The organism is Occallatibacter sp. (assembly GCF_036502485.1).
GTDB lineage: Bacteria > Acidobacteriota > Terriglobia > Terriglobales > Acidobacteriaceae > Telmatobacter.
Genome location: NZ_DASXYM010000006.1, coordinates 1 through 56400, shown reverse-complemented (window position 1 = coordinate 56400; position 56400 = coordinate 1). Strand labels below are relative to the sequence as shown.

Annotated in this window: 59 protein-coding genes and 1 pseudogene (1 of these 60 only partly in view); 28 read left to right on the top strand and 32 right to left on the bottom strand. The window is 62.9% G+C overall.

All coding sequences use genetic code 11. The features are described from left to right. Positions 1 to 20, bottom strand: the 5' end (the start) of a protein-coding gene (gene thrC, locus VGL22_RS01370) for a threonine synthase (RefSeq protein ID WP_465265079.1). 1348 nt of this gene lie to the left of the window's left edge; only the first 20 of its 1368 coding nucleotides appear in the window; it begins with the start codon at positions 18 to 20; the stop codon falls past the left edge of the window. Positions 21 to 89: 69 nt separating this feature from the next. Between thrC and modA the strand changes: the two genes are divergently transcribed. The 3 genes from modA to VGL22_RS01355 all read left to right on the top strand — a co-directional run bounded on the left by modA (position 90) and on the right by VGL22_RS01355 (position 2759). Further along, positions 90 to 875, top strand: coding sequence for a molybdate ABC transporter substrate-binding protein (modA, locus tag VGL22_RS01365; RefSeq protein ID WP_465265078.1), 786 nt, complete (start codon positions 90 to 92; stop codon positions 873 to 875). 410 nt (positions 876 to 1285) lie between these two features. After that, positions 1286 to 1960, top strand: coding sequence for a molybdate ABC transporter permease subunit (gene modB, locus VGL22_RS01360; RefSeq protein WP_465265077.1), 675 nt, complete (start codon positions 1286 to 1288; stop codon positions 1958 to 1960). Continuing rightward, positions 1953 to 2759: an ATP-binding cassette domain-containing protein gene (locus VGL22_RS01355; protein WP_465265076.1), complete on the top strand. Its 807-nt coding sequence runs from the start codon at positions 1953 to 1955 to the stop codon at positions 2757 to 2759. Before modB ends, VGL22_RS01355 begins: the two co-directional genes overlap by 8 nt. An 11-nt stretch (positions 2760 to 2770) precedes the next feature. Here VGL22_RS01355 and VGL22_RS01350 read toward each other — a convergent pair whose 3' ends face one another. Next, on the bottom strand, positions 2771 to 3199 hold the full coding sequence (locus tag VGL22_RS01350; RefSeq protein ID WP_465265075.1) for a BrxA/BrxB family bacilliredoxin: 429 nt from the start codon (positions 3197 to 3199) through the stop codon (positions 2771 to 2773). Positions 3200 to 3272: 73 nt separating this feature from the next. On the opposite strand from VGL22_RS01350, the gene VGL22_RS01345 reads away from it, so the two are divergent. Continuing rightward, positions 3273 to 4310 carry a UDP-N-acetylmuramate dehydrogenase gene (locus VGL22_RS01345; protein ID WP_465265074.1) on the top strand — a complete coding sequence of 346 codons (1038 nt, stop codon included), beginning with the start codon at positions 3273 to 3275 and terminating at the stop codon, positions 4308 to 4310. Positions 4311 to 4316: 6 nt separating this feature from the next. Here VGL22_RS01345 and flgL read toward each other — a convergent pair whose 3' ends face one another. The 23 genes from flgL to VGL22_RS01230 form a co-directional block, all read right to left on the bottom strand. Next, complete coding sequence (gene flgL, locus VGL22_RS01340) at positions 4317 to 5219, bottom strand: flagellar hook-associated protein FlgL (protein ID WP_465265073.1); 903 nt, start codon at positions 5217 to 5219, stop codon at positions 4317 to 4319. Positions 5220 to 5242: 23 nt separating this feature from the next. Continuing rightward, entirely contained in the window at positions 5243 to 6709 is a 1467-nt protein-coding gene (flgK, locus tag VGL22_RS01335) for a flagellar hook-associated protein FlgK (protein WP_465265072.1), read from the bottom strand. After that, positions 6696 to 7031, bottom strand: a complete 336-nt coding sequence (locus VGL22_RS01330; RefSeq protein WP_465265071.1) for a hypothetical protein — start codon at positions 7029 to 7031, stop codon at positions 6696 to 6698. The genes flgK and VGL22_RS01330 overlap by 14 nt, the downstream gene beginning before the upstream one ends. Before the next feature lie 33 nt (positions 7032 to 7064). Then, positions 7065 to 7361, bottom strand: coding sequence for a flagellar biosynthesis anti-sigma factor FlgM (gene flgM, locus VGL22_RS01325; protein WP_465265070.1), 297 nt, complete (start codon positions 7359 to 7361; stop codon positions 7065 to 7067). Between the two features lie 52 nt (positions 7362 to 7413). After that, on the bottom strand, positions 7414 to 7764 hold the full coding sequence (locus VGL22_RS01320; RefSeq protein WP_465265069.1) for a hypothetical protein: 351 nt from the start codon (positions 7762 to 7764) through the stop codon (positions 7414 to 7416). Next, positions 7764 to 8894: a flagellar basal body P-ring protein FlgI gene (locus VGL22_RS01315; RefSeq protein WP_465265068.1), complete on the bottom strand. Its 1131-nt coding sequence runs from the start codon at positions 8892 to 8894 to the stop codon at positions 7764 to 7766. The genes VGL22_RS01320 and VGL22_RS01315 overlap by 1 nt, the downstream gene beginning before the upstream one ends. 139 nt (positions 8895 to 9033) lie before the next feature. Further along, positions 9034 to 9762 carry a flagellar basal body L-ring protein FlgH gene (locus VGL22_RS01310; RefSeq protein WP_465265067.1) on the bottom strand — a complete coding sequence of 243 codons (729 nt, stop codon included), beginning with the start codon at positions 9760 to 9762 and terminating at the stop codon, positions 9034 to 9036. Then, on the bottom strand, positions 9759 to 10220 hold the full coding sequence (locus tag VGL22_RS01305; protein WP_465265066.1) for a hypothetical protein: 462 nt from the start codon (positions 10218 to 10220) through the stop codon (positions 9759 to 9761). Before VGL22_RS01305 ends, VGL22_RS01310 begins: the two co-directional genes overlap by 4 nt. A gap of 8 nt (positions 10221 to 10228) precedes the next feature. After that, entirely contained in the window at positions 10229 to 11017 is a 789-nt protein-coding gene (flgG, locus tag VGL22_RS01300) for a flagellar basal-body rod protein FlgG (RefSeq protein WP_465265065.1), read from the bottom strand. 129 nt (positions 11018 to 11146) lie between these two features. Next, positions 11147 to 11881 carry a flagellar hook-basal body protein gene (locus VGL22_RS01295; protein ID WP_465265064.1) on the bottom strand — a complete coding sequence of 245 codons (735 nt, stop codon included), beginning with the start codon at positions 11879 to 11881 and terminating at the stop codon, positions 11147 to 11149. A gap of 160 nt (positions 11882 to 12041) precedes the next feature. Then, a complete protein-coding gene (locus VGL22_RS01290) occupies positions 12042 to 12527 on the bottom strand; it encodes a chemotaxis protein CheX (protein WP_465265063.1) in 486 nt (161 codons plus the stop codon). Between the two features lie 74 nt (positions 12528 to 12601). After that, the gene (locus tag VGL22_RS01285; protein ID WP_465265062.1) at positions 12602 to 12985 is read right to left on the bottom strand and encodes a response regulator; all 384 of its coding nucleotides are present in this window, start codon (positions 12983 to 12985) and stop codon (positions 12602 to 12604) included. A gap of 70 nt (positions 12986 to 13055) precedes the next feature. Continuing rightward, complete coding sequence (locus VGL22_RS01280) at positions 13056 to 14042, bottom strand: hypothetical protein (RefSeq protein WP_465265061.1); 987 nt, start codon at positions 14040 to 14042, stop codon at positions 13056 to 13058. Beyond that, positions 14030 to 14818 (bottom strand): FliM/FliN family flagellar motor switch protein, encoded by a 789-nt coding sequence (locus VGL22_RS01275; protein WP_465265060.1) that lies wholly within the window; start codon positions 14816 to 14818, stop codon positions 14030 to 14032. Before VGL22_RS01275 ends, VGL22_RS01280 begins: the two co-directional genes overlap by 13 nt. Then, positions 14805 to 15788, bottom strand: coding sequence for a flagellar motor switch protein FliM (locus VGL22_RS01270; protein ID WP_465265059.1), 984 nt, complete (start codon positions 15786 to 15788; stop codon positions 14805 to 14807). Before VGL22_RS01270 ends, VGL22_RS01275 begins: the two co-directional genes overlap by 14 nt. 23 nt (positions 15789 to 15811) lie before the next feature. After that, positions 15812 to 16669, bottom strand: a complete 858-nt coding sequence (locus tag VGL22_RS01265) for a FliA/WhiG family RNA polymerase sigma factor (RefSeq protein ID WP_465265058.1) — start codon at positions 16667 to 16669, stop codon at positions 15812 to 15814. Positions 16670 to 16742: 73 nt separating this feature from the next. After that, entirely contained in the window at positions 16743 to 18860 is a 2118-nt protein-coding gene (locus VGL22_RS01260) for a flagellar biosynthesis protein FlhA (RefSeq protein ID WP_465265057.1), read from the bottom strand. After that, complete coding sequence (locus tag VGL22_RS01255; protein ID WP_465265056.1) at positions 18857 to 20044, bottom strand: EscU/YscU/HrcU family type III secretion system export apparatus switch protein; 1188 nt, start codon at positions 20042 to 20044, stop codon at positions 18857 to 18859. Before VGL22_RS01255 ends, VGL22_RS01260 begins: the two co-directional genes overlap by 4 nt. A 3-nt stretch (positions 20045 to 20047) precedes the next feature. Further along, positions 20048 to 20830, bottom strand: a complete 783-nt coding sequence (locus tag VGL22_RS01250) for a flagellar biosynthetic protein FliR (RefSeq protein ID WP_465265055.1) — start codon at positions 20828 to 20830, stop codon at positions 20048 to 20050. A gap of 131 nt (positions 20831 to 20961) precedes the next feature. Then, entirely contained in the window at positions 20962 to 21231 is a 270-nt protein-coding gene (locus VGL22_RS01245; RefSeq protein ID WP_465265054.1) for a flagellar biosynthetic protein FliQ, read from the bottom strand. Positions 21232 to 21242: 11 nt separating this feature from the next. Then, entirely contained in the window at positions 21243 to 21950 is a 708-nt protein-coding gene (gene fliP / locus VGL22_RS01240) for a flagellar type III secretion system pore protein FliP (protein ID WP_465265053.1), read from the bottom strand. After that, the gene (locus VGL22_RS01235) at positions 21944 to 22252 is read right to left on the bottom strand and encodes a flagellar biosynthetic protein FliO (RefSeq protein ID WP_465265052.1); all 309 of its coding nucleotides are present in this window, start codon (positions 22250 to 22252) and stop codon (positions 21944 to 21946) included. The genes fliP and VGL22_RS01235 overlap by 7 nt, the downstream gene beginning before the upstream one ends. Further along, positions 22249 to 22485, bottom strand: coding sequence for a FliM/FliN family flagellar motor switch protein (locus VGL22_RS01230; protein ID WP_465265051.1), 237 nt, complete (start codon positions 22483 to 22485; stop codon positions 22249 to 22251). The genes VGL22_RS01235 and VGL22_RS01230 overlap by 4 nt, the downstream gene beginning before the upstream one ends. A gap of 315 nt (positions 22486 to 22800) precedes the next feature. On the opposite strand from VGL22_RS01230, the gene pdxS reads away from it, so the two are divergent. Next, the gene (pdxS, locus tag VGL22_RS01225; RefSeq protein WP_465265050.1) at positions 22801 to 23754 is read left to right on the top strand and encodes a pyridoxal 5'-phosphate synthase lyase subunit PdxS; all 954 of its coding nucleotides are present in this window, start codon (positions 22801 to 22803) and stop codon (positions 23752 to 23754) included. A 132-nt stretch (positions 23755 to 23886) separates the two neighbouring features. Here pdxS and VGL22_RS01220 read toward each other — a convergent pair whose 3' ends face one another. After that, positions 23887 to 24441 (bottom strand): hypothetical protein, encoded by a 555-nt coding sequence (locus VGL22_RS01220; protein ID WP_465265049.1) that lies wholly within the window; start codon positions 24439 to 24441, stop codon positions 23887 to 23889. A 343-nt stretch (positions 24442 to 24784) separates the two neighbouring features. Here VGL22_RS01220 and pdxT point away from each other — a divergent pair, with 343 nt between their 5' ends. From pdxT to VGL22_RS01205, 3 genes are all read left to right on the top strand, one after another. Beyond that, on the top strand, positions 24785 to 25378 hold the full coding sequence (pdxT, locus tag VGL22_RS01215) for a pyridoxal 5'-phosphate synthase glutaminase subunit PdxT (RefSeq protein ID WP_465265048.1): 594 nt from the start codon (positions 24785 to 24787) through the stop codon (positions 25376 to 25378). Between the two features lie 111 nt (positions 25379 to 25489). Then, on the top strand, positions 25490 to 26254 hold the full coding sequence (locus VGL22_RS01210; RefSeq protein WP_465265047.1) for a cytochrome c oxidase subunit 3: 765 nt from the start codon (positions 25490 to 25492) through the stop codon (positions 26252 to 26254). 565 nt (positions 26255 to 26819) lie between these two features. After that, complete coding sequence (locus VGL22_RS01205) at positions 26820 to 28019, top strand: multiheme c-type cytochrome (RefSeq protein WP_465265046.1); 1200 nt, start codon at positions 26820 to 26822, stop codon at positions 28017 to 28019. Positions 28020 to 28114: 95 nt separating this feature from the next. Here VGL22_RS01205 and VGL22_RS01200 read toward each other — a convergent pair whose 3' ends face one another. After that, positions 28115 to 28420, bottom strand: a complete 306-nt coding sequence (locus tag VGL22_RS01200) for a BTB/POZ domain-containing protein (protein WP_465265045.1) — start codon at positions 28418 to 28420, stop codon at positions 28115 to 28117. 343 nt (positions 28421 to 28763) lie between these two features. Here VGL22_RS01200 and VGL22_RS01195 point away from each other — a divergent pair, with 343 nt between their 5' ends. From VGL22_RS01195 to VGL22_RS01125, 15 genes and pseudogenes are all read left to right on the top strand, one after another. Next, positions 28764 to 29180, top strand: a complete 417-nt coding sequence (locus VGL22_RS01195; protein ID WP_465265044.1) for an NADH-quinone oxidoreductase subunit A — start codon at positions 28764 to 28766, stop codon at positions 29178 to 29180. Next, a complete protein-coding gene (locus tag VGL22_RS01190; RefSeq protein WP_465265043.1) occupies positions 29181 to 29684 on the top strand; it encodes an NADH-quinone oxidoreductase subunit C in 504 nt (167 codons plus the stop codon). Next, positions 29685 to 30911, top strand: a complete 1227-nt coding sequence (gene nuoD / locus VGL22_RS01185; protein ID WP_465265042.1) for an NADH dehydrogenase (quinone) subunit D — start codon at positions 29685 to 29687, stop codon at positions 30909 to 30911. It abuts the gene before it with no gap. 53 nt (positions 30912 to 30964) lie between these two features. Then, on the top strand, positions 30965 to 31282 hold the full coding sequence (locus tag VGL22_RS01180) for a transcriptional regulator (RefSeq protein ID WP_465265041.1): 318 nt from the start codon (positions 30965 to 30967) through the stop codon (positions 31280 to 31282). Continuing rightward, on the top strand, positions 31279 to 31806 hold the full coding sequence (locus tag VGL22_RS01175) for an NADH-quinone oxidoreductase subunit NuoE family protein (RefSeq protein WP_465265040.1): 528 nt from the start codon (positions 31279 to 31281) through the stop codon (positions 31804 to 31806). Before VGL22_RS01180 ends, VGL22_RS01175 begins: the two co-directional genes overlap by 4 nt. A 2-nt stretch (positions 31807 to 31808) precedes the next feature. Then, on the top strand, positions 31809 to 33119 hold the full coding sequence (nuoF, locus tag VGL22_RS01170) for an NADH-quinone oxidoreductase subunit NuoF (RefSeq protein ID WP_465265039.1): 1311 nt from the start codon (positions 31809 to 31811) through the stop codon (positions 33117 to 33119). 55 nt (positions 33120 to 33174) lie between these two features. Beyond that, positions 33175 to 33318 (top strand): annotated as a pseudogene (locus VGL22_RS01165) (type II toxin-antitoxin system HicA family toxin); the annotation flags it as partial. Next, positions 33315 to 33608: a type II toxin-antitoxin system HicB family antitoxin gene (locus VGL22_RS01160; RefSeq protein ID WP_465265038.1), complete on the top strand. Its 294-nt coding sequence runs from the start codon at positions 33315 to 33317 to the stop codon at positions 33606 to 33608. The pseudogene VGL22_RS01165 and the gene VGL22_RS01160, both read left to right, overlap by 4 nt. 8 nt (positions 33609 to 33616) lie before the next feature. After that, positions 33617 to 35962: a molybdopterin-dependent oxidoreductase gene (locus VGL22_RS01155; protein WP_465265037.1), complete on the top strand. Its 2346-nt coding sequence runs from the start codon at positions 33617 to 33619 to the stop codon at positions 35960 to 35962. A gap of 15 nt (positions 35963 to 35977) precedes the next feature. After that, entirely contained in the window at positions 35978 to 37027 is a 1050-nt protein-coding gene (nuoH, locus tag VGL22_RS01150; protein WP_465265036.1) for an NADH-quinone oxidoreductase subunit NuoH, read from the top strand. 149 nt (positions 37028 to 37176) lie between these two features. Then, positions 37177 to 37734: an NADH-quinone oxidoreductase subunit J family protein gene (locus VGL22_RS01145; RefSeq protein WP_465265035.1), complete on the top strand. Its 558-nt coding sequence runs from the start codon at positions 37177 to 37179 to the stop codon at positions 37732 to 37734. Beyond that, positions 37731 to 38033 (top strand): NADH-quinone oxidoreductase subunit NuoK, encoded by a 303-nt coding sequence (gene nuoK, locus VGL22_RS01140; protein ID WP_465265034.1) that lies wholly within the window; start codon positions 37731 to 37733, stop codon positions 38031 to 38033. The genes VGL22_RS01145 and nuoK overlap by 4 nt, the downstream gene beginning before the upstream one ends. Further along, a complete protein-coding gene (gene nuoL, locus VGL22_RS01135) occupies positions 38030 to 39961 on the top strand; it encodes an NADH-quinone oxidoreductase subunit L (protein ID WP_465265033.1) in 1932 nt (643 codons plus the stop codon). The genes nuoK and nuoL overlap by 4 nt, the downstream gene beginning before the upstream one ends. Before the next feature lie 4 nt (positions 39962 to 39965). Continuing rightward, complete coding sequence (locus VGL22_RS01130; protein ID WP_465265032.1) at positions 39966 to 41534, top strand: complex I subunit 4 family protein; 1569 nt, start codon at positions 39966 to 39968, stop codon at positions 41532 to 41534. Beyond that, positions 41534 to 43042: an NADH-quinone oxidoreductase subunit N gene (locus tag VGL22_RS01125; protein WP_465265031.1), complete on the top strand. Its 1509-nt coding sequence runs from the start codon at positions 41534 to 41536 to the stop codon at positions 43040 to 43042. The genes VGL22_RS01130 and VGL22_RS01125 overlap by 1 nt, the downstream gene beginning before the upstream one ends. On the opposite strand, the gene VGL22_RS01120 is transcribed toward VGL22_RS01125, so the two are convergent. Further along, complete coding sequence (locus VGL22_RS01120; protein ID WP_465265030.1) at positions 43014 to 44252, bottom strand: glycosyltransferase family 4 protein; 1239 nt, start codon at positions 44250 to 44252, stop codon at positions 43014 to 43016. The genes VGL22_RS01125 and VGL22_RS01120 overlap by 29 nt on opposite strands. Positions 44253 to 44388: 136 nt before the next feature. On the opposite strand from VGL22_RS01120, the gene VGL22_RS01115 reads away from it, so the two are divergent. Then, the gene (locus VGL22_RS01115) at positions 44389 to 45477 is read left to right on the top strand and encodes a glycosyltransferase (protein ID WP_465265029.1); all 1089 of its coding nucleotides are present in this window, start codon (positions 44389 to 44391) and stop codon (positions 45475 to 45477) included. Next, the gene (locus VGL22_RS01110) at positions 45474 to 46649 is read left to right on the top strand and encodes a glycosyltransferase (RefSeq protein ID WP_465265028.1); all 1176 of its coding nucleotides are present in this window, start codon (positions 45474 to 45476) and stop codon (positions 46647 to 46649) included. Before VGL22_RS01115 ends, VGL22_RS01110 begins: the two co-directional genes overlap by 4 nt. Here VGL22_RS01110 and VGL22_RS01105 read toward each other — a convergent pair. Genes VGL22_RS01105 through VGL22_RS01090 form a run of 4 tightly spaced genes read right to left on the bottom strand, consistent with a single transcriptional unit; the run spans position 46618 to position 52500 of the window. Continuing rightward, positions 46618 to 47400 (bottom strand): DUF2334 domain-containing protein, encoded by a 783-nt coding sequence (locus tag VGL22_RS01105; RefSeq protein ID WP_465265027.1) that lies wholly within the window; start codon positions 47398 to 47400, stop codon positions 46618 to 46620. The genes VGL22_RS01110 and VGL22_RS01105 overlap by 32 nt on opposite strands. Next, entirely contained in the window at positions 47397 to 48767 is a 1371-nt protein-coding gene (murJ, locus tag VGL22_RS01100; RefSeq protein WP_465265026.1) for a murein biosynthesis integral membrane protein MurJ, read from the bottom strand. The genes VGL22_RS01105 and murJ overlap by 4 nt, the downstream gene beginning before the upstream one ends. Next, positions 48764 to 49987 carry an O-antigen ligase family protein gene (locus VGL22_RS01095; RefSeq protein ID WP_465265025.1) on the bottom strand — a complete coding sequence of 408 codons (1224 nt, stop codon included), beginning with the start codon at positions 49985 to 49987 and terminating at the stop codon, positions 48764 to 48766. The genes murJ and VGL22_RS01095 overlap by 4 nt, the downstream gene beginning before the upstream one ends. Before the next feature lie 2 nt (positions 49988 to 49989). Beyond that, on the bottom strand, positions 49990 to 52500 hold the full coding sequence (locus VGL22_RS01090; protein ID WP_465265024.1) for an SLBB domain-containing protein: 2511 nt from the start codon (positions 52498 to 52500) through the stop codon (positions 49990 to 49992). Positions 52501 to 52742: 242 nt separating this feature from the next. Between VGL22_RS01090 and VGL22_RS01085 the strand changes: the two genes are divergently transcribed. From VGL22_RS01085 to VGL22_RS01075, 3 genes are all read left to right on the top strand, one after another. Further along, positions 52743 to 54740, top strand: coding sequence for a (Fe-S)-binding protein (locus VGL22_RS01085; protein WP_465265023.1), 1998 nt, complete (start codon positions 52743 to 52745; stop codon positions 54738 to 54740). Positions 54741 to 54824: 84 nt separating this feature from the next. Next, positions 54825 to 55595, top strand: a complete 771-nt coding sequence (locus VGL22_RS01080) for an electron transfer flavoprotein subunit beta/FixA family protein (RefSeq protein WP_465265022.1) — start codon at positions 54825 to 54827, stop codon at positions 55593 to 55595. Then, positions 55592 to 56400: electron transfer flavoprotein subunit alpha/FixB family protein (locus VGL22_RS01075; protein WP_465265021.1), on the top strand; the 809-nt coding region annotated here is incomplete at its 3' end. The genes VGL22_RS01080 and VGL22_RS01075, both read left to right, overlap by 4 nt.

Below are 56400 nucleotides of genomic sequence, written 5' to 3'. Positions count from 1 at the left end.
GTGTGCAGATTGTCGTTCATGCCTGCTGATAGCCTACCAGTGCGGGACATCTTATGCAGGTGATTGTCTCCCCGTCCCGGAGGTTCCCCATGAGCCGATTCCGCGCAGTATTTGCCTTCCTTCTGGCTATCTTCCCTGCGCTCGCGGCTGCCCAGACCATCCGCATCGCGGCGGCGGCTGATCTTGAGCCTGTCCTACCGCCAATTCTCGAACAGTTCCGCCAAACTACCGGCATCACCGCACAGCCCACCTACCAAGCCTCTGCAGCGCTCACTACTCAGATTCAGAACGGCGCCCCCTTCGACCTCTTCCTCTCTGCCAACATGGATTACCCGCAGAAACTGGTCACCGCCGGTCTGGCTCAAGGCCTCGGCGAAGGCGCCTCCGGAACGCCAATCCTCTACGCCAATGGCACTCTCGTGCTTTGGACTCGTAAAGACTCACGCCTCCCGCCTCCCTCCATCGATCTGCTGCGCAACCCCGCTCTTAAGCGTCTCGCCATCGCCAATCCCGATCGCGCGCCCTACGGCAAAGCCGCCATCGCCGCGCTCCAGAAGCTCGGGCTCTACGACAGCCTCAAACCCCGCTTTGCGGTTGCCGAAAACATCGCCCAGGCCGCCCAGTTTGTCGACACCGGCAATGCCGACGCCGGTCTCATCTCGCTCACCTCCGCCAAAACCGGGCGCCTCACCGCCGACGGCCAGTATTTCGAGATCCCCGCCGACCTTTACCCTCCCATCGAGCAGGGAGCGGTCCTCGTCGCAAAGACCTCGCAACGCGTCGCCGCCAAAAAGTTCCTTGTCTTCCTCATGTCCGCGCCGGTGCAGCAACAGCTCCGCCAATATGGCCTTACTCCCGGCCGTCCCGTGCCCTAAGGACTACCCCCACAAACCTCGATCCTGTCATCCCGAGCAACAACCCTGTCATCCCGAGCAACAACCCTGTCATCCCGAGGCCAACAACTCTGTCATCCCGAGCGGAGTCGAGGGATCTGCGGTTGTTCCCGTCCCGTTCTTCTCTCGCCCGACCACCTGGACCCCGCGCCTCACCCGCACGCCCGATACTTCGAGCCCCCCCCGGCCTCTACCCCCATCAACCAGGGCGCCGACACCCCGCAACGCGTCGCCGCTAAAAAAATTCCTCGTCTTCCTCATGTCTGCGCCCCTCCAGGAGCAGCTCCGCCAATATGGCCTTACTGCCGGCCGTCCCGTGCCCTCCAAACCTTAGGTCTGCACGAATTGGCGCGAAAAGAACGGTTCCGGCAAATTATCCTGTTCAGGACCATATGGATTGGCAGGCCTTTTTGCTGACGCTGCGGCTCGCGGGACTCACTACCGCCATTTTGCTCGTCCTCGCCATCCCTCTCGCCGGCGTACTGGTCCTCGGCCGCTCGCGCTGGCTTGCCGCACTCGAAGCGCTCGCCGCCCTGCCCCTGGTCTTGCCGCCCACGGTACTCGGCTTCTTCCTCCTCGTGCTCCTCGGCCCTCGCACGGCCTTCGGCCGTGGCATCATCGCGGTGCTCGGCCACCCGCTCGCGTTCTCCTTCTCCGGCCTGGTGGTCGGGTCGGTGATTTACAGCCTGCCATTCGCGGTGCAGCCCATCGTGGCCGGGTTCTCGTCCGTCGAAACCAATCTCGTCGACGCTGCACGTCTGCTTGGGGCCAGCCCCGCGCGCGTCGTTCTCACGCTTCTCGCGCCCCTCGCCCGCCGCTCCATCATCGCCGCCGCCGTCCTCAGCTTCCTTCACACTATCGGCGAGTTCGGCGTGGTCCTCATGCTTGGCGGAGACATACCAGGCGCCACCCGTACCCTCTCCATCGTCCTTTACAACCAGGTGGAAAACTTCGACTACGGTGCCGCCACTCGCACCGCGGGCCTGCTCCTCGGGCTCAGCGTCCTGGCCCTGGTTGCCATCTACTCCAGCACCGGCGCACGGAATAAAGCGGGCCGCCGTGCTTGAGTTTGAGCTTGACTCCCGCCGCGGCAGCTTCCATCTCCAGCTCTCAGCTCGCTTTCGCGCGCCCTGGACCGTCCTCTACGGTCACTCCGGCTCCGGAAAGAGCACTCTGCTTCGCCTCCTTGCGGGCCTCGACCGTGGCGACGTGGCACCCGTGCGCATCGTTCACGACGACCGCATCCTCGCCGACTCCGCCACTAAGATCTGGCTTGCGCCGGGCCGACGTCGAGCCGCTCTCGTCACCCAGCAACCCGCCCTGTTTCCTCACAGGAGCGTCGCCGCCAACGTGGGGTACGGCCTGCCCTACCTTCGCCCCTCTGAGCGCGCCAAGGTCATCCAGGCGAACCTGGAGCTGGTGGGTGCCTCTCACCTCGTCGACCGCCGTCCCGAGGACCTTTCAGGCGGTGAAGCCCAGCGTGTCGCCCTCGCCCGAGCCCTCGCGCCCAAGCCCGCGCTCCTGCTCCTCGATGAACCCTTTTCGGCACTCGATGGTCCGGCCGCCGACGCCCTTCTCGAACGCCTTCAATCCTGGGTTGACGCTCGCGCCATCCAAGCCGTCATGGCCACCCATGAAGCTGCGGACGCATTCGCCATCGGCGCCGAAGTAGCTCTCCTGCAAGAGGGTCGGCTCGTCGCCCAGGGCCACGCCAGCCATGTCCTCTCGGGCGAGCGAACCCGGATCCTCTCACGCCTGGACTCCGCCTCGGCCACAACCAGCTCAGCAGCAGGCCAAACGCAAAAATCCCTCCAGCCTGAGCGCGGAAGTCACTCAGCCGGAGGGATTTCGAACCCTGAATCCTGAATCCCGCTTTTCTACGCCGTCGTCGTCGCGCAAAGCTCGTCGAAGGCCCTGACGAGCTCGCCGGCAATCTGCTGCGCCGTAGCCTGCTCGATGATGAAGCGCTGCATCAGGTACACCAGCTTCCCATCGCGCATGATCGCGATGGCCGGCGACGTCGGGGGATTCCCGTCGAAGTAGCCGCGCGCCCGCTCTGTGGCTTCGCGGTCCTGCCCCGCGAACACCGTGATCTTGCGATCCGGCTGGTTGGCCGAGTTGGCCAGCGCCATGCGCACGCCCGGCCGCATCTTGCCCGCCGCGCAGCCGCAGATCGAGTTCACCACCACCAGCGTTGTGCCGGGCTGATTGACCGCCGCGTCCACCTCGTCCGCAGTCTTTGTTTCTTCAAATCCGGCGCGGGTTAGCTCTTCGCGCATCGGGATCACCATAATCTCTGGATACATGCAATCAACCTCCGGCAGGGTCTGCCTCACTTCATTCTACGGGAAACCTGAGTGATGTAGCCTTATCTGCAAGATGCAACTCCAAGAGAACAGGATTCTGGCGCCGCTTACCACCTTCGGCATCGGCGGCCCTGCGCGCTGGTTCGTCGACGCTCAAATCGAAGCCGACGTCGTCGAAGCCTCGGCGTGGGCTCATGAGCGTAGGCTCCCGCTCTTCGTTCTTGGGGGCGGCAGCAACGTTCTCATTGCGGACGCGGGCTTCCCCGGGCTGGTCCTCCACATCGCCCTTAAAGGTGTTGAAGAGCAGGACGCTGGAGCTGATCGCATCCTCTTCTGCGTCGCCGCCGGCGAAGACTGGAGCCAATGCGTGGAGCGGGCTGCAAAGGCGGATTGGGCTGGAATCGAATGTCTCGCCGGAATCCCCGGCACCGTGGGCGGCGCTCCGGTTCAGAACGTCGGGGCCTACGGGCAGGAAGTCTCTTCCGTCATCGGCCGCGTTCGGGCATTCGATCTTCAGGATCGCCGCATGGTCGAGTTTGACGCGGAGCACTGCGGCTTCTCCTATCGCAAAAGCCGCTTCAACACTACTGACGCAGGCCGCTTCCTCGTCACCCGCGTCGACTACCGGCTCCAGCGCGGCGGCGCTCCCACGCTCAAATACCCTGACCTGCAGCGCGCCTTTCCGAGCGGCTCCACGCCTACTCTCGCCGAAGTTGCCGCCGCGGTCCGCCGTATACGCGCCAGCAAAGGCATGCTCCTGGTCGACTGCGAGCCGGACTGCCGCAGCGCCGGCAGCTTCTTCAAAAATCCCGTTGTCCCGGAAGATCTGGCGCACCGCATCGAGTTCATGACCCGCAATGCGCCGCCGCGCTTTCCGGCGGGCGAAGGCAAAGTTAAAATCCCCGCCGCGTGGCTCATCGAGCAGGCCGGCTTCCTTCGCGGCTTCTCCCGCGGGAACGCAGGCGTCTCCACTCAGCACACGCTCGCCCTGGTCAACCGCGGCAACGCCACCGCCAGCGAGATCCTGGCCCTGGCCGCTGAGATCCGCTCCACCGTCGAAAAGAAATTCGGCGTCGTCCTTCAGCCCGAACCTGTCTTCGTCGGCTTCTAGGCAGGTCTACAGCTTGTCGAACAAACTGCCCGACCCCAGTTGCGCGATCACCGACTCCAGCGCGGTCTGTTGGGTCTCGGTCATCGCCAGTTGCGTCGACACATCCGCCACATCCGCCTGCATCAGGTTTGTCTGCGCCGCCGTTAACTGCACCTGCTGGCTGCTCACCGCGGTTGAGGCCGCGCTGAGCTGTGTAATCGAGTTATCGATTGTTACCCGCTGCTGCGAAATCCAGTTCATCGAGTCGCTCAGCGCCGTCGTGTCCGCTACGGCTTCCGTCGTGTTGAGCGTTCCGGTTGAGTAGTCCGCGATCAGGCTATTCAGCGCCGCAAACATGCTCTTGGTTCCGTTCCCCGCAAAAATCTGATTTCCCGGAACATTCAGTTGGATCTTCTGCCCGTTCGGCGACTCCAGATAGTTCACGCCGCTGTCCCCGCTGTAAGTTACGGTCGCTGGCGATCCCGCCGTGGACAGCGAGAACGGAACACTGGTGGTCTTTCCCCCGGCGAAGATGTATTGGCCCTGGTAGCTCGAGTTAGCCAGCGTTAGCAGCTCGGCCCGGATGCCCGCGATCTGATTGGCGATTGATGACCGGTTACTCGCATTCATCGTTCCATTGTTGGCGGCAGTGGCCAGGGAGATGGCCTGCGTCAGCTGCGAAACCGCCTGTCCCAGAGCTGAATCGGCAACCTGCAATTGCCCCGTCACCAAACTCGACGACTCCGTGAACGAATCGTCCTGCTGCATCTGGTTGAGCAGCAGGACATTTTGTCCCGCTGCCAGCGGATCCTTGCTGAGGGACGTCACCCGTACCCCGCTCGACAACTCCGCCGTCAGTTGCTGCGCATTAGCCTGCGTGCTGTTCAGCGAACCCACCAGGTTCGTGATGTAACTCGGATCCACCCTCATTCCCTGCTCCTATTTCTTGCGTCCTACGACACTGCCGTCTGCTGCCCAAGATTGATAGCCGCCGCCATGATCCTGTCCAGCATGGCATATACCTGCGACGCCGCCTGGTAACTGCGCTGCAGCGTGGTCATAGCCGCCGCCTCGTCGTTCAGGTTCACCTGCGAAAGCGCATTGTTCATGGTCTGCAATTGGGACACGGAGGCATTCTCGGCCGTATTTTCCGTCTCCACCTGCGAGACGGTTGACCCCAGCGACGTCACGAATCCCGAGTAGTACCCGCTCGGCATCTGCCCGTTCAGGAGCGTCTGCCCCGCCGCCAGAACCGTTCCGTCAGGCAACGTCAGCCCGCTCAAAACGGGCGGATTCGCGAGCGTGCCGAGGTTGGCCAGCGCGATCGCATTGGAGTTGTCACCGGTCCCCTTCCCCGCGCCCGCGGCCGCAATCCCGTTGGGGTCCGCCATCACCACGCTCATCTGCTTCGCGGCCCCGGCGGCGGTGGTCTGCAAAAAAACTGCTCCGCCGGCCTTGCCGTTCAGATCCAGTCCCTTGGCATTCTGCGCGTTCACTTCGACTGAAATCCCAAACGCCAGCTGATCCAGTGCCGTCATAGTCCGGGGGATATCCTGATCGCGCGCCGTCATGTACCCGCCAAGTTCTCCGCCTCCGGCAGCCAGATCGGTGGTCGCGTCCGTTGCTCCGACAAAAAAGTGCGTCACCCCGTTCACCGTCCCGGTCGTGAGCTGCGTCGCCTGTCCTTCCGAGATGAGCGTCTGACCAGACGTGGTGGTAATCGTCAGCCCGTTATTCTCCGTAGTGATCTGGTTGATGCCGATCAGTTGCGAGAGCTGGTTCAGGTCTCGCTGGCGCTCATCCTCGAGCGGACCCGCATCGCTGTCTGCCGAGGTTGACTGAATCTGCTGGTTCAGCGCGGCAATCGACCTGGTCAGCGCATTCACCTGAGTCACTACACCAGTCGCCTCCTGGTCCAGCGCCGCCGTCTGCGCATTCACACCGGCGGCAGTGTTTGAGATATCTCCCGCCAGCAGCTTGGCAGACGACAGCACCTGCTGCCGCAACGCATTACTGGTCGGATTCGCTTCCAGCGACGCAAACGAACTGAAGAAGCTGGTGATGTCGCTGCCGACATCTCCCGCCGTTGAACCGCTCGCACCTGAAGCCGGCGTAAACGAGTTCTGCAGGAGATTCAACGCCGAGAGCCGCGTATTCGAAGCCGAAGCCAACTGCTGCTGCTGATCCAGCCTCTCCAGCAGCACCCGGTCTCGAATCGACTGAGCGCCCGTCTCCCGCACGCCCGTTCCGTAATACCGGCCGTTGATCGTAACCGGAGAATTCTCCTGAAAAGTCGGACGCTCTCGCGTATACCCGGGGGTGTTGGCATTGGCTACGTTGCCGGCAATGACGCTAAGCCCCGACTGATCGGCGTTGAGCGCACCGGCGATGATGCTGAAGGCGCCGCTAATCGTGCCCATTGCCCGACTCCTCCCCCGGGCCGCTCTCCAGCGCCAAAGGCTCGTAGAACATGGCGCCCTGACGCAGTTCGCGCAGCCGATTCATCACCGTAAGGTTTGCCCGCGTTGCATCTAGAACCCGCGCAAACACCGCCATCTGGCCAGCCGCGTCGCGCGCCTGGTGCGCCGCCTCGGCCCGCTCAACGTGATCGCGATTCAGCGCCTGGCAGGCGCGTGCCAGCTCCTCCAGCCGCTCGGCGTCCAGCAGAGCCAGCGCCCGCGACGCCTCCCACACAATCTGCTTCAGCTCCGGATCGAACCGGCGCACACCCAAGCCGTACATCCTGTCCTTCTTTCCGCTTCGATCCTGCCCCGCTTACCGTCCGCCCGCCAGCATCGAATCGACAAGCTTCGATGCCACCACCGAAGCGGGAACGTCATAGGTACCCGCAGCCAGCGCTGCCTGGATACTCGAAACCTTATCCATGCGCACTCCGCCATCGGTTGCGGTCTGCGCCACTTGATTGCCCGCGTTGCTAAGAGTGGCCACGTCGCTCGAAACAGGGTTGTTCTCGTGCGCCGCCCCGCTCTTCGCCGGCTGCGTACCAGACGGAGAAGGTTGCGACACCCCCAGTAGCGATCTCAATCCATCAAAGCCTGTGCGAATGTCCATTTTTGAAACTCCTCGCTGCCTTCATCGGCAGTCCTTCTAATCACTCTAGTGATTAGAAGGTTCCCAATTCGGTATTGAAGTGCGTGTCTGCGGTTACTCCGTCCGTTCCGGGAGAGTTACCGGATCGGGACAACTGGCTGAGTATCCGATTGGCGATTCCGAACCCGCCATGTTCGCTCAGCCCTTTTCCCAAAGCCTCAGACGCAAACTCGCCCAGGATCCCCGCAGATCCACTCCCGTCGCCGTCCGCGGCACCCGTAAGGCTGTCCCCAGCCGCCAACGGCTTTAGTAACTCCTTCAGCATCTGGCCTTCAAATTCATGGGCTGCCCGGATTAGACGAGGCTTAAGTTCGAACCCCGCTGCCTGCGCGCCCCCCACTCCGCCCACACTCGCAATTGCCATCACAGCACCTCCAGCTCAGCTTCCAGAGCGCCGGCCTCTTTCATGGCCTGCAAAATCGAGATCACATCGCGCGCGCCGGCCCCGGTCCTCTGCAGCTCCTGCACCAGGTCTTCCACGGTGGCGCCTTCCTTCAGGTCGATCCGGTTCACCGGCTTGTCCTCCGCCTGGACCGTCGTCTGCCGCACCACCTGCGTGGTCCCGGCGGCCATGGGATTCGGCTGCGATACTTTGACCTCGGAGATGACGTTCACCGTCAGGCCGCCGTGCAAAATCGAGACCGGCTGCAACAACACCTTTCCGCCGATCACCACGGTGCCGGTGCGTTCATTCACCACCACCCGGGCTCGCGGCGAAATCTCAATCTCCACCGACTCGATGCGATCCAGCAGCGCCGCCCGATCCTCATTTACCAGCGACACCACTTCCACCCGGCGACTGTCCACGGCATGCGCCCGCGGCATCCCCAGCGCCGCATCGATGGCCGCCGCCATGTTCTCCGCGGTATGGAAATCCGCGTCGTTCAGAATCACGTTGATCGACGGCATATCGCGCAGATCGAACACCACCGGGCGCTCCACCAGCGCTCCCCCGGGAATCCGCGCCGTGGTGGGATGATTCATCTGCCGCGCATTGCCGCCGCCCGTCGCCAGGTATCCGCCCAGCACCAGCGAGCCCTGCGCCTGCGCATAAATCTGCCCATCGGGCCCGTACAGCGGCGTCATCAGCAGGATTCCGCCCTCGAGCGATCGCGCATCGCCGCCGGAGGAAACCGTCACGTCCATCTTGTACCCCGGGCGGCTGAACGGCGGCAGGGTAGCCACGACAAACACCGCCGCCATGTTCTTCACCTGCATGTTGGAGGCAGAGTTGGACCCCGTCTGCGGCACCGTGATCCCCATCCGCTGCAGAGCCGAAATCAGCGTCTGCGCAGGAAATACCGTCTGCGAGCTGTCCCCCGTGCCCTTCAACCCCACTACCAGCCCATACCCCACAAGCTGGTTGTCGCGAATCCCCTCGATGGTAGCCACATCCTTGATGCGCGCCCTCTGCGGCACACTCTCGCCGCACATCGCAGCCGCACCCGCCATGGCCATCAACACAGCAGCGAATTGTCTACGCCATAGATTCATCTGTGAACCTGTTCTCAACGGGCCAGGTGATTCATTGCTCAGGTGGTCAGTTGCTCAGTTGCTCAGGCGGTCAGGCGGTCAGGCGGTCAGGCGGTCAGGTGATCCTGCCGCCTGCTCCCAACGTCCCGTTTTCTGCTGCCTAAAAAACAATGATCCGCTCCAGCCATCGCACCAGCGGGTTTTGTCTGTACGTCGAATCGGTCACGATGCCCTTGCCCGTCACCTCAAGCTCCAGGTCCGTCATGGCCGTAGACTGAATCTGGTTCTGTGCGCTCACATCCTCGGGCCGCACCAGCCCGCGCAGCCGGATCAGTTGCGTCTGCTGCGAGAACGTCAGTTGCCGCGTCGCCTGCACCACCAGCATCCCATTGGGCAGCACATCCACCACTTCGCCGCCGAAGGTCGTCAGGAGGCTGGAGTTGGTCGTGCTCTGCCCCTGCGCCGTCAGCCCCGAAGCCGATGTCTGGTTCACCAGGTTGCTCAGGGCATTGCTCGTCTTGAGCGCGCCAAACAGCGCCGTCACGCTCGACTTCGCATTCGATGCCCGCGAATTTTTCACCTGACCGTCGGTGGAAGCCGCCAGGCTCTCCGTCACCACAATCGACACCACATCGTGCAGCCGGAAGGCCTTCACATCCGTCCCCAGGCGCACCAGTTGCCCGTTGGGGCTCCAGATCGACCCCGGGGTACGAATCTCCGCCGCCTGCTGCGCCCGTACGCGCTCCACATACGACGTGAGCGACGCCTCGGGCGGCGTAACGGCGCGGCCCTGCGGAGTTGTTGGCCTCTTTCCCTCGGCCCGCCCGCACCAGCAGCCCATGGCCGTCGAAAGCACCAGCGCCACCGCGATTCTGCTGCGAGAACTCATTGCCCGCCTCCCGTTCCGAAGAGGATCTTCGCCCGCCCCGGCGCCACTGCCACCACCTGCAGCACCCGCCCTCCCACCTTCAGCCGCGCGGAAAAGAGTCCGCCCGGGACCGCCGGTCCCAGCGCCACCGCCTGCAGCACCGCGTCGACCACCGCATTGTGTTCTTCCACCAGTACGGCATCGCCGGCGTGGATGACCGGAGCCGCCACTCGCCCTGTTTCTGCGCCCGGCTCACGCGGCGACACCTCGACCAGCCTGCCCGGTCCGCCCGGATGCGCGGCATCCTTCACCAGCAGCCAGCGCAAGCCCGTATGGGGATCATGAATCTCCCGCAACGCGGCGGACGCCTTCCGCGCAGCCCCGCCGGCCGGCACTCCGCTCGAAGCAGTCTGCGCCCCGGCAGCGCATGCCGCCGCAGCCAGCAACCACACATCCCATCGCAACCAAAGCTTTCTCATCGCCCACCTCAGCGGGTCATGTTGTTGACCTGCGAATACATGTCGTCCGCAGTTTTGATCACCTTCGAATTCGACTCATAAGCCCTCTGCGCCAGCACCATCTGCACAAATTCGGTAACTACGTCGACATTCGAATTCTCGAGATATCCCTGCTGCAGCGTCCCCATCCCCTCGGTCCCACCCGGGTTGCCGAGCACCGGATCGCCCGAATTGAGCGTGGACTGCAAAAGGTTGGCTCCCATGCTTTCCAAGCCGCCCGGATTGGGAAACGTGGCCAGTTGCAACTGGCCCAGTTGCGACGGATTCCTCTGCCCCGGCAGGGTCGCGTTCACCACGCCATACTGCGTGATGGTCACGGCCGTGGCATTGGGCGGAATGGTGATGCTCGGCACCAGCGGATCGCCGTCCGTGGTCACGATGGTGCCCTGGTTGTTGAGGTGGAACTGTCCCGCGCGCGTGTAAGCGATGGTGCCATCCGGCCGCTGCACCTGAAAGAAGCCGGAACCCTCGATGGCCACGTCGAGCGGGTTCGATGTTTGGTTGAGGGGGCCCTGGCTCATGATCACTTCGGTCGCGGCCGACTTGGTCCCAAGCCCGATCTGCAGGCCTGCACCCACCGTCGACTGGCTCTGCGCCGCGCCCGGGGTCACCAGGTTCTGATACACCATGTCCTGAAACTGCAGGCGCAGCTGCTTGAACCCCGTGGTCGACGAGTTCGCCAGATTATTCGCGATCGTGTCCAGGTTCCTCTGCTGCGCGCTCATCCCGCTGGCCGCCGTATATAAGGCTCGAATCATCGCTACTCCTCCTCAGTGGTCAGTGGCGCAGTGCTGCTCGGCCGCCTCGCCCCTCTGCCCCTCTGTCCCTCTGCCCCTCTGTCCCTGTCCTGCTATTCCCTACTCCCGATTTCCTAATCCCTGCTCTTCTCACACCCTCGCCAGGTCTTCGCTCGCAAACTTATTGAACTCGGTATGGAACACCGTCAGCGCCTTCTGCATCATCTCCGCCTGGCGCTGCATCACCACGAGATCGAGCGTGCCCTGAATCGCGTCCTGGTTGGCGCCCTCGAGCGCGCCCTGCCGGATCGCGGCGTCCTTCGCAACCTGCGGCATCGTGTTGGGGGGAGCCACATAACGATTCGTTCCTTCCGGAGTGAGCTGCGCCGTCGCCGGAAACGTGAAGATCCCCACCGTCTCCACCGCGCCGCCAGCCACTGACACCACCCCGTTGGCGCCCACTGACACCTCGCCCGGTGGAATCTGGATCGTCTTGCCGGCGCTTGAAAGTACGGGTTCGCCCTCGGCGGTCACAAGCATGCCGCCCTGAGATCGATGAAAGCTGCCGTCGCGCGTGAATCGCGCCCCGTTCTGAGTCTGGATCTGAAAGAATCCCTGGCCTTCAATCGCCAGGTCGAGTGGATTGCCGGTAGGCTCAATCGGCCCTTCGGCGAGATTCAGACGGTCTCCCCCCAGCAGCCCGAAGCGGTTCACGGCCTGGCCCAGTTGCGAGGCCGGCGCCCTGTCCAGCATCACCGAACGGAAGTACTCGCGCTCTGCGCGATAGCCCGGCGTCTGCGTGTTGGCAAGATTGGACGCCGCCGTATCCAGCGCCTGAGTGCGCGCCAGCAGACCTGTCATTGCCGCGTAGTATCCGCTGTCCACTTTTATGGTCCTCCGTGACACAAGGACCCTTGCAGATGGAGGACCGGAAAGGACGAGGGAAGATTAGAGGGAAACAAGAAAAGCGAATCGAAACGGGACAGTCAGGCAAACAAGAAGGGACCGGCCGCACGCTGAAGCGCAAGGCCGGTCGGGGGAGGGCTTACTGAAGGCCATCGCAGAGGATGGTCACTTCGAACTTCATGCCTTCGAAGGCATAAACGTGCAGCAGGCGAAACTCCGGCGCCTGCACACGCAGGTTGTAGTTGCGGCCCGTAATCACCGCCGGCACAGACAAGCCACAGTTGGCCGCGAGTTCCGGGACCTTGCCCTTCCACGACCCGGCCAGCATGTTGCAAATCTCGCCGACCGCGTCTTTCACGGTGTCATCCACCTCGCTGAACTCCATGCCCGTCATATGCGCGGCAAGCTCGCGGGCTGCGCTGCCGCCGGAGCGGAATACGCACGCCCCGCTCAGCAGGCCGCCAAAGCCTACCACGGCCGTCACTCGCTCCTCTTCTTCTTCCAACTGGCCCCCGTCGCGCCGGCAGTCGACGCCCAGCATCATCCGGCAGATCTCTTCCACTGTGGCATCCAGGTTGCGAGGATCGGAGATCTCGCCCAGGGACTCGCGCAAAGATAGCGGCATTACCCTCTTCCTTTCCCTGCCGCCCGCTGCGGCCACGGCGGCATCACGTACTCCAGCGAACCACATAAGATCTCTCACGCCGCCTTCAGCAAAGGAAGGACGCGCTCCTTCACCTGCTCGGGGGTGAAGGGCTTGCGGATGTAGCCACGGGCGCCGGCGGCAATCGCCTGCTTCACATGCTCTTCACTCGATTCGGTGGTGATCATCACCACCGGCACGCCGCGCGCCAGATCCTGGTCCTTGATCTGGCGAAGAAACTCGAGCCCGTCCATCGACGGCATGTTGATGTCGGAAAGGATCAGGTTGATGGATGTTGTGCGCAGAATCTCGAGCCCCTCGACACCATTCCCCGCCTCGTACACACGCATCGAGTCCAGTCCTGCCTGGCGCAGCGCCCTCTCCACAATCTTCCGCATCACCGAAGAATCGTCGACGATCAAGGTTTGAATTTCGCTCATTGCCGGTCCCCTCCCTCTGGCTGTATCGGCGCTCCAAACGCTGGCATGAGTGCCGTGGAAAACGTCCCGGTCATTGAGGTCCGTTCATAAACTGTCCGGAAACCGTACAGATCATGTCCCGCACGCAAGCAGCCTCGGCGATCGGCCCGCATTGCGGACGGCTCCACATGCGCAGCCACAAGCAGTCATGCACCCGCACCAGCCTTGATTCCACAGGCTTGGCCCGCTCCACGGCTTTGGCCAGAGCCCGCACCAGCGCCGGCTCCGAGGTCGCCTCCAGCAACTCCACAGGCGGAAACTTTGCCTCCAGCATGCGCGCGTGGGCGGGCCGGAACTGCGACCCCTGCACCAGCCCGCTCTCCACCCGCAGCCCCGACATGCGCTCCACAGCCAGCGACAGCGCCGGGTCCAGACGGTCTTCAAATCCCAGGTAGATCAGCCTGCCTGCGGCCACCCGAAGCGGCACAGCCCCAAAGGCATCGACGAACAATCGCGGAATCACCGGGCTGAGCCCTTCCGGATCGTGGTACTCGAGCGGCAGAACCGGACAGCTCCATTGCAAGCCCAATGCCCGCGTCACTAGATGCTCGCTCACGCCTTCCTTCGCAATCAACCAGTGGCCGATGCGGCCGGCACGGTTCGCGCGCTGGCCTTCGAGAGCTCCGCGCAGCTGCGCCTGCGTGATCCAACCCTGCTCCAGCATCAGAAGGCCCAGAGGGACGCGGTGGCGGTGCACCGTGGCCGACGATCCGCGCCCGTCCAGCTCGCGGCTTACCGCAGCCTGCAGCCGCGCCGCCGTGCACTCCAGCGAGCAGTTCCATCCTCTCTCGAAGATCGGTACCGAGCGGCTGCGCCAGATCTGCAGCCATCCCGATGAACATCCAGGGTTGGCGCACTCCCGCAACAGCCCGCGGGGGGGCAGATGCCCGGGAAGACGCGCCGCGCGTGTGCCGAACTCTTCCGACTGTTCAGGGTCCGTCCAAGCCGCCGCCGGGGAAGCTTGCTCCATGGCAGTCGGCAATGCCAACTGCGTACTACGCCGCATCAGAAGAGGCATCGAATCGTCTCCAGCCGCTTGCGCGGCGCCGCCACCTCAGTCACGCGCAATCCGAAGTTGCCATTCACCAGCACCACTTCGCCGCGCGCCACAATCTTGTCGCCCACGATGAGATCGGCGGGATCGTCGACATGGCGGTCAAGCTGCACCACGTCCCCGGGCCCCAGGTCGAGAATCTGGCCCAGTGGAAGTTCCCGGCACCCGAACCGCAGCGTGGCCTCGAGTTCCACATCGAGCAAAAGCTCCAGCCCCGGCGTGAGCATCGCCACGCCATCCTCGCCGCGCGCCGGAGCCGATGGCGCAGGAGCCGCTCCAGACTGTGTCCCGGCCGGCGTCGCAGCCGCTACTACCTTCTTCTTCTCCGTTTTGGGCGCGCGCACCTCGTCGCGCACCAGCACCGTCCAGGCGTGCTCACCCGACTTCAACTGGAACGCACGGCTGACCTTGTCTTCTCCCTTACTGGCTTCAAAGCGATCCACCCGGCATTTCTTGCCCGTCTTGGCCAGCAGCTCGCCCACCGCGGCATCGGCCACCTCGCGCAGCAATTCGGCCCAGGCGCCCTGCTGCTCCACGCCCTCGCCCAGCAGCGGCGGCTCCAGCACCGCGCTGTCGAGAATAACCGTAAACCGGCCCTCCTGGTCCCCTGAGATCGTCGCCGTAAACGCAATCGAGGCCCCCATCGGCCGCGGCAGAGAATCCACCAGTTCGGGTTCGCCTGCCAGCGCCTGCGCAAACAGCGCTGTAGCCGCCGAGATCCAGCAATCAAGATAGGTCATGCGTGTTTCCTTTCCTTATATCCACCGCCCGCACCAGCCTGGCTGCGCGATGCGTGCCCTGCCGCACCGCCTGCGCAGCCGTAAACGCTTGGCCGCCAGCGCACCACAGCGGAGAGGTCTGCGCCGGCAGATCCAGCCGGATCAGGCTGCCCGGGGCCAGGTTTTCGACGTCCTTGGCCGCGACGCGCACTGAAGGCAATTGCAGGCTCGTTCCAAAGCGAATCCGCCGCGCCCGCTCTTCGAGCAGGCTTCGCGTCTCGGAGGGCTGCCGCGTGCCGCGGCCGAAATCCACCGTCAGCCGGCGCAGAATTGCATTTGAAACCACAGCCGGAAATGCCAGGTTCAACAAACCCGAGGCGTGCGGCATGCGAATTTCAAAGCTCAGGCACAGCGTCTTCTCGTTCACGCTGATCACACGCGCCACCTGGGTCAGCATCTGGCGGCGCTCGAACGTGAAGCTCAGGCCCACTGGCTGCCAGGCCGCCGTCAGTTCGCGGCAGATGCTCTCCACCACGCTCCGCAAAATCGACTCCTCAATCTCCGTCAGCTCGCGCAGACCTCCCTCCCTGCCCTCGCCGCCCAGAAGCAGATCGATGATGGGCGGTGCCAGCGACATTTCCAGTTGCAGCACCGACAAGGCTCCCAGCGGCTCCAGCCTCACAGAAGCCACATAGCTGATCTCCGGAATCCGCAAAATGAACTCATTGAAAGGAATCTGCTCCGCCGACACCAGGTTGACCTGAAACCGGGTGCGCAGAGAAGCGGCCAGGTTGTGGGTCAGATTGCGCGCGAACAGGTCATTCAGCATGCTGATGGCGCGCAACTGTTCGGTTGAGATCTGGCCGGCCGACGAGAAGCTGTACGGCACCACCTTGGCCCGCACCTCTTCAAGCGGTTCGCCCTGCGCCGTTTGCGTACGCGCCGCTTCAAACAACGCGTCGATCTCGTCCTGCTTGAGCATCTTTTCCATCGGTTATTCCTAAGCCCCAATCCTTAGCTGGCAAGAACCCGCTTGTGCGCACGTTTGCGGTCGGTGCGATGGAAGACTCCCCTGGTGGTCAGGTCCTTCAACTCCGCACGCAGATGGACCACCGCCGAGGCATGCACCTGTGACACCCGCGACTCCACCACACCCATCGCCAAGCCGATCTCACGCATGGTCATCTCCTCGAAGTAGTAAAGCGTCATCACCAGCCGCTCGCGATCAGGCAGGTTCTGAATCGCCTCCGTCAGCCGCTCCTCCAGTCCCCCCCTGAGGCATTGAAACAGCGGATCCTCCTCGGGATTGCCAGGCACGTAGGCCAGTTCCTCCTCGCCCGAGTCCTCATTGCGCTCCATGTTCAGCGTCCCGATCTCCAGGCCCTTCAGGTCGCCCAGAAGCTGCTGATACTGATCCAGCGACAGGTCCATCTCCTCGGCCACCTCGCCTTCGTTCGGCGGCCTGCCCATGCGCGCGGTCAGGTTGCGTATGGCTTCCTCCACGGCGCGGCCCTTGCGCCGCAGCTCGCGCGGGCTCCAGTCCAGCGTGCGCAGGCTGTCGAGAATTGCCCCGCGGATGCGGAACTGCGCATAGCTGCGGAACTGCACTTTCTTGTCGGGGTCGAATTTGGTAAAGGCATCCAGCAGGCCCACCACGCCGGCCGATACCAGGTCCTCGATATCCACGTGCTGCGGCAGCCGCTCATGAATGCGCCGGGCAAGAAACCGCACCACCGGCAAGTGTTCCAGCAGGATGCGTTCCTGCTCGGCAGTCATCCCCGGCCCGCTGCCACCGGGCGGATAGCCACCGTTCAGAGTCATCCCGCGCCGTGCGGCCCCGCCGCCTGCACCCGTCCCCAAAGTCTCCAGCATCGTCACTCCTCGTCCACAACTCGTAATCCACCGCTCGTGTCTGGGACCCGCCCTTGCCCCAATCCAGCGCGCCCTACTTCACCGTTCCCACCGGCCGCAGCCGCACCTCGGGGGGGATCTCCCCCGCTGCAACCACCGCCAGGCGCGGGAACATGGCTTCCAGCCAGCGCCGGACGTAGTAACGGGCCGGACTTGGACAAAGGAGCACGGGCGGGACCGCAGGGGAGCTGGAAGCGATAAGGGATTTCAAAGAATCAACCAGCCGCCGCACCAGCGGCGTACCCGGAACCGAAGCGGATGACAGGAGCCGCTGTCCCTGTTCGGGCGAAACGGTGGCGAGAATCTCCTCTTCCAGCGAGGCCTCCAGCAGCAGCACCGGAAGCTGCCCCTCTCCGTCCAGCAGCGGCTGCACGAGCCTTCGACCCATCGCCTGCCGCGCCGACTCCACCAGCGCCTCGGTGCTCTTGTTCAGCGGCGCCGTCTCGAGCAACGCTTCGAGGATCGCGCCGAAGTCGCGGATCGACACCCGCTCCCGCAGCAGCTGCTCCAGCACCCGGCCCACTTCGCCCAGGGTAAGCAGCTTGGGGACCAGTTCTTCCATCAAGCGCGGATGCGACTCGTTCAGCGACTCCATCAGCCGCTTGATCTCCGCGCGATTCAGCAGCTCCCACGCATGCTGGCGGATCAGCTCGCCCAGATGGGTGGTGATCACCGTGACGGCGTCCACTACCGAGTAGCCCGCCGCCATCGCCTGCTCTTCAAGATTGGCCGCAATCCACAATGCCGGAACCCCGAACGCAGGCTCCCGCGTTTCCCGCCCCGCCAGCGGACGCCGGTTCGGATCCCCCGACACCGCCAGCAGCTGCGCGCCCTCCGTCTGCCAGCGCGCAATCTCCAAGCCCCGCATCGAGAACACATACTCGCGCGGCTTCAGGCGCAGATTGTCCGAAATGTGCACCGGCGGGATCAGGAACCCGAGTTCCCCGGAAAGGTGCCGGCGCAGCGTGCGAATCCTTTGCAGCAGTTGGCCGCCCTGTTTCTCATCCACCAGCGGAATCAGCTGGAACCCGATCTCGAGCGTCAGGTCTTCCAGCCGCAACAGGTTGGCCAGATCGCTGGCCTGCGCCTGTTCCGGTTTCTTTTTGTCCGCCTGGCCCGGCTCCGCCGTAACCGCCGCCGCGGCGGCGGCCGCGCCCACCCGCCTCCCGCCAAAAAACAAGATCGCCGAAACCAGCAGAAACGCAAACTTGGGCAGCCCCGGTATCAGGCACAGCGCCCCCATCACCAGGCTGGCGAGATACAACGTCGCGGGCCGCGCCAGAAGCTGTTGACGGATCTCCCCTCCCAGCAAGCCGGCCGAGTTGGCCCGGGTCAGGGTGATCCCGCCCGCCACTGACACCAGCAGCGAAGGAATCATCGTCACCAGACCGTCGCCCACCGTCAAAATCGTGTAGGTGCGCACCGCCTCGCTCAGCCCGATCCCCTGTTGCAGCGTGCCGATCAGAAGGCCGGCAATGATGTTGATCGCGGTAATCAGAATGGTCGCCAGCGAATCGCGCTGGTTGAACCGCGCCGCGCCGTCCATGGCGCCGTAGAACTCCGCCTCCCGGGCAATTGCCTGGCGCCGCTTCCGCGCCTCGGCCTCGTCAATCAGCCCCGCATTCATGTCGGCGTCGATCGCCATCTGCTTGCCGGGCAGCGCATCGAGCGTGAATCGCGCCGTCACCTCGGCGGTGCGGACCGCCCCATGAGAAACCACTAAGAACTGGATCGCGATCAGGGCTAGAAACAAGACGAATCCAACCACATAATTGCCGCCGACCACGAACTGCCCGAAGGCCTCGATCACCTTGCCTGCCGCCGCGGTTCCCTCCGACCCGTGCAGCAGAATCCTGCGGCTGGAAGCGATATTCAGCGACAGCCGGAATAGTGTGAGCAGCAGCAAGAGCGTGGGAAACACGCTCAGTTCCACCGCACGGCGAATCTGCACCGACGCCAGAAACACAATGATCGATGCCGCCATCGAGAGCGCCAGCAGCAGATCGAGCGCGGCCGACGGCAGCGGCACCAGCATCACGAAGATCACGCTGATCGCGGCCAGCGGCAGCGCGTAATCCTTGAACCGCGCCACGACGCTCCAGATAGACGCAATCCCGGAAGAAGGTGCGGGTACGACGGCATTGGTGCTCATTGCGAACCTCGCGAATCAGAAGTCGAATTGCCTGAAATATTGGGCGGAGTTACCGGACGCGGCGCCCCGCGCACAGCCTGCGTTCGCGCGGCATGAGCGCGCGCGGCCGCTTCCTTCACGCGGCGCTCGCGCACCTCCGCCTCCACGCGCTGCCGGTAGAGGAACGCAAGAATCGAAGCCACTGCGGCGTAGAGATCGACAGGAATGGCCTGGCCAACTTCGACCGACCGGTACAGCGACCGTGCCAGCGGCGGATTCTCCACAATGGGCACGCCCGCCCAGCGCGCCTCCGCCTTGATCTCCTCGGCCAGCAGGTTGCGCCCCTTGGCCAGTACTTTGGGCGCTTCCATGGTGTTGAAGTCGAACCCGAGCGCTACCGCATAATGTGTGGGGTTGGTGATCACGGCGGCCGCGCGGCTCACATCCTGCTTCACCTTGCGGCGGCGCATCTGCCGTTGCAGGCCCTTGATGCGGCTGCGCACCTGCGGAGAGCCTTCGGTCTCCTTGTACTCGTCGCGCATGTCCTGCTTGCTCATCTTCAGGCGCGATTCGCGGCTCTGCCATTCAATCAGGTAGTCAATCGCCGCCCACGCAAACAACAGCCACGCCGCCACTTCGAGCAGCCCGAAGATGTCCGTTCCCAGCATCTCCAGCCGTGCCGTCGAGAACGGCGGAATCGAAAACTGGTGCGCCATCCGCTGTACCGCGAAGATGGCCAGAATGGCCGCGGGAATCAGCGATTTCCCAATCCGTCCCGCCGCCCGCAGCGAGAACAGGTTCTTCACGTTCGAGAGCGGATTGATGCGGTCCAGCTTGAATCCCACCGCGCCGGCATGAAACGAGAGCCCGCCCGTCTGCACCATGCCCACCGCCAGCGCCGCCGCCGCCACCGACGCCATCACGATTCCGATCGGCCCGAACACCTCCATTGCCAGCCGGCGCAGGGTGACGAGGGTCGGCATCAACTGGCTCGGCTCCCAGTGGGCCGGCTGTCCCATCTCCAGGAACCCCGCAAACACGCTCCGCCATGCCAGCAGCGAGCGGGTGCCCACCAGCCCCAGCGCCAGCACACCCGCCAGCGTTCCCGCAGCCGCCGTCAATTCGCGGCTGTGCAGAATGTCGCCGTCCTTGCGTGCTTTTTCACGCCGATGTGCAGTTGCCTGTTCGGTGCGGTCTCCGGCCATGAACTAACCTCCCAGGCCGGCAGCGGAGCCATTCCCCGCAATCAGCTTTTCGGCCAGGTCCAGCAGCGAGCTGAAGCGGCCTTCAATGAACCTCGGCCACAGCGCCAGCGATCCCGCCAGAATGACAAAGCCTGTAAGCGTCTTCACTGGAACCGTCAGGTTCATCACCGGCAACTGCGGACTCAGCTTGCCCATCAGCGCAATCGAGAACTCCACCAGCATGGTGGCCGCCAGCACCGGCGCCGCCAGCTCCACTGCCGCCACAAACACCCCGCCCGCCGCGCGCACAATCCCCAGCCCCGTCACCGGCATCAGCGCATACGTCCCCAGCGGAACCGCGCGGAAGCTGCGCACCATGGAGGCCAGCAGAATGCGATCCAGCCCCGCCGTGATGATCACCAGAGTTCCCATCATCTGAAACAGCTCCCCCAGCAGCGGCGTCTCGATCGGCGACGACGGGTCCATCACATTGACCAGCGAGAAGCTGAACTGCACCCCCATCACCTGCCCGGCGAACAGCAGCATCTCGTTCAGCAGCGCCAGCGTGAGCCCATACACCAGGCCCACCCCCAGTTCGCCAAGGATCGCCGTGAAGTTGACCTCCGCATGCGCGTTGGGCAGCGTGGCCACCAGCGGCGCCAGCAGATACGCCACCGCCAGAACAAACACCGCCTTGGCCCGCACCGGCAGCGCGTTCGACGAGAAGAACGGCGCAAACAGCACCATCCCGCTCAACCGGATCAGCGCCAGGGTCATCGCGCTCAGAAATGTAGGCCAGTCGGACAACGGTAAGCTCCTACTTCCAGCTGCCAGCTCCTAGCTCCTCGGCAGCCAATTCGGTTTCTATGGCTCCGTCGCAGCGTCTGTATCGAGACCGAAGCTAGAAGCGAGTGACTGGCAGCGAGGAGCTGCTTTTCTCACCCCACGTACTTATGCAGATCCATCAGCAGCGCCCTTGTGTACTCCGCCATCCGGCTCAAAAACCACGGCATGCCGACCAGCAGCACAATCGCCACCGCCACCAGCCGCGGCACCGTCGTCAGGGACTGATCCTGCAAGCTGGTCAGGGTCTGCACCAGGCTGAGAACGAAGCTAAGCACCGCCGCAATCACCAGAACAGGCGCGGCCAGGATCATGGCCTCCCGCATCAACTGGCGCAGTAACTCGGCAACCATGTCAGCAGTCATCGCGATACTCCTCAAAAGCTCTTCAACAGCGAACTGGCAAGCAGGTTCCACCCGTCCACCATCACGAAAAGCAGAATCTTCAACGGCGTCGATACCACCACCGGCGGCAGTTGGAACATTCCAATCGATGTCGTAATCGAAGCCGTGACCATGTCGATCAGCAGAAACGGCAGAAACAGCACCGCGCCGATTGCGAACCCCGCCTTCAGCTCCGACAGCACGTAAGCCGGAATCACCGCGCGCATCGGCAGTTCATCCGGCGAGTTGGGCCGCGCGATCTGCCCGGCCGCCGTAAACAGGGCCAGGTCTTTCTCGCGCGCGTAACGCAGCATGAAGTGCTTCACCGGTTGCGACCCGCGCTCGATCGCCTCCAGCCCCGTGATCTGTCCGGCGCGAAACGGCTCCACTGCCTGCTGATCCACCTGGGTCAGCACCGGCGTCATGAGGAACCAAGTCATCATCAGCGCCAGTCCCAGGAGCGTCGGATTGGATGGCGCGGTCTGCGTCCCCAGCGCCTGGCGCAGAAAATGAAACACCACGGTCAGCCGCACCAGCGGCGTCATCGCCATCAGAATTGCCGGCAGCAGCGTGATCAGCGTCAGGACAAACAGAATGGTCCACGGCGTCGAGTCCGACGCGTGCAGCTTCGCATTCAAATCCGGCAGCAGCGGGACAGAGCCTGAAGAAGCGGTACGCACGACGGCCAGCAGAGCTACCACGAGATCCTCCCCCGGCGCTCTTTGCCGCCCGTCTGCCCATCGGTCCGCCCACCCGCTCGGCCATCCAGCCGACAGAACGCCGGCGCGCCGTCCGCCGAGCCGGCGATGAGAAACCGCCTGCCCTCGACCTCGACCAGCGACAAAGTCTGCCGCGGCGCCAGCGTGATCCGCTCCAGCACCGCCAGCCGTGGCTCGGTCCGGCCCCGGCTGCGCCACCGCGTCAGAAGCCATCCCGCCAGCCCGCCGGGTACCGCGGCTTTATTCGTCATGTGCGTCTCTCCTCCGTGGGTAATGCGCTTCAAGCAATGCGCGTAATACGTGCGGCCAGGGTGTTGGCCACTACTTCAAATTCCAGCCACGCCAGTTGCACCTCTCCGGCGGAGAGCGGCAGGTCGTCCCCATGGCTCCAGCGCGACCCCACAACCACTCCCAGCTCCAGCGCCAGCAGGTTGCGTACCCTGAAGTCGCGCACCGGCACTGCCACCTCCACCTCCACGGGAAGGCGGGCAACCACGGATTCGGGATGAATCGACACGCCGGAACGGTCCGGTGCCTGGCAGGTGGCAAGTGCAGATGATCCAACTGGTCCGGCGCTTGGCGCCGGCGTCGGCGGAAGCGGTGAAGACTGCGGAATGGAATGGGCTGTGGCGGCCATACGCGCACCAAACCTGCAGAAGAATGACCAGAAGCAGGACATTCTCATTGGGAAAAGCTAAGAATTGCGCGTCCCCGCCCCGTCCCCGCTCATCGCATAAGAGAGCCAAATCACTGTTACACTGGTCATTGACCCCCACCGGCCGCTGACGCCCCCAGTCGCGCGCGGCGCATACCTGGGAAAAAGGAAACCAACATGTCTGATCTCAATGGAAACAAGAGCTTTACGGGAACCAGCCTGCGCCTCAAGATCGGCCTCGCTGAGATGCTGAAGGGCGGCGTCATCATGGACGTGATGAACGTGGAACAGGCCCGCATCGCTGAGGAAGCCGGCGCCTCTTCCGTCATGGCTCTGGAGCGCGTGCCCGCCATGATCCGTGCCGAAGGCGGCGTGGCCCGCATGGCCAACCCCAAGCTCATCAAGCAGATCATTGAAGCGGTTTCCATTCCGGTCATGGCCAAGGCCCGCATCGGCCACTTTGCCGAGGCGCAGATCCTGCAACAGCTCGGCGTCGACTTCATCGACGAGTCCGAAGTCCTCACCCCGGCAGACGAAGTCCATCACATCGACAAGCACGCCTTCACTACCCCCTTCGTCTGCGGCGCCCGCAACCTGGGGGAGGCCCTCCGCCGCATCGCCGAGGGCGCGGCCATGATCCGCACCAAGGGTGAAGCGGGCACCGGCGACGTGGTCCACGCCGTCCAGCACATGCGCCGGATTGTGAAGGAAATGAAGGCCCTCACCGTGCTCAGCGAGCAGGAGCTCTACGCCGCCGCCAAGGAGCACCAGGCCCCTTACGAGCTCATCCGCATGGTCGCCCAGGCCGGCAAGCTGCCCGTACCCAACTTCTCCGCCGGCGGCATCGCCACTCCCGCGGACGCAGCCCTCATGATGCAACTGGGCGCCGAGGCCGTCTTCGTCGGCTCAGGAATCTTCATGAAGGAGCGCGCCACGCCGCTTGACGTCGAGAACGACCCCAAGGAGCGCGCCGAAGCCATGTCCCGCGCCAAGGCCATCGTGATCGCCACCACCCACTTCAACGATCCCAAAATCCTGGCGGAAGTCAGCGAGCAGGTCACCGGCGCCATGAAGGGCCTGGCCGCCGCCGCCCTCGAAGAGAAGGAACTCCTCCAGACCCGCGGCTGGTAAGCAGCACCTGCGACGCGGCCGGCGCCCCGCGGTCCAGCGTAGCTCGCAACGCAAAGGCCACCTGCCCATGAGGAAGGTGGCCTTTGCGCTGCTTGAGGATCGCCGCTTGTGCCGGAGAGCTGCCAGGCTCGTTCAGTCGCGCTGCAGCGCGCGCACCACGCCGGCAATCAGCCGCTCATTGCGCGTCACCACCGTGAGCTGGTCCCCATCCGCGATGTAAGACTCAGGACGGATCCATTCCATCTGCTCCCAGAAAATTTCGGTCACTGCCGCGCACTCCGACGAGTGCAGGCTGAAGCCGAAGCTGTAATTCACAAACACGTGAACGCGGCCGCGGGCGATCTCAGAAACCCAAAGACTAACCTTCGGATCAACCAGGATGCCCAAATCCCGCGGCTCGCGAAACACATACCACTCATGAAAGCAGCTTTGGCAGGGAAGGTCTTCGGCGCGCTCCACCATGGGGCTGTAGGCGATTCCACCGCGGCTGCTCCAGCCTCTCGCTGTATCCCGTTCCGCAAGAGCCAGCGGGCCACTGTCCGCGGATGTCACGGCGATGTGCCTGCCAAGGACGGCCTCCGGCACCTCCTTCAGAACCTCGTGGAGCGACGCCTCCGCCACGATCCACTGGTACTCTCCATGGGCTCCGAAATGAAGTTGTGCCGCTCTTGATTCAGAACTTTCCATGCGCCCTCCCATCGTGCACCCTCTGAGCCGCCCGAAATCGCTAGTCGATTGTAGTCATATCGCCCGATCTGTGACGCCGGATCCGTTTCAGGTCCGATGTAAAATGATCAGGTAGAAACCGCAGGTATTCTCATGCCCGCTTCCGCCTTCGACATCAACACGCGCCTTTCCTATCTGGTCGAGACCACCCGCAGGGAGGGTCGGACGACCTCTCTGCCGACGCGATGATTACCGCTACCGCTAAAATCACAAACTCAACCGTGGCAGCCAGAAACACCAAAGAATTCACTCCTTTCGGAATCCCGGTATTCAATCCTTTTGAGTTCACTGAGGAAACAGCACATTGAGTCAAGTGTCCGCTCCCCGCATCGGCGTCCTCGCCATCCAGGGGGACTACGCGGCACACGCTGAAGCGCTGAACGACGCCGGCGCGGTACCCGTCGAAGTCCGCAATCCGGAACAACTCGACGGCTTGGACGGCCTGATCATTCCCGGCGGCGAGTCCACCACCATGCTCAAATTCCTTGAGCGGCGCAATTTCTTCGACTCGCTCAAAGAGTTCGCCCACACCCGCCCCACCTTCGGCACCTGCGCCGGCGCCATCCTGCTCGCAAAAGAAGTCCGCCACCCGGCGCAGAAAAGTCTCGGCGCCCTCGATGCCGTTGTCGAGCGCAACGCCTACGGCCGCCAGATCGACTCCAGCATCCTCGTGGAGCCTACTTCCCTTCCCGGCGATCCATTGGAAATGGTCTTTATTCGCGCTCCGCGCATCACAAAGGTGGGTTCAGACGTCGAAGTGTTAGCCCGCCGCGATGGGCTTCCGGTGCTGGTGCGCCAGGGAAACCTGTTGGCCGCCACTTTCCATCCGGAGCTTTCGCAGGACCGCCGCGTACACCGTCATTTTGTCGAGATGACGATGCAGAAAAAGCAAAACTAAAATTTACCTGTCGCAGATACGAGGTTCTGGTACAAAATCGACCATCTCATGCTCTACTCCGTGCGTCCAAGCATGGGTGGGATCAATTCTCACGCACACCGAGGCTTCCCCATGCCCATCGCTTTCAGCCGCGCCCCCGCGGAAGTAGAACGGAAAGAACCTGGAATTGGGGGGAAGCCCCCTGTTGACCGTCGACCGACGGGCGGAGGGGGCGGTGGCGGTGACGACGACTACCAGCATCCCCGAAAAGGACCGAGAGATCGCCTGCAGCGCATTCGGCTCTTTGTGTTTTTCGCCCTGGCCGGAGACATGATGTTCTTCGCCGCCTTGGTGGTGCTCTTCTTCGCCCGCCAGGCCGGTATGCACTTGGACCCCCGCAGCCACGAGATGATCGGCGACTGGCGCCCCATCGACCTGCCCCCCATCGTCTATCTCAATACCGCCGTCCTGATTCTGAGCAGCCTCACCATGGAGTTCGGGCGCCGCAATATCTTCCGTGAGATCGACGTCCTGGAAGAGTGGCTGGGGCTGGGCCGGCCCGCTCTGCGCCGTGCCCTGCCCTGGATCGGCGCTACTCTGGCCCTGGGCACCCTCTTCGTGATCGGGCAGATCGTTGCGTGGAGGCAGCTTACCGCCCAGGGCTTTGCCTTCGACCGCTTTTCCACCCCGGCCAGCTACTTCTTTTATGTCGTGACCGGACTGCACGCCGGACACCTTGTTCTGGGAGTTCTGGCGCTGGTGCTGTGCCTCACCGCCCTGCGATGGTTCAAGCGCGTCGAGTCCCGGCAGATCGCCGTCGACATCACAAGCTGGTACTGGCACACGCTGGGCGCCGCCTGGATCCTCCTTCTTGCCGTGCTGGCCGTAGGCCAATAACCGGGCGTGACCGCCAACACAGCCACGCCGTCCGTATTCGGCGCAAAATCGATCCTTGCGCCTATGCCACGCGTACTTCAGTATCGGTTTCTCTCCCACGTCCAGCCCGCTGGAACTTGTACCTGTGTTTACCATGCAGTAACTCAGTAGCTCGTTTTTTCTGCCTGCATGTATATACATAAAACCGATGTAATCTATTGATTTAAAATAAGTTATAGATGAAAATTCAGCCGCCTCCAGTTTCGCCCTGAACCCGAATAGAAAGCGAATCTTCGGCGAAAACGGGTCTCCGTTTCCAACTTCTCGCGCGCGCAGAAATTTATCCTTAAGTAAATAGCCCCCCCCCCTCCCGAATCATTCCCAAGCTCCGCAGCGCAGCCCCCCGCTGTTCCTCTCTCCCCGCCGCACCGTCGTCCTTCAAGCTCCCCTCTTCGTCTATCCAAGCAGGTCTGCTTCCCTGCCATGCCCCCCCTCCGCCTCCCTGCGGCTCGCTGGGCTGGACTCCTCAGACCCTCAGGGGCCCCGGTTGATATCCGCACTGAAAGCTGTTTCCTTCGCATGTTGTATGGCGACGGCATCGATTCTGGTGGCCGGAATGGGTTCCCCGGTCTCGAATGCGGTGCCGAACGCCCCCGCCACCGGCCGACCTGCGCCGCCGCCCCGCAGTGACTACGCCGGCGACGAGGCTTGCGCCGAATGCCACCGCACCCAGGCAGTCTCCTACGTCCTGACGCCCCACGCCCGCGATTCCGCGCCCGCCGACCGCGCGCACATCCTGGGCAGTTTCAGCCCCGGCCACAACGTCCTGCACACCTCGAACCCCCACATCATCGTCGCCATGACCGAGGAAAAGAATGGCTTCTACGAGAGCGGAATGGATATCTCCGATCCCAACCACCCCACCGGGCAAGCCCAGCGCATCGACATCGCCATCGGCTCCGGCCGGCATGCCCAGACCTACCTCTACTGGGACGGCGACCAGCTCTATGAGCTCCCGGTCTCCTATTGGGGCTGGGGCCGCGAGTGGGTTCTAAGCCCCGGCTTCCCATCCGGCCAGGTCCGTTTCGACCGGCCCGTGGTGCCGCGCTGCCTGGAGTGCCACGGCAGCTATTTCACCTGGCTCAATCCGCCCGCGAACCGCTACGTAAAAGACAGCGTTGTGCTGGGAATCGAGTGCGAGCGCTGTCACGGGCCTGGCGCAAAGCACGTGGCGCTGGAGCGTTCTGCGAAAAAGCCCGACCCCAAGACCGAACTCGCAATCGTCAATCCTGCCCGCCTTTCGCATCAGCAGCAGCTCGATCTCTGCTCCCTGTGCCACGCCGGGGCCGTACAGCCCATTGGCGATTCGCTGCGCTTCCTGCCCGGCGACACGATCCGCGACTACCTCCACATTCAGCCCGTCGATCCCGCCGCACCACCCGACGTGCACGGCAACCAGGTGGGCGCGCTTGAAGCAAGCCGCTGCTTCGGCTCCGGCAAGATCACCTGCTCCACCTGCCACAATGTGCACCGTGTCCAGGAGAACGCCGAGTCCTTCTCAGCCCACTGCCAGACCTGCCATGAACTGCGGGCCTGCGGCAAGTACAAGACGCTCGGCGCCGCCATTCGCACCCGCTGCATCGATTGCCACATGCCTCTCTTGGACTCCGCCAAGATCGTCACGTCCACCGGCGAGCAAAAGCTGCACGCGCTGCTGCGCGCGCATCGCATTGCGATCTACAAGGAAGCCGGCGCGGAGGTGGAACAAAGCCTGAAAGCGCATTGAGAAGCGCAGCATTGAGAAGCGCATCCGCGCAAGCCGGAAAAGACGACGGGCCCGCCTGTCCAGGCGAGCCCGCTGGGGTGTGGAGAGAAATCGGCTTACACGTGGCGGTGGATAAGGCTGCTGAGGCGTTCGCGCAAACTGGGAAGCTGAGGGCAGTCGAGGTAAACCCTGCGGTTGGCGGCCATCAGGATTTCGATCGCCTCCAGGCGGCCGTCCCGGCGAAAGGGCGGGCGCCCCTCTTCGTTCATAAATTCGTCTGTGAGGTATTCGATGGCGTGGCCCAGTTTCTCCAGCGCATGTCCCGCTTCAGAACTGATACGGCGCCGCACCTTGGCGGCCTGATTGGGAAGGGCTGAGGCGGAACCGGCGAATGTGAAATGATTGGTTACCGTACCGATCATGGAATTGATCCTCATCCTATTCCTCGGCCAATCATTAGACGCTTATCAGATGACCAAGGTACCGAAGTTCACAACGGGAATGATCGAATTATGCAGTGTCCCTTGAGGAAACAAAGTGACGGACATCACGCATAACTGAAGGTGTCATCTGGTCAGCTTGGTCGTTGACAGTCAACATCGTGCGCTGACCTGCGAGACGGCTCAGGTCACTGTGATGCAAGGAATTGGGTCAAAGGTAGGCTGCCTTGACCGGACATAGGTTGAAAACCTAAGCTCAGACTAGCGGCGTGGTTGAGATTGCTGTGCTTTCCGCCGACAACTATCACTTTTGGGGGCTGGCGCGATGAATGCCGACAAAATTCCCTACTACTGGCAATACGTGCCGCTCTTGATCCAGATCGTCGTAGCATTCGGCATGGGTATGGCGATGGTCGCCGGCTCGTGGTTTATCGGCCGCCACCGGAACACCGCCACCAAGCTGGCCGCGTACGAATGCGGCATCATCCCGGTGGGCGACGCCCGGCAGCGCTTCAGCGTGCGCTTTTACATGGTGGCCATGCTCTTCATCCTGTTCGACGTGGAAGCGGTGTTCATGATGCCCTGGGCAGTGATCTACCGCAAGCTTCCGCAAATTCCCGGGGTGAGCCACTTTTTCGGCTTCTGGGAGATGCTGGTCTACCTCGGCTTCGTGTCCGTGGGACTTTATTACATCGTGCGCAAGGGCATCCTGGATTGGAGCCTGGACAAGGCGGATCTGTAAATGCCTGAAACCACCCCGACTCTGCTGGACAAGGCCGCTGTTCTCGAGGGCCTGCCCGATCATCCCGCCATTCAGGCCCTCCAGGGCTGGGACGCCGAGGCCATCACGGACGCCAGGTTCGACCGCGGCGAGTTGACCTTAACGATCGCTAAGGATCTGATTCGCAGCACCTGCTCCACCCTCATGGCGGCCGGCTACAACGCCTTCCAGGACGTAACGGCGGTGGACTGGTTCCCGTCCGTGCCGCGCTTCCACGTGGTTTATCACGCCTGCTCGCACAAGTACCGGCACGTAATCCGGTTCAAGGTTGTGGTGGATGAATCGGACCCCACCGTCGATTCGATCACGCCGGTTTGGCCGGGCGCGAACTACTACGAGCGCGAAATCTTCGATCTGTTCGGGATCCGTTTTGAGGGCCACCCGAATCTGCGCCGCATCATGATGCCCGACGACTGGGTTGGACATCCGCTACGCAAGGACTACCCGGTGGAGGGATACCGCTAGATGCCGACGCTGCCCGAAGTAGGAACACCGATTCTGCAGGCTCCCACAGCGGAGGGCGCGCGCGATCAGCACATGGTGCTGAACATGGGCCCGCAGCACCCGTCCACCCACGGCGTGCTCCGCCTGGTGCTGGAGATCGACGGCGAAATCGTGGTGCGGCTCTATCCCGAGATCGGATACCTGCACACCGGCATTGAGAAAACCTGCGAGGCCAAGTTCTACCAGCAGGTGGTTCCGCTCACCGACCGAGTGGACTACCTCGGCCCCATGAACAACAACCTGGTTTACTCGCTGGCCGTCGAAAAGCTGCTGGACCTGGAAATTCCGGCCAAGGCGCAGTGGCTGCGCGTCCTGTTGAGCGAGCTGACCCGGATCAACTCCCACCTGATATGGTTGGGCACGCACGCCATGGACATTGGCGCCCTGACGGTGTTTCTCTACACCTTCCGCGAGCGCGAAGACCTGCTGCGCATCTTCGAAATGGTCAGCGGCCAGCGGATGATGACGTCGTATATCCGCCCGGGCGGCCTGGCACTCGAGCCGCCTTTGGGCTTTTTTGAGCGGGTCCAGACATTCATCTCCGGATTTCCGGAAAAGATTGACGAGTATTCCAACCTGCTGACCGGCAACCCCATCTTTGTAAACCGGCTCAAGAACATCGGCCACCTCTCCGGCGATGACGCCCTGGCGCTGGGCGTGACCGGGCCGGTAATGCGGGCATCCGGCATCGACTTCGATGTGCGTCGCGACATGCCGTACTCAAGCTACGAAAAATTTCAGTTCGACGTGCCGGTCTCGAACGACTGCGACGTTTGGGCTCGCTATATCTGCCGCCTTGAAGAAATGCGCCAGAGCGTAAGGATCTGTCAGCAGGCGCTGGACGGCATGCCGGAAGGTGCGATTCGGGCGGATGCGCCCAAGATCATCCTTCCGGACCGCGAGGCCATGAAGACGCAGATGGAAGCCTTGATCCATCACTTCAAAATCGTGACTGAGGGATTCCCCGTTCCCGCAGGCGAAGTGTATCAGTCGATCGAATCGGGGCACGGACAGGTTGGGTATTACATTGTTTCGGACGGCGGCCCGAAGCCGTATCGCGTGCACATGCGCTATCCCTCGTTTGCCGATCTGCAGGCGCTGGAAACCATGTGCCAGGGGCGGCTGCTGGCCGACGTGGTGGCGGTAATCGGATCCATTGATATTGTGCTGGGAGAGATTGACCGGTAGAGGAAAGAGCCCTGGATAGCGGGGTGAGCGACGCTAACGGAGTCAGGACGGCAATGCCCAGCCATGATGACGGTCAGGTTTATGTTGAGTTGTGGGTATCGCTCGCTTCCCTGCTCAGGGCTTACACCGCGGCGCACGGACTGAACGGAAATCGGCAGGCCACCGTGGAACTGGGCGAGGAACGGATCACGGTTCGGCATGGCACGGCCTGGCTGGAGCTGGAACGGACGGCCGCAGCGATCCGGTGGAAGCGCGAGGACGGAAGCGCAGGCGAGATGGAATTGACGGAGGCCGGACGTTTGCGCGCCGGTGATCAAGAGGAAGAGATGGATATGGTGGCTGAGGCGTGGGCACGGGAGTTGATGGCATGAGCCCGAAGGATGGAAACACGGAGACCATGAGCATCTTTTCGCCGCAGCTCTCGGCGCGCTTTGAGGCGCTGGCGAACAAGTACCCGGTCAGGCGCTCCGCGCTGATCCCCATGCTGCTCTACGCGCAGGACGAGATCGGCTACCTGAGCGACGCGGCCATCCACGAAATCGCCGGCCGCCTGTCCCTGACCGAGCTCGACGTCCGCAACGTGGCCAGTTACTACTCCATGCTGCGCTTCAAGCCGGCCGGCAAATACAACGTGCAGGTTTGTACCAACATCAGTTGCATGCTGCGCGGCGCCTATGAGGTTTACGAGCGGTTTCAGGACGAACTCGGTATCGGCCACAAGGGAGTGACCAAGGACGGCATCTTCTCCCTCGAAGAAGTAGAGTGCATCGGAGCATGCTGCTGGGCTCCCGCCATCCAGGTCAACTACGACTTCCATGATGAGCTGACGCCGGAGCATGTGCCGGGAATCCTCGCGGACTACCGCGGACAAGCCAGGGGAAAGGGAGGACGCTGATCATGCCGAGGCTTGTTTCGCATCCCGATGAAGTAAAAATTGTGACGCGCCGCTTCGGCATGGGCGCGGCCAATATCGACCGTTATATCGAGCTGGGCGGCTATGATGCGGCAAAGAAGTGCCTGGCGCAGGGACCGGAGTGGGTCATCAACGAAATGAAGGCCTCCAACCTGCGCGGACGCGGCGGCGCGGGTTTCCCCACCGGGCTGAAATGGTCGTTCGTTCCCAAGCAGAGTGCCAAGCCGAAATACGTGCTGGTCAACGGCGATGAAAGCGAGCCGGGCACCTGCAAAGACCACCTGATCTTCCTCCACGATCCGCATGCCGTGATCGAAGGCACCATGATCGCCGGCATGGCGATCGGCGCCAAACTGGGCTTCATTTACCTGCGCGGCGAGTATCGGTATCTGCTGGAGATCATGGAGAAGGCCGTCGCGGATGCCTATGCCAAGGGATTTCTGGGCAAGAACGTCTTCGGCACCGAGTTCGAGTTCAATATCATCACTCAGACGGGCGCAGGGGCCTATGAAGTGGGCGAAGAGTCGGCGCTGATGGAGTCGCTCGAAGGCAAGCGCGGCGTCCCCCGCATCAAACCTCCGTTCCCCGCTGTGGTGGGTCTGTATGGCGGACCGACGGTCATCAATAACGCCGAGACCATCGCCACCGTGCCGCACGTCATCACCATGGGCGCGCCGGCCTATGCAGCCGTGGGCACGGAGCGCAACGGCGGAACGCGCCTCTTCGGCCTCAGCGGCCACGTGGAGCGGCCCGGCGTCTACGAACTGCCCATGGGCTACAACCTCAAAAAGATGATTTACGAAGTCGGTGGCGGCATACGCGGCGGGCGCAAGCTCAAGGCTGTTGTCCCCGGCGGTTCCTCCACGCCCGTGATGCTGCCGGAAGAGATCGAGAACCTGGGCATGGATTTCGACCAGGTGGGCAAAGCCGGTTCGATGCTGGGCTCGGGCGGCGTCGTCGTGATCGACGACCAGACTTGCATCGTGGAGTTCGCGCTGCGCACCATCAGCTTCTATCAGCATGAGAGCTGCGGCTGGTGCATTCCCTGCCGCGAAGGGACCGACTGGCTCAAGAAGACGATGACGCGATTCCATGCAGGCTTCGGGACCGACAAGGACATCGACAACATCCGCTATCTTGCCGAGAACATGATGGGCCGCACCTTTTGCCCGCTCGGCGACGCGGCGGCCATGCCGACATTGGGATTTGTGAAGAAATTCAGAAAAGAGTTTGAGGATCACTTGAACGGGAAACCGTGCCCGTTTGCGAAGCACACCGAGATGGCTGTGGTGTAAAAAATGACAAGTAAGCGAGACCCCGGGAACTGGTGCGCATTCTGAAGACGATGGTTGGTACTGCACCGGACAGTCTGGCAGACATCGGCACTATCGCCACGCGAGTAAGCCCGGACTGATCATTGTTCCGATGCATGCAGGCAACGAAATCGGCAACGGATTGCTGCACAGTATCCTTAAGAAGGCAGGCCTCAAATGACGCGCAATTATCCGGTGGTGTATGAGCAAGGCGCCAGCAACTGGAGCGCCTTTTCTCCTGACCTGCCTGGATGCGGTTCGCTTGGAGACGCGCTCGATGACACGCGCGCAAACATGCGCGAGGCAATCGAACTTTACCTGAACGAGACCACTTCTGCCGGTGAGGCGATTCCAGATGCCACAGCCGCATGCGTGAACTTTGACGAGTTCGATGCGCAGCGGGAAGCGAAACAGTATGTGATCGAGTGGCTCGAGGTGCGATTGCCAACCACAGCCACCCAGGCCGCGTAAGGACAAGAATGGCTGACGTAACATTTACGGTTGACGGAAAGAAGCTGACGGCTCCCGCGGGGACGCTGCTGATTGAGGCGTGCCGCAAGGCGGGCATTGAAATTCCTGCCTTCTGCTACTACCCCGGATTGAGCCTGCAGGCCGCGTGCCGCATGTGCGTGGTGCGCCAGGAAAAAGTCCCCAAGCTGCAGACCGCATGTACCACGCCCGTAGCCGAGGGCCAGGTCTTCATCACCGACTCCCCGGAGATTGTGCAGGCGCGCAAGGCCACGATCGAACTCCTGCTCGGCAACCATCCTCTCGACTGTCCTGTTTGCGATGCCGGCGGCGAGTGCGAACTGCAGGACATGACCTTCAAGTACGGCGCGGGCACCAGCCTCATGGTTGACGCCAAACGCCATCGCGAAGAGCAGCAGTGGTCTCCGCAGGTCTTCTTCGATCGCCCGCGCTGCATCCTCTGCTACCGCTGCGTGCGCATGTGCGGCGAAGGCATGGACGTCTGGGCACTCGGCATACAGAACCGCGGGGTGACGTCCGTGATCGCGCCCAACGGACCCGAATCCAATGCCGAACCGGCCCACCTGGACTGCGAGCAATGCGGCATGTGCATTGACGTGTGCCCCGTCGGCGCGCTCACCAGCGGCTCCTATCGTTACAAAACTCGGCCCTGGGAGATGAACCACGTCTCCACCGTGTGCACGCACTGCGGCGATGGCTGCAAGGTCACGCTGGGCATGCGCCAGTCGCATGAAGGCTCTGACATCGTCCGTGCCGACAATCGCGACAAGAGCGGCATCAACGGCGACTTCCTCTGCGCCAAAGGGCGCTTTGGCTTTGACTTTGTCGACAGCGAGAATCGCCTCACAAAGCCCCTGGTCCGCAACGCCGCCGGAAATCTTGAGCCCACCACGTGGGAGAATGCGCTGCGCTCGGCGGCTGCGGGCCTCAAAGACGCTCACGACAACAAGGGCGGCGAAGGCATTGGCGTCATCGGCTCCAATCGCACCACCAACGAAGAGAACTACATCCTGCAGAAGTTTGCGCGCACCGTCCTGCGTACCAACAACATTGACCATCACCGCACCGCGGACTTTGCCGCGTTTGCGCGCGCCATGGCGGGCCATGAAGACAAGGCTGCCAGCATGCGCGACGCAGCCACTGCTCCGGCGATTCTTCTGGTGGGCGGCAATCCCACCGAAGAGCACCCCCTGCTTGCGTGGCAGATCCGCTGCAACGTGCGCCTCAACAAGGCGCGCCTCTACATCGTCAACCACCAGTCGATCAAGCTGGAGCGGCAGGCCCGGGCCACCCAGGGCGTGCCGCCCAACGGCTATCGCGACCTGACCCAACTGCTCGACAGCAATCAAGGCGAGTTCTCCAAGACCGTTATGGCCGAGGAGTCGCTCCTGGTCATCTTCGGCCAGGAGTTCCGCGGCGATCAGATTGACGCCCTCGTAGAGTGGGGCCTGAAGCGCGGCAACGTGAGGTTTGCGTTCCTGGGCGATCACTCCAACTCGCGCGGCGCCGCCGACATGGGCCTGCTGCCCGATCTGCTGCCAGGCTATGTGCCGGTGGCGGAATCAGGCGCTTTCGCTCAGGAGTACGCCGGCATGCCCGCCGTGGCCGGCAAGTCGCAACCGGAGATGCTGGAAGGCGCGAAAAACGGCGCGATCTGCGCACTGCTCATTGTCGGAGCAAATCCTGTTGGCAATCTCACCATGGATCCGGCCGCGCTGAAAAACACCTTCCTCGTCGTCCAGGACCTCTTCCTCACGGAGACGGCGGCGCTGGCCGATGTGGTGCTCCCGGCGGCCAGCCTGTATGAAAAGTCAGGCACAGTCACCAACACGTTCGGCGACGTGCAGCTTGTCAAAAAAGCTGCGGATCGCCCCGGCGTGCGGCCCGATTTCGAAATCCTGGTCAGGCTGGCAAGCGCCATGGGTGCCGACGTGAAGTCGCTGGTTCCGTTCGGCACGCGCGGCGTGCGCGCCGACCTTGGGCAGACGCGCGGAGCGCAGTCCGGCGAGGCCGATCGCCACGGAGTGTGGCTGGCAGCGCGAGGCCTCGAGCCCAGGCTGAGCCCGTTTGATCCGCTCGCGGTGCTCGATGAAATCGAACGCCTGGTGCCCGCCTACAAGCTCGATCGGCTCAACCTGCTTTCAGGAAATGACGTGCGCACTGAGCCTGGATTTGTTCCGGTTTCCGCGCTGACCAAGGGACGTTCGGACCTGGTAGCGCCCTCGCACGATGGGCTGTTCACCTCAGGCACTCTGGGACGCTACAGCGAATACATGCGCGAACTGAACAAGTATCAGTCGCAGCAGAAGGAAGTGGCGGAAACCGCCGCCGATTAGGAAAGGTTCAGGCAAGTGACGATTCTGCAGTTTGTACTTTGGAGCATCCTCAAGGTCATCGTCGTGACGGTGGTGCTGCTGATGGGCGTCGCCTACACGGTGCTGCTTGAGAGAAAGCTTGTGGGGCGCATTCAGAATCGCTGGGGGCCCAGCCGCGTTGGCCCGTTCGGCCTCCTGCAGCCGCTGGTCGACGGTGCCAAAAACTTCCTCAAGGAAGACATCATCCCCGCTACGGTCTACCGGCCTCTGTACCTCCTGGCGCCCATCCTCTCGCTGGGCTGCGCCATGATCTCCATCGCGGTGGTGCCCTTTGGCTCGCCCTCCATTGAGAAGGATGGATTCCGTTTCTTTCAGATCGCCGACGTGAACATCGGTTTGCTTGTCATCCTCGGCATCACGTCTGTGGGTGTATACGGCATCGCGCTGGCCGGCTGGTCATCGAACAACAAGTACTCTCTGCTCGGCTCCCTGCGCTCTTCCGCCCAGCTGATCAGCTACGAACTGGCGCTCGGTCTGTCGCTTGTCGGCGTCGTCCTTCGCGCCGGCACGCTGAACCTGCGGCAGATCGTCGAAAGCCAGGCCACCCATGGCATCCTCAGCTGGAACATCTTCGGCGGCCTGCAGTTCATCGGCTTCTTCATCTACCTGATGGCAGCCTATGCGGAGACCAACCGCGCGCCGTTCGACCTGCCCGAAGCCGAAAGCGAACTCACCGCCGGCTATCACACCGAATACAGTTCCATGAAATTCGCCATGTTCTTCATGGCGGAATACGCCAACATGATCACCGTAGGCTGCGTGGCTACTCTCCTCTTCCTGGGGGGATGGACCAGCCCGCTCGGCAATCTCATCGGACCGTTCGAGAGCACCTTCGCCAATGTCGTGTTTCCCATCTTCTGGTTTGTGCTCAAGGTCTTCAGCTTTCTGTTTCTGTACGTCTGGGTGCGCGGCACGTTGCCGCGCTTCCGTTATGACCAGCTCATGAATTTCGGCTGGCGGTTCTTGTTGCCGCTGGCAATTCTGAACATTGTTGGTACCAGCCTGTGGTTCGCCTTCATGCAATAATCGCGGACTTTGTCTGTGATGCCGCGCGATGAAGTGAAGCGCGCGGTCAAGTAGAATCAGAGGAGTCTCCCAGAGCGAACTCCTGCTTTGTGGCCTCCTCTCAATCGGCGAGTCACCACGACTTGCTGCCAGCAGCATGTGATGGAACAATGCACCTGGTACTCTTTATCATCTTTGCCGGACTCTCGGTGGCGGGCGCTCTGAACCTGCTCCTGCAGAAACATCCCATCAACAGCGCCCTCTCGCTGGTGGTGGTGATGAGTTCGCTGGCCGTGCTCTATCTACTGCTCGGCGCGGAGTTCCTGGCCGCGGCGCAGATCATTGTCTACGCCGGCGCCATCATGGTGCTGTTCACTTTTGTGGTGATGCTCCTGAACGCCGGCCGCGAAGAACGCACTCTGGGCAGCCGCGCCGCAGCGCTCCTCGGCTTTCCTGCCGTGGCCGTTGTGCTCGCGGTCGTCGCCACCACCATTCTGCGCGCCCCTGGACTGGGCGCAGTTTCGCTCAGCGACCCCATCACCAGCACAGAGGAACTGAGCCGCGTGCTTTTCCACGAACTCCTGCTTCCGTTTGAAGTCACGTCGGTACTCATCCTCATCGCCATCCTCGGCGCTGTGGCGCTGGCCCGCGCAGGAACCGGCGACCACCCCAGGAAAAGGGTTCCATTCGCAGGAGCCGCGGGCGGAGAACGGAGGGGCAGCAAGTGATTCCTATCTCCTGGTATCTGCTGTTGAGCGCCACCCTGTTCTGCCTGGGCATGGTCGGGTTCCTCATCAAGCGCAACATCATCACGGTGTTCATGTCCATCGAGCTGATGCTCAACGGCGTGAACCTTTCGTTCGTCACCTTCGCCCACCAGTGGCACCTGGTCAAGGGACAGATCTTCGTTTTCTTTGTGATGGTCGTAGCCGCGGCTGAAGCGGCTGTAGGACTCGCCATCATCATCGCCATCTTCCGCGCCCGCGCAACATTGGCCGTCGACCGAATCGACCTGATGAAACTATGACAGCAATCTTTCCACTCTGGCTGATTCCGATCCTGCCGTTCGCGGGATTCCTGTTGAACGGAGTCTTCGGCGCGCGATTGCCCAAGCCCATCGTGACCGCGATTGCCCTTCTCGCGCCCTTGGGCTCCTTTATTGCAGTCCTCGGCAATGCGCGCGGAATGTTCGGCGCTATGCCTGCGCTGAACATTCCTCACACTGAAATTTTGGGCAGTTGGATCAACTCCGGCAATCTGCACATCGACATCACCCTCGTCCTCGACCAGCTCTCCCTCATCATGCTCCTCGTGATCACCGGCGTAGGCTTTCTCATTCACTTCTACTCCGTCGGCTACATGCATGACGACACCGGCTACTGGCGCTACTTCAGTTACCTCAACCTGTTCCTGTTCTTCATGACCACGCTGGTACTCGCCGGCAACGCCCTGCTGATGTTCGTCGGCTGGGAGGGCGTCGGGCTCGCGTCCTACCTGCTTATCGGCTTCTGGTACAAGAAGACCTCCGCTGCCGACGCCGGCAAGAAGGCTTTCGTCGTCAACCGCATCGGCGACTTCGGGTTCCTCATTGGCATGTTCCTGCTGCTGGCCAACTTTGGCTCGCTCAGCTTTGCTGAAGTGGCCACAAAGCTCGCCGCTAATCCCGGCTGGACCGGCGGCATCCTCACCACTATCTGCATCTGCCTGCTTATCGGCGCAACCGGAAAGAGCGCGCAGCTTCCGCTTTACGTCTGGCTGCCCGACGCCATGGAAGGCCCCACGCCCGTCTCCGCGCTCATCCACGCCGCTACCATGGTCACTGCCGGCGTTTACATGATCGCCCGCACTCACTTCCTGTTTGACCGCTCGCCCCTCGCGCTCCTCATCGTGGCGATCGTCGGAGCCGCCACCGCGCTCTTCGCCGCCACCATCGGACTCGTACAAACCGACATCAAGCGCGTGCTCGCCTACTCCACCATCTCCCAGCTTGGCTACATGTTCCTGGCCTGCGGCGTTGCGGCTTACTCCGCGGGCATCTTCCACCTGATGACGCACGCATTCTTCAAGGCGCTCCTCTTCCTCGCAGCCGGCTCGGTGATCCACGGCCTCGGCGGCGAGCAGGATATGCGCCGCATGGGCGGCCTCCGCAAGTCGATGCCGATCACCTTCATCACCATGACGTTCGCCGTGATCGCCATCGCCGGCATCCCACCCTTCGCCGGCTTCTTCTCCAAAGACGCCATCCTCATGGCCGCCTTCACGCAAGGCACAGCCGGCAAGGTCTTCTGGTTCGTCGGCCTCTTCACTGCCCTGCTCACCTCGTTCTATATGTTCCGCCTGTGGTACCTCACCTTTATGGGCAAGCCGCGCAGCCACGACCTGCACGCGCATGAAAGCCCCTGGTCGATGCTCGGGCCGCTCTCGATCCTCGCCCTGCTCTCGCTCGGCGGCGGTTGGATGGGCGCCGGCCGCTTCGGCATGTTCCTCTCCCCTGTGCTCGAGAAGAAGACCATGGAAGCCGGCGAAAACCATCTCGAACTCATCCTCAGCGGCGCCGCCATCGCCGCCGGTATCCTCGGCTGGCTCATCGCCCACCTGCTCTACCGCAACAACGAAGGCCAGGAACCGCTCGCCGCCGCTCCCGGTTACGTGGTGCTGGAACGCAAGTACTGGGTCGACGAAGTCTACGGCGCAGTGATCGTGAAGCCCATCCTGGCGCTCTCCCGGTTCGTCCTCGAGTGGGTCGTCGAATACGCCATCCTCGGCGGCATCGCCTGGTTTTTGGCCGGCAGCGCACTGTTCGGCGGCGCAGTCCTGCAGAAGTGGCAATCCGGCAATCTGCGTTCGTATGCGGCATGGCTCGCCGCCGGCGCCGCCGTGCTGCTGCTCTTCGCACTGGCTTCCTGGAACAACATGCTGCCGCTGAGCATGCACTTGAATTGGGCGGGGCACTGAGACCATGGACGCGATCAATAACTCGATTCTCACGTGGATCCTTCTGGTCCCCATCGCCGGCGCGATCCTGATTGCCCTCCTGCCCGATCGCGGCAAGCTGGCCGCGTGGGTCGGCCTGATCACTACACTCCTCACGTTCGGGCTCACGCTGCATCTGCCCGCGCACTTCATCCCCGGTCAGCCTGGATTTCAATTTGAAGTGAACCGGCCGTGGATCGATCTCAACGGATCGGCCGAAGCCGGCGCGCACTTCTCCGGCATTGCGTACCATGTAGGCGTCGACGGCCTCAGCATGTGGCTGGTCGTTCTGAGCGGCCTCCTCGGCCCGGTCGGCGTGCTGGCAAGCTGGAACGCCATCAAGGAGCGCAAGAAGGTTTTCTACTCGCTCTTCATGGTGCAGCAGACCGCCATGTTCGGCGTCTTCATCGCCCTTGACCTCATGGTCTACTACGGGTTCTGGGAGCTCACGCTCGTCCCCATGGCCGTGCTCATCGCCATGTACGGGCGCAAGAACGGCCCCGCCGCCGCCACCAAGTTCTTCCTCTTCACGTTCATTCCCTCGGCGCCGCTGCTGGTGGCCATCCTCTGGCTCTACGTGAAGACCGGCACGTTCAGCTTCACGGATTTGCGCGTGATCCTCGCCAGTTCAACCTACTCGGGCACAGCCATGTTCTGGGTAGCCCTGGCGTTCCTCGTCGCCTTCGCCGTCAAGGTCCCGGTCTTCCCGCTGCACGGCTGGCTTGCCGACAGCTTCAGCGAAGCGCCGGTCGCCCTCTCCATGGTGATCGCCGGCAAGCTCGGCCTCTACTCGATGATCCGCTTTCACGTTGGCCTCTTTCCAACCCAGGCCAAGGCGATGGCCCCCACTCTGATCGCATTGACCGTGATCGGTGTGATCTACGGCGCCTGCCTCGCCCTCGTGCAGCGCGACTTCTGGAAGCTCATCGCCTTCGCCACTGTCAGCCACTTCAGCCTCATCACGCTTGGCGTTTACGGCTTCACTCTGGCCGGCCGCGATGGCGCCGTCTTCCAGACGCTCAATGAAGGCGTCATCGAAGGCGCTCTCTTTGTGTTGCTCGGCGTGCTCGACACCCGCTACCACACCAGCCAGATCGCCAGCTACGGCGGAGTCGCGGCCCGGCTTCCCCGCACTGCAACCTTCTTCGTCATCACCGGCCTCGCCATGGCGGGGCTTCCGCTGATGAACGGCTTTGTCGGCGAATTCCTCATCCTCTCCGGCACATTCACCGGGGTCAGCAAGGGCTGGGCCATTGTGGCCACGCTCACCGTGATCCTCGGCGCCGCGTATGTACTCTCGCTCGTGCAGCGCATCTTTTACGGACCCGAAAGCCCACTGGCCGCCGCCGAACCAGTCCTCGACCTCCATATCCATGAGTGGGTCGCGCTGGTGCCTCTTGCCGTGCTGATGCTGGTCATGGGCGTGCAACCCAACAAGTGGCTGAATGCAATCGAGCATTTCGAGGGGCCGCTCACCATTCAGCAGCCGCTTACCCCCAGCGGTCCGCCTACTGCTCGAATCGTTTTGACAAGCACCGCCGCGGAGGCAAAGTAATGAACGCACAGGACAGCCTTCGCATATTGCCTGAGATCATCCTGACGATCACCGGCATCCTGATCATGCTGATCGACGCCAGCATTCCCGTCGGCATGCACCGCCGACCCCTGGGCTGGCTTGGCGCGCTCGGCACCACCATCGCCCTGTGGGCCAGCGTCTGGCAACTGAACCTGGGCACGGGGACCGGCTTCTTCGGAGCCGTAGAGACCAGCCCCTTCACCGTGTTCTTCCACGTCCTGATCTGCGGCATCGTTCTGGTCGCCATCCTGCTCTCCATGGACACGCTGCCGGAAGACTCGCACCACCAGGGCGAGTATTACGCGCTGATGGTCTTTGGCTCCGTCGGCATGTGCCTGCTCACCAGCGCCGTCGAACTGCTGGTCGTCTTCATCGCACTGGAAATCTCGTCCATCTCCACTTACATCCTCGCCGGCTATCGCAAACAAACCGGGCAGGGACCGGAAGCAGCCATCAAGTACTTCCTCCTGGGATCCTTTGCCACGGCGTTTCTCCTCTACGGCATCGCGCTCATCTTCGGCGCCACCGGCACCACACAGATTTACGAGATCGCCCGCATCGTGCCCGGCGTGGACAATCGCGGGTTTGTCATCATGGCGCTCATGATGATGATGATCGGCATGCTGTTCAAGGTATCGGCAGCGCCCTTTCACGTGTGGACGCCCGACGCTTACGAAGGCGCGCCCTCGCCGGTCGTCGCACTGCTATCCACCGCGCCCAAGGCCGGCATCTTCGCGCTTCTGCTGCGCGTGACCTACGAGATGCTGCCCACGCTGCGCAACGTCTGGCAGCCGCTCCTGTGGATCGTCGCCGTGGCCTCCATGACCATCGGCAACCTGGCCGCATTGCGGCAGCAGAACGTCAAGCGCATGCTGGCGTACTCGTCCATTGCCCATGCGGGCTATCTGCTGGCAGCTTTCGCCGGCCTCGGCAACACCGGCATCGCCGCCGCAGCGTTTTACACCGCGGCCTATGCGGCCATGAACGTAGGCGTATTCGCCGTCGTCACCCTGGCCGAAGGCTACGAAGAAGAACGTCCCATGGTGCACGACTTCCGCGGGCTCATCTACCGCTCGCCCCTGCTCGGCATCCTGCTGATCTTCTTCCTGGTCTCGCTCGTGGGCATCCCGTTCACCAGCGGATTCTTCGGCAAGTTCTATGCCTTCTCCGCGGCGGTCGGCGGCGGCGCCATCGTGCTCGCACTCATCGGATTGCTCAACTCCGGCGTATCGGCGGCGTACTATCTGCGCCTGGCATTCACTGCGGCGCAGCGGCCTGAAGAAGAGACGCGGCGGCCAGTCGCACTCCCACAGCTCGGCATCGCGGTCGGAGCCTCGCTGCTCTTCACCACCGCAGCCACGCTGTGGCTCGGCATAAATCCGAACGGAGTTCTCCATGCGGCTGAAACAGCCGCGCACACCCTGCAGGTGCCGGGCGTGGATACGACAACCCAGGGAGTCAATCAGCCACAGCAGCCGCGTCCTTGACCTCAGATTCCATCGCAGCGGGTTGGCGTGCCGCCTCCCGCTCCTCCGCATCCCGCAAAAGCTGCTTGTAAAACGTTGTCGTGTTCCCCAGCACCCGCCGTTTCATGAATTGCTGCGTCACCCAGTGGCGCGCCGCTCGCCCCATCGCCAGACGCGGACCCGGATGCTGCAGCAAAATCAGCATGGCTTCTGACAACGTAAAAGCATCCCCAGGTGGAACCCGCAGTCCCGTCACACCGGAGAGAACCGCGTCCCGCGCACCCGTGCTCAGGGTCGTAATCACCGGCAGCCCGCTCGCGGCCGCCTCCAGCGCAACATTCGGGAAACCCTCGCGCCACGTCGGCAACACCAGCAGATCCATGGCTCGATAGTAGGGCGCAGTGTCGGGAACAAATCCGGTACACACAATGCGCGGATGAGCCTCGATCTTCGCACGCTGAAACACGCTGAGCGCATCTTCCGATTCGTCGAACCAGCCCACCAGCAGCAGTCTTGTATGGGGAAGAAATGCCAGCAGTTGATTGAAAGCTTCCACAAGGTCCGGAATCCCCTTGTCCTGCGTGAGGCGTCCTACATAGCCCACCACCGGCACTTCCGCCGTAATCCCAAGCTGGGGGCGCATCCTGTCGGGCCCCGGCGCAAAGCGTACCGTGTCTACCCCGTTACTGCTGCCGCAGCCAATCACGCGCAGCTTGCCTTCGGGCGCAATCCCCAGCGAGCACACCTGCCGGCGCAGGCTTTCACTGTTGCAAAGAACCACATGCGCGCACGCCGCGGCAAGCCGCTCCATCGCCTTCAGCAGGATCCGCTGCAGCCCCCGGGACGTTTCGAAGCGCAAACCGCGCAGAAAATACACGCGGGCGGGAACCCCGCACAGCCACGCAGCAATGTTTCCCAGAAGGCCCGCCTTGGGCGTGCTGAACTCCGTGAGTGCCGGCGAAAGCTCCCGCAACACCCTCCAAAGCCGGAAAACGGAAACCATATCAGCCAGCGGAGCGATCGTCCGCTGCATGGGAATCGAGAGGAAAAGGGCGCCCTCATGAGAGGCAAGATCGTCGGCCATGGCGCCCGAACTGCAGATGAGCACCACGCGAAATCCAGCTTCCTTCAAAGCCCGCAGCCTTCCCCGCAAAATAATGCAGGATTGCGGGTGAGTGATGCCTACCACAGCAAGCGGCTGATCCAGCGGGCCAGAGCCCAACTTCCCCATGCTTAAGCTCCCAAGTTCCTCTTTGGGGAATGAGAAGAATCAGTGGAACTCTATCAACTCCGCACAAAATGCACTTGTGAGCACTGTCACAGGCATATGCGAAATAGGTTCAGTACGCTGGTAACTCTCAGGCGAAATGAACAAACAGGCCATCATTCTGCTGGTTATTCCGCACCTCGGCGGCGGCGGAGCGGAGCGCGTGGTAGCACTGCTGGCAGCAGGCCTCAATCCCAATCGCTTTCAGGTGCACCTTGGCCTCGTTACGCAAACGGATGCCGCAGGATTTGCCCTCCCCCCCAACGTGACCGTGCATGGAATCGGCGCGCGACGCGTGCGCTCCGGCTGGTGGAAGCTGCTGCGATTGGTGCGCAACCTCAAGCCGGACGTGATTCTTTCCGGCATGACGCATCTGAACCTGCTTCTGCTCCTGCTCCGGCCTCTTTTCCCACGTAAGACCAGGGTGTTGGTTCGCCAGAACGGATGCGTGCTGGCCGGTGAAAGCCTGAGCGCGTATCGCAAGCTCTATTCGCGCGCCGATGCGATAGTATGCCAGAGCTCTGCAATGGCTTCGGATTTGGCACGGCTGGTGAGCATGAAACCCAAGCTGCGCGTGCTTCCAAACCCAGTCGACCTGCTGGCAATTCGCAACCTGACCCGCAGCGCGCCGCCTCTCTGGACGGGGCCAGGACCGCATCTCCTCGCCGTGGGCAGGCTCGCCCCTGAAAAAGGCTTTGATCTGCTCCTGCAAGCCTTTGCCCGGGTGCGCAACCGTTTCCCTTCCGCGGATCTCACCATCGTAGGCGAAGGACGCGAAAAAGCGGCGCTCGAGATGACCGCAGGGCTTGTTGGCGTACGCACGGCAGTGCGGTTCACCGGTCACGTCGATCTTCCCGCCGCGTGGTTTCCCGGAGCCACCGCGTTCGTTCTCTCCTCGCGGCATGAGGCCCTGCCCAATGCCTTGCTGGAGGCTGCCGCCGCTGGTTTACCGCTGGTGGCCACGCCCGCCTCGCAGGGAGTCGTCGATCTGCTGCGCGGGCAGCCGGGAGTCTGGATCGCGCCCGCTATCTCAGTGGACGCGATCGCCGCCGCGCTCGAAGCCGCTCTAGACACCGTGAAACTGGAATCCCGGTTCGCTCACGACTGGGTAAATGCCTTCAGCCACGACCGCGCCATTGCAGCCTACGAATCTTTTCTCGACGAGTGGATAGCGGAGCCTGTGCTTTGAACCACGTTGCATTTCTGATTCCCGGCATCGACAAAGTTGCCGGCGCGGAGCGGCAGGTGATCACGCTGGCGCAGGGCATGGCACGCCGCGGATGGCACACCAGCCTCATTGCGCTGACTGGCAGCGGCGGACGTGCGGCCCGCGACTTGATGAGCATGGGTGTGGGCTTCCTCTCCCTGCACATGCGCAAAGGAATCGCCGACCCGCGTGGCTGGTCTACCTTCCGCGACTGGGTCCGAACCGAGACCCCCGATATCCTGCACTCGCATCTGCCGCACGCAACGTGGATGGCGCGCGGCGTCCGGCTCATGGCGCCCGTGAGGGTGGTTATAGACACGGTCCATACGTCGGCGACAGGAAGGCCCGGACGGCGCTTCGGCTATGGCGCTACGGGCTGGCTCTCCGATCGCGTCACTGCGGTCAGCCAGGCGGCGGCAGATGCCTGCGTTCACGCCGGAATGATTCGCCCTGAACGCCTCACCGTCTTGCCTAACGGAGTCGATGTGCAGCAATGGCAGCCGGATGAGACGGTGCGTGCGCGCGTGCGGCGCGAACTCGGAGTCAAGGACGAGTTCGTCTGGTTCACAGCGGGTCGCCTGGAGCCGGTCAAAGACTACCCCGCCATGATCCTGGCCTTCATGGGGCTGGCAGAATCTGCACGCCTGGTGATCGCGGGTTCCGGCTCCGAAGAAGCGCCTCTGCGCAGGCTGGTGGAAGCTCTCGAATTACAGGATCGCGTTGATTTTCTCGGCTTCCAGCCGGATGTCCGCCCATGGATGCAGGCTGCCGATGGATTCATTCTGTCCTCGCTCTGGGAGGGATTGCCGGTCAGCCTGCTTGAGGCGGCCGCCTGCGGTGTACCCTGCGTGGCGACCAACGTGCCCGGGACGCGTGAAGTCGTGGTGGACCGGGCAACCGGATTTCTCGCTCGGTCGGAAAGCCCGACAAGCTTGCGCAGAATGATGCTGCGGCTCATGCAGATGCCGCCTGAGAAACGGCACTCCATGGGGCTCGAAGCCCAGTTGAGAGTGACGAAGTTGTTCAACCTGGAAGCCGTACTGGACCGCTGGGACGCGCTTTACCGCAAACTATTGCAGTCAAACTCGCGTCCGCGGCGGCTCGCGGGCAGAAGGCCTCGCCTCAATATTCGGCCTGTCTTCGGCGACGGCTGAGGCTACGCCGCATTCTCAGCCTTGTGATCGCCGCCAATGCGTACACACGCTCCCGCAGGCTGAGCGGTGCGTCATCAAATTCCGCAAGCACTCGATCCACCGATGTAAACTGGCCAGCGCAGGATCTGAGAAAGGTGCGCAGCTCCGCGATCTGCGCGTCGTGCAGCGTATTCGGATGAACGCAGATGGTCCACACTCCGCTGCTCCGCGGAACAGGTGCCCACAACTGCATCGGAATCCACGTAAGGCCTCCGCGGACAAACGGCACGCGCGTAAACCCGTCTGACAGCAAGCCAATCCCCTCTTCCTGCAATGCCCGCAAAGTGTTGTTGTCGAACCCGTGCCGGGGCGCCACAAAAAGCCTTGCGTCCAGTCCATGCCCGCGCAGAATAGCCATCCCGCAGGCAATCCTCTCCCGCTGCCGTTCAAACGAAATTCCAGCAAACTCGGACGTGCGATGCACAGGCACCAGACTTCGCCCGGATGCGGAACAGGTGTGACTGAACCCATGCAAGGCGATCGCAGCGCCCGCGCCCTGCAGCGCCCGCATCTGTCTCCAGAACGTTTGGTCCGCAGGGGAGGCGTCCAGTTCACGATCCTCATTCGCCGGTACAACGGCGAGAATCGGCCGTAATCCGAACTCCTCGATCAGCGCACGCAATCTCTCCCACCGTTCCCTGTGCACCGTCGGACACAGGTCGTCCACGCGCAGCAGGTACTGGGCAGGCTTGCAAACGCGCGCCCCCCTCACGCGGCAGCCTCCGCCGCGGCCAGCAGCCTGCGCGACCAGAAACACAGCAGAAGAAACGTGCTCACACACCACAGCGAAGTAGACAGCGCAATACCAGCCACCCCCATCCAGCGCATCAGCACAATGTTGAACACGATATCGAGCGCCAGGTTAATTCCGCCGCAGTAGAACACCAGATCGGTGCGCCGCATTGCGATCACGAGCCGATAGAACACCCGGCTCACCACGAAGAAAGGAATCTGCACCGCGTACATTGCCAGCGTAGGCGCCACCACGCGCGTGTCGCGCGCCGCAAACGCTCCATGCTGCAGGGTGATGCGCACCAGCGGACCCGCGCCCGCGATCAGCACCACCGCAATTGGCACAGATATCACCGTGGCGCGAATGGTCCATGCGCGAACCGAAGCGCGGCATGCCTGCCAGTCCCCGCGTGCTGCCAATTCCGAGAAGTGCGGCGCAACCGCCGTCGCGATCGAACCTGCCAGCAGCGTTACGGCGACACCCACAAACCGGCCGGCAAACACCAGCGCGGAGACGCTTCCCGCCGGCAGCATCGCGGCCATCGCCTGGTCCACCAGCAGACCGCTCGACGCAACCACCGAGCTCAGCAGCACCGGGCCAAACTGGTGCGCCACTTCGCGCGTCGCTTCATCGCCTCCAGACCAGCGCAGCCGGAACGCGTAGCCTCCCGCCTCCATACCCGCCGCGACGAAAACAGCTTGCAGCAGAGTTCCACCTGCCGTTCCGATCGTCAATGCCCAGATGCCCAGCGAGCCCTTCCCTGCGAGCGCCGTCGCCATCACGCAAACCGACACCAATAGCGGCGTCAATGCCGGCCATGCAAACCGCCCCTGGGTATTCAGTACGGCAGTGCAGTTGGAGGTAATTCCCCCCAGCACCACGCATGGAAGAAGTGCATAAAAAAGGTGCACAGCCAGATCGAGCTTCCCCGCCGAAAAGCCCGAGCCGATCAGCGGAAACACAACACGCGCGCCCACTGCCATGGCTATGCTCGCCGCGACAAGCATTCCCGACGTCACCAGCAGGGAACTTGATAACAACTGCTGCGCACGCGCGTGTCCCTGTTGCAGACGAACCCGGATCAACGTGGGAATCAGCGCTTGATTCATCGACTCCGCCACCAGGTTGATCAGCAGATTGGGGATGAGGAATGCGGCCAGGAACGCATCCATCGCGTCCGAGCGGCCGTACAAGCCGGCCACCACCATCTCTTTTGTGGTGGCCGCGAGCTTGACCACCACGCCCGCCGCAGTAACCGTGAGCGCTGCGCGCACGATGCGGCGTTCGGCGCTCGCCGGCGCTGCCCCAATCGGAATCGTTCCCGCCGTATCGATGTCGACGCTCACACGCTCTCCCGTGCAACGGGCGGCGCAAACGTCGTACGCGCCAGGCGCGAGTCGCGCCGGCCGGCCGCGCTGGCCACCGCGGCATCCTCCCCAAGCAGGCGCGCGGCCACCGCGAGGATGCCCAGCAGCAGCCACGTTGCCCGGTTCTCCTGCACAGTGCCCACCAGCGAGCTCACCATCCATACCAGGAGGGCCGCTCCCAGCGCGATCCGCACCGAACCGCGAAGCTGCAGCACCAGAGCGACTGCGAAGACCGCCAGGAGCGAGCCGATCAGCAGCGCGATCACTCCGCCTTCCACCACCAGAACCAGCATTGTGTTATGTGCGGTATCGATGGGCGCCACGCCGGCCGCCGCCACAAAAGATCCCACCCCGTATCCGCAGAAAGGCGCTCTCACAAAAGCCTGCCACCCCGCTGCCCAGATCTCGGAACGCTGATTGAGGTCCCCGCCCATCAGTTCGCTCGGAAGCGTAGCAAGACGCACAAACGTCTGCAGCGGAACAATGACCCACGCACTGGCCAGAAGTACCGGCAGCGCGAAAAGCCCGGCGAAGAATGCACGGCGATTGTTATAGAACAGCAGCGCCGCGCATGCGCACAGCGCAATCGTCGCCGAAACCAGGCCCGAGCGCGATCCCGTCAACAGTATTCCCAGCATTCCCAGCGGAAAGTACGCACCAGTCACAAGCTTTCTCGGCCATCCCGATTCGCTGCCCACCAGCAGCGCGGTCAATGGGAACGCCAGATCGAGAAGCCGCGCCACGTCGTTGGGATCGTGCCCCTCGGCCACAAACCGCACCTGCCCGGTGCGAGCTGCGGAAACAAAGTTCAACACGGTAAGCACAGCGAGAACAGCTGCTCCGGCAACATAAGAGCGCAAAAGCCAGCGGAGGTCCCTGAGACTGTCGACCAGCTCCCAAACCAGCCACACGATGACGATCTCCTGGAAATATCCGCGAAGCTGCCTCAGCGACTCGTCCATATCCACGGTCCAGAAGCACGACAGGCAAAACCACACCAGCAGCATCACGCCCAGCACCGGTAAAGCCCCGGGCATGCGCAGCCTTCCCTCGTTCAGAATGGCCGGAATCAGCGCCAGCAACACGCCAATCACGGCAACCCGCGCGACATTCCCGAACGGCTCCCCAAAGTCCAGCGAGTACTCCCACGGGATCGCGAACGCGACCACCAGCAGCAGCACCCAGGCCGCGCGGCGCATGCTTAAAACCTCTGCGAGTAAACCATACCCGCGTAAATACTCACGCCCGCCGCCGACTGCACCGCCGACTCCAATGTGCGGTTCCACAGATTGCGCGCCATGGAATCGGGAACAAAGAGAATGTCGCGCTCGCCCACCGGTAGATCGGGATCTTCACCGCGCAGCATGCGCTTCAGATTCAACGTGGTCACCGTGCGTCCATCGTCGCGCGCATGAATCAACACCGCCTTGCCGAGATTGGCATTCTGCGACGGTCCCCACGCCAGCGACAACGCCTGAAGCACCGTGGTGTGCTGTGCCGGGTCGAGGGTAAAGCCACCCGGACGATTCACATCTCCCACCACGTACACCAGTCCCGCACGGCTCACGTGCACCAGATCGCCCGGCCACAGTTCGGGGTTCTGCTGTTCGTTTCCCGGCTGGTTGAAATCCAGCGTGAGCATCTGCGGATCGCCTGGCCGATCGCGATGCGTGATATCCACCAGCCCGCCGGCAGTCACGTTGATCCCGGAAGCGGCAGAAATCAGATCGAGCAGCCGATGATGAGGCCCATAGGGATAGACTCCGGGACGCCCCACCTCTCCCAGCACCGTAACGTCCTGGCCCACATACGCGGTCACCATCACCGTGACCTGCGGATGCAGCAGCATGCCTTGGGCGACCAGTGCATGCGCGATCGCAAGGGCCGCGGCCGACTCGTCAAGCCCCGCCACCTTGACGGCTCCAACCATCGGCAGCATCACGGTCCCCGCCTCGGAAACGCGTACGCTGGAGCGGAACTCCTGGGTGTGATACTCCGCCACATCCAGAATCTCGCCGGCTACAATCGGCCCCGCCATCGGCGCCATTGGAACCGCACCCGCAAGCGCCGTCTCGGCAGGCGCATTCCACACCGGCGGCGCTTCCTTCGGATTCGGATAGTTTTTGGTGTCCTTCGCCGGAGGAATCTTCACCACGCCGGTAGGCAGTCCGGACGTGTTCGGCGTGGGCGCCTGCGCGTTCAGCGCCACCGCCATCGTCACCAGCAGGAGCACGGTCGCCGCTCCTCTCACGCGCACCGGCCGCAAAATCCGCACCAGGTATACAGCGACGGCCGCCATCCACACCCCCGCAAACAGCGCAATCGCCAGGAACAGCGGCACATTCGGCGCGGTGGGCCTTGCCGGCGTGTGCGCGGGATCAACCAGCCACAGGTCCGGCGTGTGCACGCCCGCCGCCAGACCCGCCTCTTCCACCTTGCCCAGCATGCGCACATAAAGCTCCCGGCTCGCCTGTGCTTCACGCCGCATGCCCTCGTACTGCGCGGCTGCCGCGGACATCTGCTGTCCCTCCCCGGTGAGTTCCATCAACCGTTTGCGCACCATCTGCTCACGGTCAGCAGCGGTCTGGAAAGCGCTCCTGAACCGCTCAAGCAATTTGGCGTCCTCCGCCTTCTGCTGGCGGGCAAGATCCTCAAGAAGCTGCCGGATCTCCACCACCCGGGGAAAATTCGGCCCGTGCTCCGCGGATAGCTGCGCGCGTTCCTGCTCCAGTTCGCTGCGCCGCTGGTGGATCTGCCGGATCACCGCCATCGACAACCCGCCGCTCTCGGTCTGCAGCCGCGGACTCGATCCCAGCACCAGTTCCGGATCGCCCTCGGACGCAGCACGAAACTCGGCCTCGCGCATCATGCGTTCAGAGCTGGCCGCCACCAGTTCCCGGCTCACCTCGTCTGCTTGCAGAAGCGCAGTCAGATGCTCTCCGACGCCCGACTGCCCGTTCTGCGTCTCAGGCGTGATCAGCAATCCATGCTGTGTCTGGAAAACCGCGAGTTGCTCCTGCTCCCCGTCAGCCTTGGTCTTCAGCTCGGCCAATTGCCCGCTCAGCCATCCCGTAGCCTGCGCCGTGGCCAGAATCCGCGTCTCCGCCTCCTGATCCTGAAACGCGCGCACCAGCTCGTTGAGCACCGCAGCCGACAGCCCCGGATCCCTCGATCGGAACCTCAGCTCAATAAGCACCGTGCGCGGAACCGTGCGGATCGACAAAGACTTCTGGAATCGCTCCAGCAGATACGCCTGTGCCGCGGGATTGGGCGCTTCCGGCCGAAAACCTGCATCCCGCGGCGGCATCCCGTTCGCAAATCCCGGAGACTGGTACAGCCGCTTGGCCAGAATCACCCGCCACGCAAGCTGATCACTGCGCAGAACGTTCGCCAGCGTTTCCACCTGCGCTTCGCCCGCAGCCAGTGAAACCGCCCGCGCCCCCTCCGGAGCCTCCAGATTCAGCGAACTGATTTCCGCGGCGCGCCAGGCCACCCGGGCCCTCGCTTCGTATTGCCTTGGCGCCACCAGGCAATAGAGCACGCACGCCAGCAGCACGCCTCCCAGAACGCCCAGAAACACCCGCCAATGCTCCACCAGTGCGCGCGCCGACGTGTTCAGAGACAAATACGAGAGACGCCCCGCCGCCTGAGCCTGCAGCCCTTCGGCTGCGCGAGGATCAGAGACTTGATTCACTGCGGGTGCGTCAGCCAACGCAGAAACCTCTGGGCAAAAGAGTCCATCGGCGTGTGCACCTGTGCCTGCGATTCCCAAATTGGTGCTGCCGGGGTACCACTTGCAGTGTGAACGGGAAACAGTGCAGTTGTTTGTGAGGTACATCACGGTACTCACGTCACGGCAACCATCTGTTCTTTTCCCGCCAGAACAGACTCCCCGCCGCCCCGCCCCTTCACGACGCCCACAGGGGTCATCGTGTATCTTGAGGGGGTTTGGTTATGATCCCTTTGCACGCCACGCTGGCTGAACCACAGCACTTCTCCGTCATCGAGAAAGTCGTTTTCCTGCTGCTGGCCGCAGCCTCCCTGGCCCTCTTCTTCGGCCGATTCGCCCCCATCCTCAAGCGCATTCTCGCCTCCCGCAAGGACCCCGATTTTCACCTCGCCCCCCTCGGCCGCCGCGTCTGGGACTTCTTCGCTGAAGTCATCTGCCAATCCAAGGTCATCCAGCAGCGCCCCCTCCCCGGCCTGGCCCACGCCTTCGTCTTCTGGGGATTCCTCGCCTTCGCCCTCGTCACCCTCAACCACGCCGCCGTCGGCCTGGGCTTCGGCTTCCTCTCCCCCGCCGGCCTCTTCGGCCGCTTCTACTTCTACCTGGCCGCTGCCTTCGCCATCGCCTGCGCCGCCGGCATCTTCTCCCTCTTCGTGCGGCGCTTTTTCGTGCGCCCCCGCTGGCTCGGCAAAAAGGTCTCCTACGAATCCGGCATCATCGCGGGCTTGATCTTCCTGCTCATGGCGAGCTACCTCGCGTCCTTCTTCGTCACGGACACCGACCCCGCCGCCCGCGCCCTCTGGTGGATTCATACCCTTACCCTGCTCGCCTTTCTACCCATCATTCCCCACACCAAACACCTGCACCTGGTCCTCAGCCCGGCCACCATCTTCCTGTCACGCGGCGGGTTCAGCAAAATCCCCCCGCTCGTCGGCGATGAAGACTTTGGCCTCGTTACCGGCAAAGACCTCACCCAGCTCGTCAGCCTGCAGGCCTATAGTTGCGTCGAGTGCGGCCGCTGCAGCGAGCACTGCCCCGCTACCAACACCGGCAAGGAGCTCAACCCCAAAGAAATCATCCTCGGCGTGCGCGCTTATCTCAACGGGCCCGGCCCCGCTTCCGAGGAGACGCTGCTCGGCAATTACAACTCCCAGACCGCCGTCTTCCAGTGCACCACCTGCGGCGCTTGCGAGTTCCAGTGCCCCGTCGGCATCGAGCACCTCCCCATCATGGTTGGCCTCCGCCGCGGCGCAGTGAACACCGGCACGTGGGAGGATGACTACGGCGCCAAGCTGTTCAACCAACTCGAACGCGGCAGCAACGCCCTCGGCATCAGCGCCCTCGAGCGCGACAAATTCATCCAGAAGCAGCAGTTCCCCCTCTTCGACGGCACACAGGAATACTGTCTCTGGCTCGGCTGCATGGGCGCCTACGACCCCAAAGGCCGCGAGATCGTCACCGCCTTTGCGCAGGTCATGAACTACCTCGGCGCGAGCTACGGCGTGCTCAAGAAAGAAAAGTGCACGGGCGACCCCGTCCGCCGCCTCGGCAACGACCTCGTGTTCCAGACCCTCGCTGAAGACAACCTCAAGAACCTCGCCCAGAACAAAGTCAAGAAGCTCGTCTCCATCTGCCCCCACTGCGTCCGCACCATCCAGGAGGACTGGAAAGCATACGGCACCCCCCCGGAGATCGAGCATCACACCGAGTTCATGGCCCGCTTCGCCGACCGCCTGCCCGCCTTGAAAGGGCACAACTCAGCTGGCCCAGCAAAGGGAATCCCGGAAGACGGCCTCGTAACAGGGCACGACTTCAGTCATGCCGAAAACGGCCCACACAAAAATGGGGCTTCAGCGCCTGCAAAACCCGAAACCATCGTCTATCACGACCCCTGCTATCTCGGCCGCTATCGCGACGTCTACGACCAACCCCGCCAGCTCGTTCAACTCACCGGCCAACTCGTCGAAGCACCGCGCCATAAAGAGCGCAGCTTCTGCTGCGGCGCGGGCGGCGGCCTCGTCTTCCTCGGCGAAGAAACCGGCGACCGCATCAGCCACACCCGCGCCAAAGAACTAGTCGCAACCGGCGCGCAAACCATCGGCACCGCCTGCCCGTTCTGCAACTCCATGTTCCGCGATGCCCTCGGCGAAATGGACGGGACCGCACCGCAGTTGCTCGACGTCGCACAACTCATCGCCCGCAACCTACCGGTACCATCCAAATGAAACTGTCATCCTGAGCGGAGCGCAGCGGAGTCGAAGGATCTGCGGTTGCTTTTCAAACGAGATGATCAAACCGAAGGTAACCTTATGAAAATCATAGTAGCCATCAAACAAGTCCCCGAACGCGACGCGCAAGTCCGCATCGACGCCTCATCCAAATGGATCGAAGAGTCCGACGTGCAATACGCCATGAACGAGTCGGACGCCTACGCCCTCGAAGAAGCGCTTCAACTGAAAGAAAAGAACGGCGGCGAAGTGGTCGTCCTCTCGGCCGGTCCCGAGCGCGTGGGCACCACCATCCGCGAAGCCCTCGCCAAGGGCGCTGATCGCGCCATCCACGTCGACTGCAATAACCTCGCCGAGCGCGATGCTCTCTCGGTCGCCAAGCTCCTGGCCGAAGCCCTCAAGCCTGAGAGCCCCGACCTGGTCCTCACCGGCCTTCAGTCCGACGACCTCGGCTACGGCCAGACCGGCGTCATCCTCGCCGAACTCCTCGGCACTCCCCACGCCTCGCTCATCCTCACCGTCGAAAAAACCGACAGCGGCCTGAAGGTCAAGCGCGAGCTCGAAGCCGGCTGGTTCCAGGAGATCGATCTGCCCCTCCCCGCCGTCCTCACCATTCAGTCCGGCGGCAACAAGCTCCGCTACGCCACGCTCATGGGCATCAAAAAGGCCAAGAGCAAGGAGATGCGCGTGGTCGGCTGCGAAGATCTCGGCCCCGCATCGCCGGCTCTCGCCGCGCTCGAAAACATTGCCATGCCGCAAAAGCAAAAGTCCACGCAGATCATCGAGGGCGACCCCAGACAGGCCGCCGCCACACTGGTCGAAAAACTGAAGTTCGAGGCGCGCGTACTATGAGCGGAATCTTTGTCATTCTTGAAGAACGCGACGGACGCGTCAGCCGCGTCAGTTGGGAAGCTCTGGCCGCCGCCAGGCAGATCTTCCAGCAGCGCCAACAGGCAATCGTTGCCGTCGTGCTGGGCGCAGCCGTTGATATGCAACTGGCGGAGGCCGCGACCAAGGGGATCGACAAAGTGATCCGCGTCCACCACCCCTTGCTGGCGCCCTACACGTCCGATGCATACACCATCGCCCTGCACCAGCTCATCCAGCAGGAGCAGCCTTCGTACGTGGTGTTTCCCCACACCTACCAGGTGCGCGACTTCGCCCCCGCCCTGGCCGCCAGATTGGGCCAGGTGCTCGTCAGCGACGTCGTCGCCCTTAGCGATGGCCCCGTCTTCACCCGCCAGCTCATGCAGGGCCGCCTGAATGGCAATTACCGGCATGCCGGCAACGGCCCGTGCCTCATCTCCGTACAGGCTGGAGCCTTCAGAGCCGACGCAACCGCGGTCGAGGAATGCGAGGTCGCTCAGTTTGAACCGCAGATCGAAGCCGGGCAGATCCGCACCAAACCTGGCGCCCCCTTCCGCGGCTCCGCGCAAACCGTCGATCTCGGCTCCGCACAGCGCATCGTCAGCGTCGGCCGCGGCATCAAGGAGTCCGACAACCTCCCCCTCGTCCAGGAACTCGCCACCGCCCTCGAAGCCGAACTCGCCGCCTCGCGCCCCATCTGCGACAACGGCTGGCTCCCCATGGAGCGCCAGGTCGGCAGCTCCGGCCAGACCGTCTCCCCCAAACTGTATCTCGCGGTGGGCATCTCCGG

Coding starts and splice junctions, on each gene's coding strand:
- modA (WP_465265078.1), top strand. CDS start 90: ATGAGCCGATTCCGCGCAGTATTTGCCTTCCTTCTGGCTATCTTCCCT.
- modB (WP_465265077.1), top strand. CDS start 1,286: ATGGATTGGCAGGCCTTTTTGCTGACGCTGCGGCTCGCGGGACTCACT.
- VGL22_RS01350 (WP_465265075.1), bottom strand. CDS start 3,199: ATGTATCCAGAGATTATGGTGATCCCGATGCGCGAAGAGCTAACCCGC.
- VGL22_RS01345 (WP_465265074.1), top strand. CDS start 3,273: ATGCAACTCCAAGAGAACAGGATTCTGGCGCCGCTTACCACCTTCGGC.
- flgL (WP_465265073.1), bottom strand. CDS start 5,219: ATGAGGGTGGATCCGAGTTACATCACGAACCTGGTGGGTTCGCTGAAC.
- flgK (WP_465265072.1), bottom strand. CDS start 6,709: ATGGGCACGATTAGCGGCGCCTTCAGCATCATCGCCGGTGCGCTCAAC.
- VGL22_RS01330 (WP_465265071.1), bottom strand. CDS start 7,031: ATGTACGGCTTGGGTGTGCGCCGGTTCGATCCGGAGCTGAAGCAGATT.
- flgM (WP_465265070.1), bottom strand. CDS start 7,361: ATGGACATTCGCACAGGCTTTGATGGATTGAGATCGCTACTGGGGGTG.
- VGL22_RS01320 (WP_465265069.1), bottom strand. CDS start 7,764: ATGGCAATTGCGAGTGTGGGCGGAGTGGGGGGCGCGCAGGCAGCGGGG.
- VGL22_RS01315 (WP_465265068.1), bottom strand. CDS start 8,894: ATGAATCTATGGCGTAGACAATTCGCTGCTGTGTTGATGGCCATGGCG.
- VGL22_RS01310 (WP_465265067.1), bottom strand. CDS start 9,762: ATGAGTTCTCGCAGCAGAATCGCGGTGGCGCTGGTGCTTTCGACGGCC.
- VGL22_RS01305 (WP_465265066.1), bottom strand. CDS start 10,220: ATGAGAAAGCTTTGGTTGCGATGGGATGTGTGGTTGCTGGCTGCGGCG.
- flgG (WP_465265065.1), bottom strand. CDS start 11,017: ATGATTCGAGCCTTATATACGGCGGCCAGCGGGATGAGCGCGCAGCAG.
- VGL22_RS01290 (WP_465265063.1), bottom strand. CDS start 12,527: ATGCCGCTATCTTTGCGCGAGTCCCTGGGCGAGATCTCCGATCCTCGC.
- VGL22_RS01285 (WP_465265062.1), bottom strand. CDS start 12,985: ATGAGCGAAATTCAAACCTTGATCGTCGACGATTCTTCGGTGATGCGG.
- VGL22_RS01280 (WP_465265061.1), bottom strand. CDS start 14,042: ATGCCTCTTCTGATGCGGCGTAGTACGCAGTTGGCATTGCCGACTGCC.
- VGL22_RS01275 (WP_465265060.1), bottom strand. CDS start 14,818: ATGACCTATCTTGATTGCTGGATCTCGGCGGCTACAGCGCTGTTTGCG.
- VGL22_RS01270 (WP_465265059.1), bottom strand. CDS start 15,788: ATGGAAAAGATGCTCAAGCAGGACGAGATCGACGCGTTGTTTGAAGCG.
- VGL22_RS01265 (WP_465265058.1), bottom strand. CDS start 16,669: ATGCTGGAGACTTTGGGGACGGGTGCAGGCGGCGGGGCCGCACGGCGC.
- VGL22_RS01260 (WP_465265057.1), bottom strand. CDS start 18,860: ATGAGCACCAATGCCGTCGTACCCGCACCTTCTTCCGGGATTGCGTCT.
- VGL22_RS01255 (WP_465265056.1), bottom strand. CDS start 20,044: ATGGCCGGAGACCGCACCGAACAGGCAACTGCACATCGGCGTGAAAAA.
- VGL22_RS01245 (WP_465265054.1), bottom strand. CDS start 21,231: ATGACTGCTGACATGGTTGCCGAGTTACTGCGCCAGTTGATGCGGGAG.
- pdxS (WP_465265050.1), top strand. CDS start 22,801: ATGTCTGATCTCAATGGAAACAAGAGCTTTACGGGAACCAGCCTGCGC.
- VGL22_RS01220 (WP_465265049.1), bottom strand. CDS start 24,441: ATGGAAAGTTCTGAATCAAGAGCGGCACAACTTCATTTCGGAGCCCAT.
- VGL22_RS01210 (WP_465265047.1), top strand. CDS start 25,490: ATGCCCATCGCTTTCAGCCGCGCCCCCGCGGAAGTAGAACGGAAAGAA.
- VGL22_RS01205 (WP_465265046.1), top strand. CDS start 26,820: ATGGCGACGGCATCGATTCTGGTGGCCGGAATGGGTTCCCCGGTCTCG.
- VGL22_RS01200 (WP_465265045.1), bottom strand. CDS start 28,420: ATGATCGGTACGGTAACCAATCATTTCACATTCGCCGGTTCCGCCTCA.
- VGL22_RS01195 (WP_465265044.1), top strand. CDS start 28,764: ATGAATGCCGACAAAATTCCCTACTACTGGCAATACGTGCCGCTCTTG.
- VGL22_RS01190 (WP_465265043.1), top strand. CDS start 29,181: ATGCCTGAAACCACCCCGACTCTGCTGGACAAGGCCGCTGTTCTCGAG.
- nuoD (WP_465265042.1), top strand. CDS start 29,685: ATGCCGACGCTGCCCGAAGTAGGAACACCGATTCTGCAGGCTCCCACA.
- VGL22_RS01180 (WP_465265041.1), top strand. CDS start 30,965: ATGCCCAGCCATGATGACGGTCAGGTTTATGTTGAGTTGTGGGTATCG.
- VGL22_RS01175 (WP_465265040.1), top strand. CDS start 31,279: ATGAGCCCGAAGGATGGAAACACGGAGACCATGAGCATCTTTTCGCCG.
- nuoF (WP_465265039.1), top strand. CDS start 31,809: ATGCCGAGGCTTGTTTCGCATCCCGATGAAGTAAAAATTGTGACGCGC.
- VGL22_RS01160 (WP_465265038.1), top strand. CDS start 33,315: ATGACGCGCAATTATCCGGTGGTGTATGAGCAAGGCGCCAGCAACTGG.
- VGL22_RS01155 (WP_465265037.1), top strand. CDS start 33,617: ATGGCTGACGTAACATTTACGGTTGACGGAAAGAAGCTGACGGCTCCC.
- VGL22_RS01145 (WP_465265035.1), top strand. CDS start 37,177: ATGCACCTGGTACTCTTTATCATCTTTGCCGGACTCTCGGTGGCGGGC.
- nuoL (WP_465265033.1), top strand. CDS start 38,030: ATGACAGCAATCTTTCCACTCTGGCTGATTCCGATCCTGCCGTTCGCG.
- VGL22_RS01130 (WP_465265032.1), top strand. CDS start 39,966: ATGGACGCGATCAATAACTCGATTCTCACGTGGATCCTTCTGGTCCCC.
- VGL22_RS01125 (WP_465265031.1), top strand. CDS start 41,534: ATGAACGCACAGGACAGCCTTCGCATATTGCCTGAGATCATCCTGACG.
- VGL22_RS01120 (WP_465265030.1), bottom strand. CDS start 44,252: ATGGGGAAGTTGGGCTCTGGCCCGCTGGATCAGCCGCTTGCTGTGGTA.
- VGL22_RS01115 (WP_465265029.1), top strand. CDS start 44,389: ATGAACAAACAGGCCATCATTCTGCTGGTTATTCCGCACCTCGGCGGC.
- VGL22_RS01095 (WP_465265025.1), bottom strand. CDS start 49,987: ATGCGCCGCGCGGCCTGGGTGCTGCTGCTGGTGGTCGCGTTCGCGATC.
- VGL22_RS01085 (WP_465265023.1), top strand. CDS start 52,743: ATGATCCCTTTGCACGCCACGCTGGCTGAACCACAGCACTTCTCCGTC.
- VGL22_RS01080 (WP_465265022.1), top strand. CDS start 54,825: ATGAAAATCATAGTAGCCATCAAACAAGTCCCCGAACGCGACGCGCAA.